This window comes from Dickeya dadantii NCPPB 898, from assembly GCF_000406145.1.
GTDB classification, from domain to species: Bacteria; Pseudomonadota; Gammaproteobacteria; order Enterobacterales; family Enterobacteriaceae; genus Dickeya; species Dickeya dadantii.
The window spans coordinates 3,671,505-3,726,678 of the sequence record NZ_CM001976.1 but is presented as its reverse complement, the minus strand read 5'-3'; the positions used below and the strand labels follow the sequence as shown (position 1 = coordinate 3,726,678).

Annotated in this window: 57 protein-coding genes and 1 tRNA gene (2 of these 58 only partly in view); 39 read left to right on the top strand and 19 right to left on the bottom strand. The window is 57.2% G+C overall.

Features of this window, described 5'->3' with window-relative positions:
* The 4 genes from proV to DDA898_RS16785 all read right to left on the bottom strand — a co-directional run.
* A protein-coding gene (gene proV, locus DDA898_RS16800; RefSeq protein WP_038911798.1) for a glycine betaine/L-proline ABC transporter ATP-binding protein ProV crosses the window boundary here: on the bottom strand, positions 1-1,183 show its 5' portion. Its footprint begins 20 nt before the window's first position; 1,183 of the gene's 1,203 nt are visible here — the first part of the coding sequence; the start codon lies at positions 1,181-1,183; its stop codon lies beyond the left edge, outside the window.
* A 787-nt stretch (positions 1,184-1,970) separates the two neighbouring features.
* A complete protein-coding gene (locus tag DDA898_RS16795; protein ID WP_038911797.1) occupies positions 1,971-2,687 on the bottom strand; it encodes a GntR family transcriptional regulator in 717 nt (238 codons plus the stop codon).
* Between the two features lie 17 nt (positions 2,688-2,704).
* Positions 2,705-4,546 (bottom strand): allophanate hydrolase, encoded by a 1,842-nt coding sequence (gene atzF / locus DDA898_RS16790; RefSeq protein WP_201765868.1) that lies wholly within the window; start codon positions 4,544-4,546, stop codon positions 2,705-2,707.
* Positions 4,547-4,756: 210 nt separating this feature from the next.
* Positions 4,757-6,241 carry an NCS1 family nucleobase:cation symporter-1 gene (locus DDA898_RS16785; RefSeq protein ID WP_042318526.1) on the bottom strand — a complete coding sequence of 495 codons (1,485 nt, stop codon included), beginning with the start codon at positions 6,239-6,241 and terminating at the stop codon, positions 4,757-4,759.
* A gap of 152 nt (positions 6,242-6,393) precedes the next feature.
* On the opposite strand from DDA898_RS16785, the gene DDA898_RS16780 reads away from it, so the two are divergent.
* Genes DDA898_RS16780 through puuE form a run of 3 tightly spaced genes read left to right on the top strand, consistent with a single transcriptional unit; the run spans position 6,394 to position 8,873 of the window.
* Complete coding sequence (locus tag DDA898_RS16780; RefSeq protein WP_033112030.1) at positions 6,394-7,137, top strand: GntR family transcriptional regulator; 744 nt, start codon at positions 6,394-6,396, stop codon at positions 7,135-7,137.
* Positions 7,134-7,871 (top strand): allantoin racemase, encoded by a 738-nt coding sequence (gene hpxA, locus DDA898_RS16775; RefSeq protein WP_038911795.1) that lies wholly within the window; start codon positions 7,134-7,136, stop codon positions 7,869-7,871. The genes DDA898_RS16780 and hpxA overlap by 4 nt, the downstream gene beginning before the upstream one ends.
* Before the next feature lie 54 nt (positions 7,872-7,925).
* Positions 7,926-8,873: an allantoinase PuuE gene (gene puuE / locus DDA898_RS16770; RefSeq protein WP_013319190.1), complete on the top strand. Its 948-nt coding sequence runs from the start codon at positions 7,926-7,928 to the stop codon at positions 8,871-8,873.
* A 292-nt stretch (positions 8,874-9,165) separates the two neighbouring features.
* Here the strand turns inward: puuE and hpxZ are convergent, their stop codons facing one another.
* The 4 genes from hpxZ to DDA898_RS16750 are packed head-to-tail and all read right to left on the bottom strand — an operon-like array spanning position 9,166 to position 12,783.
* Positions 9,166-9,546 carry an oxalurate catabolism protein HpxZ gene (gene hpxZ / locus DDA898_RS16765; protein WP_013319189.1) on the bottom strand — a complete coding sequence of 127 codons (381 nt, stop codon included), beginning with the start codon at positions 9,544-9,546 and terminating at the stop codon, positions 9,166-9,168.
* The gene (locus DDA898_RS16760) at positions 9,543-10,955 is read right to left on the bottom strand and encodes an AtzE family amidohydrolase (RefSeq protein ID WP_038911794.1); all 1,413 of its coding nucleotides are present in this window, start codon (positions 10,953-10,955) and stop codon (positions 9,543-9,545) included. Before DDA898_RS16760 ends, hpxZ begins: the two co-directional genes overlap by 4 nt.
* Positions 10,952-11,149 (bottom strand): oxalurate catabolism protein HpxX, encoded by a 198-nt coding sequence (gene hpxX / locus DDA898_RS16755; protein WP_013319187.1) that lies wholly within the window; start codon positions 11,147-11,149, stop codon positions 10,952-10,954. The genes DDA898_RS16760 and hpxX overlap by 4 nt, the downstream gene beginning before the upstream one ends.
* 44 nt (positions 11,150-11,193) lie before the next feature.
* Complete coding sequence (locus DDA898_RS16750; RefSeq protein ID WP_038911793.1) at positions 11,194-12,783, bottom strand: gamma-glutamyltransferase family protein; 1,590 nt, start codon at positions 12,781-12,783, stop codon at positions 11,194-11,196.
* A 163-nt stretch (positions 12,784-12,946) separates the two neighbouring features.
* On the opposite strand from DDA898_RS16750, the gene DDA898_RS16745 reads away from it, so the two are divergent.
* The 7 genes from DDA898_RS16745 (at position 12,947) to hpxK (ending at position 19,466) form a co-directional block, all read left to right on the top strand.
* A complete protein-coding gene (locus DDA898_RS16745) occupies positions 12,947-13,786 on the top strand; it encodes a MurR/RpiR family transcriptional regulator (protein ID WP_038911792.1) in 840 nt (279 codons plus the stop codon).
* A gap of 275 nt (positions 13,787-14,061) precedes the next feature.
* Positions 14,062-14,853, top strand: a complete 792-nt coding sequence (locus DDA898_RS16740; protein ID WP_013319184.1) for a transporter substrate-binding domain-containing protein — start codon at positions 14,062-14,064, stop codon at positions 14,851-14,853.
* A 9-nt stretch (positions 14,854-14,862) separates the two neighbouring features.
* A complete protein-coding gene (locus DDA898_RS16735; RefSeq protein ID WP_013319183.1) occupies positions 14,863-15,528 on the top strand; it encodes an amino acid ABC transporter permease in 666 nt (221 codons plus the stop codon).
* 2 nt (positions 15,529-15,530) lie between these two features.
* Complete coding sequence (locus DDA898_RS16730; protein ID WP_107768482.1) at positions 15,531-16,184, top strand: amino acid ABC transporter permease; 654 nt, start codon at positions 15,531-15,533, stop codon at positions 16,182-16,184.
* Positions 16,165-16,896 (top strand): amino acid ABC transporter ATP-binding protein, encoded by a 732-nt coding sequence (locus DDA898_RS16725; protein WP_013319181.1) that lies wholly within the window; start codon positions 16,165-16,167, stop codon positions 16,894-16,896. The genes DDA898_RS16730 and DDA898_RS16725 overlap by 20 nt, the downstream gene beginning before the upstream one ends.
* A gap of 63 nt (positions 16,897-16,959) precedes the next feature.
* The gene (locus tag DDA898_RS16720) at positions 16,960-18,204 is read left to right on the top strand and encodes a pyridoxal-phosphate-dependent aminotransferase family protein (protein WP_038911788.1); all 1,245 of its coding nucleotides are present in this window, start codon (positions 16,960-16,962) and stop codon (positions 18,202-18,204) included.
* Entirely contained in the window at positions 18,201-19,466 is a 1,266-nt protein-coding gene (gene hpxK, locus DDA898_RS16715) for an allantoate amidohydrolase (RefSeq protein ID WP_050570279.1), read from the top strand. The genes DDA898_RS16720 and hpxK overlap by 4 nt, the downstream gene beginning before the upstream one ends.
* A gap of 33 nt (positions 19,467-19,499) precedes the next feature.
* Here the strand turns inward: hpxK and DDA898_RS16710 are convergent, their stop codons facing one another.
* The gene (locus DDA898_RS16710; RefSeq protein WP_038911787.1) at positions 19,500-20,267 is read right to left on the bottom strand and encodes an amidohydrolase; all 768 of its coding nucleotides are present in this window, start codon (positions 20,265-20,267) and stop codon (positions 19,500-19,502) included.
* Positions 20,255-21,412 carry a pyridoxal phosphate-dependent aminotransferase gene (locus tag DDA898_RS16705; RefSeq protein ID WP_038911785.1) on the bottom strand — a complete coding sequence of 386 codons (1,158 nt, stop codon included), beginning with the start codon at positions 21,410-21,412 and terminating at the stop codon, positions 20,255-20,257. Before DDA898_RS16705 ends, DDA898_RS16710 begins: the two co-directional genes overlap by 13 nt.
* Before the next feature lie 221 nt (positions 21,413-21,633).
* Between DDA898_RS16705 and DDA898_RS16700 the strand changes: the two genes are divergently transcribed.
* The 3 genes from DDA898_RS16700 to DDA898_RS16690 are packed head-to-tail and all read left to right on the top strand — an operon-like array spanning position 21,634 to position 23,493.
* Complete coding sequence (locus DDA898_RS16700; protein WP_038911784.1) at positions 21,634-22,248, top strand: methylthioribulose 1-phosphate dehydratase; 615 nt, start codon at positions 21,634-21,636, stop codon at positions 22,246-22,248.
* The gene (gene mtnC / locus DDA898_RS16695) at positions 22,245-22,937 is read left to right on the top strand and encodes an acireductone synthase (protein ID WP_038911783.1); all 693 of its coding nucleotides are present in this window, start codon (positions 22,245-22,247) and stop codon (positions 22,935-22,937) included. Before DDA898_RS16700 ends, mtnC begins: the two co-directional genes overlap by 4 nt.
* 13 nt (positions 22,938-22,950) lie before the next feature.
* Entirely contained in the window at positions 22,951-23,493 is a 543-nt protein-coding gene (locus DDA898_RS16690) for a 1,2-dihydroxy-3-keto-5-methylthiopentene dioxygenase (protein ID WP_038911782.1), read from the top strand.
* A gap of 75 nt (positions 23,494-23,568) precedes the next feature.
* On the opposite strand, the gene mtnA is transcribed toward DDA898_RS16690, so the two are convergent.
* Complete coding sequence (mtnA, locus tag DDA898_RS16685; RefSeq protein ID WP_038911781.1) at positions 23,569-24,600, bottom strand: S-methyl-5-thioribose-1-phosphate isomerase; 1,032 nt, start codon at positions 24,598-24,600, stop codon at positions 23,569-23,571.
* A gap of 424 nt (positions 24,601-25,024) precedes the next feature.
* On the opposite strand from mtnA, the gene mtnK reads away from it, so the two are divergent.
* Positions 25,025-26,227, top strand: a complete 1,203-nt coding sequence (gene mtnK, locus DDA898_RS16680) for an S-methyl-5-thioribose kinase (RefSeq protein ID WP_038911780.1) — start codon at positions 25,025-25,027, stop codon at positions 26,225-26,227.
* A 60-nt stretch (positions 26,228-26,287) separates the two neighbouring features.
* On the opposite strand, the gene fadE is transcribed toward mtnK, so the two are convergent.
* Entirely contained in the window at positions 26,288-28,732 is a 2,445-nt protein-coding gene (fadE, locus tag DDA898_RS16675; protein ID WP_038911779.1) for an acyl-CoA dehydrogenase FadE, read from the bottom strand.
* 361 nt (positions 28,733-29,093) lie between these two features.
* Between fadE and lpcA the strand changes: the two genes are divergently transcribed.
* The gene (lpcA, locus tag DDA898_RS16670) at positions 29,094-29,675 is read left to right on the top strand and encodes a D-sedoheptulose 7-phosphate isomerase (protein WP_013319170.1); all 582 of its coding nucleotides are present in this window, start codon (positions 29,094-29,096) and stop codon (positions 29,673-29,675) included.
* Between the two features lie 61 nt (positions 29,676-29,736).
* Entirely contained in the window at positions 29,737-30,504 is a 768-nt protein-coding gene (locus DDA898_RS16665) for a class II glutamine amidotransferase (RefSeq protein ID WP_013319169.1), read from the top strand.
* On the opposite strand, the gene dpaA is transcribed toward DDA898_RS16665, so the two are convergent.
* Positions 30,475-31,200: a peptidoglycan meso-diaminopimelic acid protein amidase gene (dpaA, locus tag DDA898_RS16660; RefSeq protein ID WP_038911778.1), complete on the bottom strand. Its 726-nt coding sequence runs from the start codon at positions 31,198-31,200 to the stop codon at positions 30,475-30,477. The two genes, DDA898_RS16665 and dpaA, sit on opposite strands and share 30 nt — an antisense overlap.
* A 310-nt stretch (positions 31,201-31,510) precedes the next feature.
* On the opposite strand from dpaA, the gene dinB reads away from it, so the two are divergent.
* Entirely contained in the window at positions 31,511-32,569 is a 1,059-nt protein-coding gene (gene dinB, locus DDA898_RS16655; protein WP_038911777.1) for a DNA polymerase IV, read from the top strand.
* A 94-nt stretch (positions 32,570-32,663) separates the two neighbouring features.
* Here dinB and pepD read toward each other — a convergent pair whose 3' ends face one another.
* Together pepD and DDA898_RS16645 are read right to left on the bottom strand one after the other, a co-directional pair.
* Entirely contained in the window at positions 32,664-34,124 is a 1,461-nt protein-coding gene (gene pepD, locus DDA898_RS16650; protein ID WP_038911776.1) for a beta-Ala-His dipeptidase, read from the bottom strand.
* Positions 34,125-34,363: 239 nt separating this feature from the next.
* Complete coding sequence (locus tag DDA898_RS16645; protein ID WP_033112026.1) at positions 34,364-34,564, bottom strand: hypothetical protein; 201 nt, start codon at positions 34,562-34,564, stop codon at positions 34,364-34,366.
* 265 nt (positions 34,565-34,829) lie between these two features.
* Between DDA898_RS16645 and gpt the strand changes: the two genes are divergently transcribed.
* The 8 genes from gpt to DDA898_RS16605 all read left to right on the top strand — a co-directional run bounded on the left by gpt (position 34,830) and on the right by DDA898_RS16605 (position 41,847).
* On the top strand, positions 34,830-35,288 hold the full coding sequence (gene gpt / locus DDA898_RS16640) for a xanthine phosphoribosyltransferase (RefSeq protein WP_013319164.1): 459 nt from the start codon (positions 34,830-34,832) through the stop codon (positions 35,286-35,288).
* Between the two features lie 156 nt (positions 35,289-35,444).
* Positions 35,445-36,695 carry an esterase FrsA gene (frsA, locus tag DDA898_RS16635; RefSeq protein WP_038911775.1) on the top strand — a complete coding sequence of 417 codons (1,251 nt, stop codon included), beginning with the start codon at positions 35,445-35,447 and terminating at the stop codon, positions 36,693-36,695.
* A 101-nt stretch (positions 36,696-36,796) separates the two neighbouring features.
* Entirely contained in the window at positions 36,797-37,333 is a 537-nt protein-coding gene (gene yfiR, locus DDA898_RS16630) for a regulatory sequestration protein YfiR (RefSeq protein ID WP_038912622.1), read from the top strand.
* Between the two features lie 4 nt (positions 37,334-37,337).
* On the top strand, positions 37,338-38,606 hold the full coding sequence (dgcN, locus tag DDA898_RS16625) for a diguanylate cyclase DgcN/YfiN (RefSeq protein ID WP_050570278.1): 1,269 nt from the start codon (positions 37,338-37,340) through the stop codon (positions 38,604-38,606).
* A 157-nt stretch (positions 38,607-38,763) separates the two neighbouring features.
* Positions 38,764-39,123 (top strand): sigma factor-binding protein Crl, encoded by a 360-nt coding sequence (crl, locus tag DDA898_RS16620; protein ID WP_033112025.1) that lies wholly within the window; start codon positions 38,764-38,766, stop codon positions 39,121-39,123.
* Between the two features lie 125 nt (positions 39,124-39,248).
* Positions 39,249-40,352: a glutamate 5-kinase gene (gene proB, locus DDA898_RS16615; RefSeq protein ID WP_013319159.1), complete on the top strand. Its 1,104-nt coding sequence runs from the start codon at positions 39,249-39,251 to the stop codon at positions 40,350-40,352.
* A gap of 10 nt (positions 40,353-40,362) precedes the next feature.
* Positions 40,363-41,616 carry a glutamate-5-semialdehyde dehydrogenase gene (proA, locus tag DDA898_RS16610; RefSeq protein ID WP_038911774.1) on the top strand — a complete coding sequence of 418 codons (1,254 nt, stop codon included), beginning with the start codon at positions 40,363-40,365 and terminating at the stop codon, positions 41,614-41,616.
* A gap of 155 nt (positions 41,617-41,771) precedes the next feature.
* Positions 41,772-41,847 (top strand) — tRNA-Thr (locus DDA898_RS16605).
* A 168-nt stretch (positions 41,848-42,015) separates the two neighbouring features.
* On the opposite strand, the gene DDA898_RS16600 is transcribed toward DDA898_RS16605, so the two are convergent.
* Entirely contained in the window at positions 42,016-42,264 is a 249-nt protein-coding gene (locus DDA898_RS16600) for a helix-turn-helix domain-containing protein (RefSeq protein ID WP_038911773.1), read from the bottom strand.
* A 101-nt stretch (positions 42,265-42,365) separates the two neighbouring features.
* Entirely contained in the window at positions 42,366-42,599 is a 234-nt protein-coding gene (locus DDA898_RS16595) for a helix-turn-helix domain-containing protein (RefSeq protein ID WP_038911772.1), read from the bottom strand.
* 99 nt (positions 42,600-42,698) lie between these two features.
* Between DDA898_RS16595 and DDA898_RS16590 the strand changes: the two genes are divergently transcribed.
* Both DDA898_RS16590 and DDA898_RS23920 read left to right on the top strand, forming a co-directional pair.
* Positions 42,699-42,947 carry a helix-turn-helix domain-containing protein gene (locus tag DDA898_RS16590; RefSeq protein WP_038911771.1) on the top strand — a complete coding sequence of 83 codons (249 nt, stop codon included), beginning with the start codon at positions 42,699-42,701 and terminating at the stop codon, positions 42,945-42,947.
* Between the two features lie 48 nt (positions 42,948-42,995).
* The gene (locus tag DDA898_RS23920; RefSeq protein ID WP_277949851.1) at positions 42,996-43,241 is read left to right on the top strand and encodes an HGGxSTG domain-containing protein; all 246 of its coding nucleotides are present in this window, start codon (positions 42,996-42,998) and stop codon (positions 43,239-43,241) included.
* Between the two features lie 69 nt (positions 43,242-43,310).
* Here the strand turns inward: DDA898_RS23920 and DDA898_RS16585 are convergent, their stop codons facing one another.
* Complete coding sequence (locus tag DDA898_RS16585; protein WP_038911770.1) at positions 43,311-44,231, bottom strand: hypothetical protein; 921 nt, start codon at positions 44,229-44,231, stop codon at positions 43,311-43,313.
* A gap of 464 nt (positions 44,232-44,695) precedes the next feature.
* On the opposite strand from DDA898_RS16585, the gene yafN reads away from it, so the two are divergent.
* The 8 genes from yafN (at position 44,696) to DDA898_RS16555 (ending at position 50,478) form a co-directional block, all read left to right on the top strand.
* Positions 44,696-44,989, top strand: coding sequence for a type I toxin-antitoxin system antitoxin YafN (yafN, locus tag DDA898_RS16580; protein WP_038911768.1), 294 nt, complete (start codon positions 44,696-44,698; stop codon positions 44,987-44,989).
* Positions 44,986-45,213: a hypothetical protein gene (locus DDA898_RS23730; protein ID WP_038911767.1), complete on the top strand. Its 228-nt coding sequence runs from the start codon at positions 44,986-44,988 to the stop codon at positions 45,211-45,213. The genes yafN and DDA898_RS23730 overlap by 4 nt, the downstream gene beginning before the upstream one ends.
* Positions 45,214-45,474: 261 nt before the next feature.
* The gene (locus DDA898_RS22500; RefSeq protein ID WP_236616679.1) at positions 45,475-45,849 is read left to right on the top strand and encodes a hypothetical protein; all 375 of its coding nucleotides are present in this window, start codon (positions 45,475-45,477) and stop codon (positions 45,847-45,849) included.
* Positions 45,850-46,420: 571 nt separating this feature from the next.
* The gene (locus DDA898_RS16570) at positions 46,421-47,560 is read left to right on the top strand and encodes a D-alanyl-lipoteichoic acid biosynthesis protein DltD (protein WP_201765867.1); all 1,140 of its coding nucleotides are present in this window, start codon (positions 46,421-46,423) and stop codon (positions 47,558-47,560) included.
* Positions 47,557-47,679, top strand: a complete 123-nt coding sequence (locus DDA898_RS23825; protein ID WP_012885862.1) for a hypothetical protein — start codon at positions 47,557-47,559, stop codon at positions 47,677-47,679. Before DDA898_RS16570 ends, DDA898_RS23825 begins: the two co-directional genes overlap by 4 nt.
* 10 nt (positions 47,680-47,689) lie before the next feature.
* On the top strand, positions 47,690-48,808 hold the full coding sequence (locus DDA898_RS16565; RefSeq protein WP_038901884.1) for a membrane-bound O-acyltransferase family protein: 1,119 nt from the start codon (positions 47,690-47,692) through the stop codon (positions 48,806-48,808).
* Entirely contained in the window at positions 48,805-50,238 is a 1,434-nt protein-coding gene (locus DDA898_RS16560) for an AMP-binding protein (protein WP_038901883.1), read from the top strand. The genes DDA898_RS16565 and DDA898_RS16560 overlap by 4 nt, the downstream gene beginning before the upstream one ends.
* Before the next feature lie 18 nt (positions 50,239-50,256).
* Positions 50,257-50,478 (top strand): acyl carrier protein, encoded by a 222-nt coding sequence (locus DDA898_RS16555; RefSeq protein ID WP_013319137.1) that lies wholly within the window; start codon positions 50,257-50,259, stop codon positions 50,476-50,478.
* A 106-nt stretch (positions 50,479-50,584) separates the two neighbouring features.
* On the opposite strand, the gene DDA898_RS16550 is transcribed toward DDA898_RS16555, so the two are convergent.
* Positions 50,585-51,625, bottom strand: a complete 1,041-nt coding sequence (locus DDA898_RS16550) for a GlxA family transcriptional regulator (RefSeq protein WP_038911766.1) — start codon at positions 51,623-51,625, stop codon at positions 50,585-50,587.
* Between the two features lie 171 nt (positions 51,626-51,796).
* On the opposite strand from DDA898_RS16550, the gene DDA898_RS16545 reads away from it, so the two are divergent.
* The 4 genes from DDA898_RS16545 to DDA898_RS16530 form a co-directional block, all read left to right on the top strand.
* The gene (locus tag DDA898_RS16545; protein ID WP_038911765.1) at positions 51,797-52,570 is read left to right on the top strand and encodes an alpha/beta hydrolase; all 774 of its coding nucleotides are present in this window, start codon (positions 51,797-51,799) and stop codon (positions 52,568-52,570) included.
* Positions 52,571-52,603: 33 nt separating this feature from the next.
* Positions 52,604-53,227, top strand: coding sequence for an FMN-dependent NADH-azoreductase (locus tag DDA898_RS16540; RefSeq protein ID WP_038911764.1), 624 nt, complete (start codon positions 52,604-52,606; stop codon positions 53,225-53,227).
* A gap of 23 nt (positions 53,228-53,250) precedes the next feature.
* Positions 53,251-53,559 carry a YciI family protein gene (locus DDA898_RS16535; RefSeq protein ID WP_038911763.1) on the top strand — a complete coding sequence of 103 codons (309 nt, stop codon included), beginning with the start codon at positions 53,251-53,253 and terminating at the stop codon, positions 53,557-53,559.
* Positions 53,560-54,022: 463 nt separating this feature from the next.
* A protein-coding gene (locus DDA898_RS16530) for a sensor histidine kinase (protein ID WP_013319125.1) crosses the window boundary here: on the top strand, positions 54,023-55,174 show its 5' portion. 540 nt of this gene lie beyond the right edge of the window; 1,152 of the gene's 1,692 nt are visible here — the first part of the coding sequence; it begins with the start codon at positions 54,023-54,025; its stop codon lies off the right edge, out of view.

Here is a 55,174-nt window from a genome sequence, read left to right as displayed (position 1 = left end):
CCTTATCCAGCGCCTGCAGCAGCATCCCTTTGGAGATAATGCCGAGATATTCATGGTTTTCGTCCACAACAGGTACCGCGCAGGGAGCTTGCGCCACCTGGGATATCAGCTCGTTGAGCGGCATGCTCGCGGGGACCGGCGCCGGGGCGGGCAGTAATGCCTGCTCCAGCGGCTGCTGCCCGCGCAGCGCCTGTTTGAGGGAATCGATGGAGACTACGCCGATGAACTTGCGCCCCCGCTCCAGCACATACCCGTACTCGCGATCCTCCTCTTGCAGGATCCTGAGCGCGGATCGCGGGCCGACGCCCGGCGTTTTGCGGATCACCGCCACCGGGCGTCGGCGGGCGATGTCTTTGGCGGTGAACACGTGGCTGATATCCACACCGCGGAAGAAGGTACGTACATAATCGTTAGCCGGGTTATTGAGAATCTCATCCGGCGTGCCGACCTGAATCACTTCGCCGCTGTGCATGATGGCAATGCGATCGCCGATGCGCATCGCTTCATCCAGGTCGTGCGATATGAACACAATGGTGCGTTGCTGACGCGCCTGCAGCTTGACCAACTCATCCTGCATCTCGGTGCGGATCAGCGGGTCGAGCGCTGAAAACGCTTCGTCCATCAGCAGGATGTCGGGGTCGTTGGCCAGCGCGCGGGCCAGGCCGACACGCTGGCGCATCCCGCCTGATAGCTCGTCTGGGTAGGCGTGGGCGTAGGTTTCCAGGCCGACCTGCTGCAGCGCGTTCAGCGCTTTCTGTTCGCGTTCCGCGCGAGGCACCCCGGCCAGATCCATGCCGAATGCGGTGTTGTCGAGAATATTCAGGTGAGGCATCAGCGCGAAAGACTGAAACACCATGCTGATCTGCTTACGACGAACCGCACGCAGCGCGCCGTCCGGCAGGCGAGAGATATCTTCGCCGTCGATCAGCACCTGACCACGGGTAGGTTCTATCAGGCGATTGAGAAGGCGTACCAGGGTGGATTTGCCGGAACCGGACAACCCCATGATCACAAAAATCTCGCCTTCTTCAATGGCCAGACTGGCGTCTTTTACCCCCACCGTCAGACCGGTTTTCTCAAAAATCTGATCCTTGCTCAGTCCCTGTTCCAATAGCCTGAATGCGCGTTCGGGGTGCTCACCGAATATTTTATACAGATGCGTTACTTCAAGTTTAATTGCCATGTAATTAAGGTTTTCCTGTGTGGTTTAATTGTTTTTTCTCGCTGCCTCATGGTGAATAAAACTTTTTATACCCTACCATAAACCGACGGTCTGACAACCCTGTGATGGCAATTAATGCGCATTTTTGGAATTGTTTGTCGGTGTTTTTCTGAGTGGATTCTTTTTTTTGTGAAAAGTGAAAGAGGATTTTTCCATGCGTAAAATTATTTATTTTTTATTTATTTTCATTCGGTTGGAATGTTTTGTTTTTTTGGGGTTTTATTGGTTTGTGAGAATGAATTTTCACAGTAAAAACAATGTTTTTTATGCGATTAATGCGGGATTTGGTAATGGTGAGATTTAATGAAAAATTCATATGAATTGAACGAGCGTGATAATCGGAAATAGGTTTGTTTTATGGTGTGGTTCACGGCGATGAAATGACGGCTAAACAGGGAAATAGTTGGATTCCGTCGGTGATTTGGGGCGGGATAATGTGGTATGCAGCGCCGCGATATTCCGATCAAATAATCGGATGATTCTGAGTGCTTGTGTGCTGAATAATTCAGTCTGCGGGACGATTCAATCAAGGCATTTCCGGTCGCAGGCATCTATCTGCGGCAATTAATTAACGGCAATCAGTCAGCGGAGTTAGTGGGTTTAGTGGATAACGTTAAGCGAGAGCCGCCAGCGTCACCATGGCCCAACGTGTGACGGATATGAAGATAGCGTGTGACGGGATATTGAGGCAGACGATAAGCCGCAGAAGCCAGGCGATACTGCCGGAATCGGACCGGCAGTGCGGGTATCAAATCGCGGCCTGATTTCTGGCTTGCTGCAACAGATGCAGGGTAATGTTGCGAACCTCGGCTTTGCTGCCGGCGATATGTTCGGCAAGCAACCGGCAGGCTTGCTCACTATCCTGAGCGAGGATGGCTTGCAGGATAACGGCATGCTCCTGATAGGTGGCCTGAATGCGATCCTGACGGGTGAAATCCAGCCGGCGGATAATGCGGATTTTTTCGGTGACGTCTCGATGCACGCGCGCCATTTCCCGGTTGCCGGCGGCCGCGACCAGCGCCAGATGAAAGGCTTCATCCTGCCGGGAAACCTGCTGGCCGTCATCCTGCCGTGGTTCGTCTATCCAGTATTGATACAACGGCTGGAGCAGTGCGGCGCAGGAATCAGACGGCAGCAGGCACAGCCGCTGCACCGCTTCCCGCTCCAGTACGATGCGCAGGTCGTACAGTTCTTCAAAGTAAGCGAAATCGAACGGTTTAACCTGCCAGCCGCTGCGGTAGTACACGCTCACAAACCCTTCGGTTTCCAGCCGGAACAGCGCCTGGCGGATCGGCGTGCGGCTGACCGACAGGCGTTCCGCCAGTTCGTTTTCGGTGAAGCGATCTCCCGGCAGCAACCGAAAATCGAAAATATCCTGCTTGAGCCGTTGGTAAACCTGTTCCGCCAGTACCGGTGGTTTGTTTTTGTGACGTGCTTTCCGGTCGTCGGGCGCAGCGAATTGCATCTGGTTTCCTCCCGTTGTCAGGCTGGAGAGTGTTGGGTTACAAAGGCGCGCCAGCCGCCGAATTCGGTAATGTCCCGCGCGGCGTTAAGCGCCGCCGGTTCACAGATGAAGCCTTTGACCTGACGGCCATCCGCCAGCGTCAGCGTGCCGATGCCGAGCGGCGCCGGGACTTCCGCCACCAACTCGCCGAAGCGCGCCAGCGGAATATCCCACAGCTCCACGGTAATCGGCTGTCCCTGACCCGTTTTGACCAGTCCGGGCTTAGGCGGTTGGGTATTCGCCAGCGCGTACAGGCGATAGTCGGCTGATGTGGTGGTGTCTTCCACTTTGACGGCGTGGCGGGTCAGCAACTGAAAATTGAGCGGCATTCCACTTAAGTGAGCGCCTACTACGGCGAGTCGCACATGATGGGGAGAGGCCGTTTCCTGGAGCGGAACCGGCGGCAGGGTCTTGCCGGTAGCGCCCAGCGGCAGCGCCGTGGCTGACTGCCAACGTTGGCCGAACGCCGCCAGCGCGGCGTCATGCCAGGCTGGCGCAATCAGCGTGATGCCGGCGGGCAGGCCATCGTCGCGAAATGACACCGGCAGTGCCAGCCCGCACAAATCCGCCAGATTGGTGAAGTTGGTGTAGAAGCCGAACTGTGAGTTGTAGGCCACCGGCTGCTGCTTCATCTCTTCCAGCGTATGAATGGTGGGCGCGGTGGGTACCACCAGCGCGTCAAATCCGCTTAACCGGGCGGCAATTTGCCGGGCCAGCTCCGCGCGCAGGTATTCCGCTTCAAACACCTCGCAAGCGCTGTAATCGGCGCCTTTGGCGATGATGCCGCGTACGGTCGGGTCCATCGCCTCCGGCTGCTCATACAGCAACTGGCCGACTGCCACGGTGCGTTCCGCTACCCACGGCCCTTCATATAATTGACGCGCCAGCTGTGCGAACGGGCTGAAATCCAGCGGTTCCAGCGTCGCGCCGATTGACTGCAAATGCGACAGCGCCTGCTGAAACGCCTGCTCCGCCTGTCGATCGCCAAAGAATTCCAGTGGATGCGGCACCGCCAGACGTAGCCAGGCCGACATCGTCGCTGGCGTGGTGCGGGGATGATGGCGCGAATAGGCGTCGCGTTCGTCATAGCCGCCCGCCAGCGTGGCGACGAACCAGGCGTCCTGCACCGTCAAGGCGAACACCGACACGCAGTCGTTCAGGCGACAGGCCGGCACCACCCCCTGCGTCGACAGCCAGCCCTTGGTGGGTTTCAGTCCGACGATGTTATTGAAGCCGGCCGGAACGCGGCCGGAGCCGGCGGTATCGGTGCCCAGCGCGAACGGCACCAGCCCGCGCGCCACGGCTGAGGCTGAGCCGGAACTGGAGCCGCCGCTGACATATTCCGGATTAAAGCTGTTGGCAACCGCGCCAAACGGTGAGCGGGTGCCCACCAACCCGGTGGCGAATTGGTCAAGGTTGGTTTTGCCGAGCACGATGGCGCCGGCGGCCTTCAGGCGCGCGACCACGGTGGCGTCTTGCGCCGCGGTGTAAGTAAACGCCGGACAGGCGGCGCTGGTGGGCCAGCCGGCGACATCAATGTTGTCTTTGACCGCGAACGGAATGCCGAAAAGCGGCAGGCATTGGGCGTCAGGCTGGCTGAGCAGGTGGGCGATCTGCTCGCTCAGTTGGGCTTCGTCGGGCAGATAAATCCACGCCGGGTCGTCAGCGCGCAGCGATCTCCAGACGGTCAGCAGGGTTTCAGTCACCCGGTCCGGGTGCTGCTGGTAGTGGCGCTGCCACTGAGGCAGCGTGAAGCCGGTATAAGCAGTCTGTGATGTCATAAATGCATTCCAGTTGGTATACAAGATGGAATGCAACATTCAAACCCTGTGCCAGTTTTTCAATCTACTGTTTCTGCTTTATTTTTTATGGAAGGTGCTCCGGCCGGTAAAGGAAAATGCACCGTGTCGGCACAGCCGGACCCGGTGCGCGATCGAAAGCGGGGCGCCCTGATGGAGTGAAAACCAAAACGAGGGGGCAAAAAAACGGATCGAAAAAAACGGATCGCGACGCCGCGATCCGGGAGCGGTTTATTCTTTACCCAGCACCAGACCCGACAGCCCGGTCGCGGCCGGCGTGACGGCTTTTTCCCGACGAGCCAGATAACGGTAGCTGCCGGCGCCCAGCGCCACGCCGATAAACCAACTGAAATTGGCGACTTCATGCCAGTCCGGCACGAAGCTTATTACCAGCCCGATAGCCACCGACGGCAGCAGCGCCAGCACCGCGTTCGGGTTGATGCCGTTGCGGTACCAGTAGCGTCCGCTGGGGGTATCGTTGAACAGCGCGTCCACATCCACCTTGCCGCCTTTGATCAGGTAGAAATCCGCCAGCAGGATGCCGAACAGCGGGCCGATGAACGCGCCCAGCACGTCGAGCGTGTAGTGGATCAATTCCGGTGAGTTGAACAGGTTCCACGGGGTGAGCAGCACCGAACCGACCGCGGCGATCATCCCGCCGGTGCGGAAACTGATGCGCTGCGGCGCGCAGTTGGAGAAATCGAACGCCGGAGAAACGAAGTTGGCGACAATGTTGATGCCGATGGTGGCGACGATCATGGTCAGCAGGCCCAGCGCCACCGCCACGCTGTTGCCGACGCGGCTGACGGTTTCGATCGGGTCGGTGATCATCTGGCCGAACAGCGACTGAGTACCAGAGACGATCACCACCGTGACGATGGAGAACAGCAGGAAGTTGAACGGCAAGCCCCAGCGGTTGCCGCGGCGGATTTCCTGCATGCTTTTAGCGTAGCGGGAGAAGTCGCCGAAGTTGAGCAACGGGCCGGAGAAGTAGGACACCACCAGCGCCGTGGCGGTGATCATCTGCCAAACCTGCTCGCCGCTGCTGAGGGATTTGCTGCCCAGCGTGAAGGAGATATTCTCCAGTCCGGTTTTGTATACAATCCACCCGGCCAGCGCCAGCATCACCACGTAGACCGCCGGGCCGGCGATATCAATAAAGCGCTTAATGGCGCTCATGCCGTGCCAGAACACCATCGCCTGCAACAGCCACATCACGCCGAAGCACAGCCAGCCCAGCGTCGACAGGCCGAGCCAGTGGCTGGTGGTCAGCGGGGTGAGCGACGGCACGAATTTCAACAGCACCAGCATCAGCGCGCTGGCGGCCAGATAGGTCTGGATACCGTACCAGGCGAACGCGATCAACCCGCGGATCACCGCCGGAATGTTGGCGCCGAACACGCCGAAGGACTGACGGCACATCACCGCATAGGGTACGCCGCTGAGCTGGCTGGGTTTGGCCACCAGATTGGCGCACAGTTGCACGATGCAGATACCCGCCAGCAGGCACAACAGCACCTGCCAGCTAGCCAGGCCCAGCGTAAAGAAGCTGGCCGCCACCACGTAACCGCCCATGCTGTGTACATCCGACATCCAGAATGAAAAGATGTTGTACCAGGACCAGCTTTGCACACGCGTCGGGGCCAAATCTTCATTGCACAGTCTCGGGCTGTAATGCGCCGGGGTGGTTCCGGCTGGCGTCATGTTTTCTGGCATGGAATCTGCTCCTTTTTGATGACGAATAAATAAAGGTAAAAAAATCAGGCAAGAGGGTGTTGCAGGATTTGGGCCAGATCGGTGAATTTTGTATACAATAAATTTATTTTGTGTGTACGATTTGGCGATGGACGTGATGACGGAAGAAACCGATGAGCGATATGTACGGTGTTGGAAAAGAGACATTTTTCGAGCAAAAAGATGAAGTTATCTATCAAGCGTTGCTAAACGCGATCGTCGAGCATCAATTGCTGCCCGGCGCCCGCCTGCCGGAGGAAGCGCTGGCGGAGGTGTTCGGCGTCAGCCGTACCGGGATCCGCAAGGTGCTACAGCGTTTGGCGACGGTGCAAATGGTCACGCTGTTGCCCAAACGTGGTGCACAGGTAGCGACGCCGACGGTAGAAGAAGCACGCGAGATTTTTCAGACCCGCAGCCTGATGGAGTGCGCCAACCTGCCCGTGGTGATCGCGCACTGTCAGCCGCCGCACCTGGCGGCGCTGGAGACGCTGATGGCGGCGGAAGAGAAAGCGCATCAGGATCGCAACGGACCGGAAGCGATCCGCCTGTCGGCCGCATTCCATATACAGTTGCAGGCGATTTCCGGCAACAGCGTGCTGACCGGCATGGTGTCGCAACTGACGCTGAGATCGTCGCTGGCGATCGCCGCCTACGGCGCGCCCTGGCAACAGGGCTGCCGCTGCCACGACCACCACGATTTGCTGACGCTGCTGCGCAACCGGGATCTGGCGGCGTTAACCACCGCCATGCAGCAGCATTTCGACGACATCGTCGCCAGCCTGCGTTTTGACGGCGACGGCGCGGCCACGCCGGATTTTTCGCGGTTGTTCAGCCATCTGAAGCCGCTCGGTCGGAGTAACGAGGAGCAAGCCGAATGAGCCGATGCGTGATTCAGGTGATCAACCCCAACACTAGCCTGGCGATGACCGAAACCATCGGTGAGGCGGCGCGGCGAGCGGCGGCGTCCGGCACCGACATTCTGGCGGTATGCCCGTCGCAGGGTGTGCCGTCGATCGAAGGGCATTTTGACGAAGCGGTAGCGGCTATCGGGGTACTGGAGCAGGTTCGGCTGGGCCGCGAGCAGGGCGTCAGCGGCCATGTCATCGCCTGCTTTGGCGACCCCGGTCTGCTGGCGGCGCGAGAGCTGGCGTGTGCGCCGGTGGTGGGCATTGCCGAAGCGGCGATGCACCTGGCGACGCTGGTGGCGACACGCTTTTCCATCGTCACCACGCTACCGCGCACGCTGATCATCGCCCGTCACCTGTTGCAGCGTTACGGCTTTGAACATCACTGCGCCGCGCTGCACGCTATCGACCTGCCGGTGTTGGCGCTGGAAGACGGTCAGGGGCTGGCGCAGCACAAGGTGCGGGAAATGTGTATACAGGCGAAGCGGCAGGATGGATCCGGCGCCATTGTGCTTGGCTGCGGCGGTATGGCCGATTTGGCGCAGGCGTTGACGCAGGAGCTGGGAATTCCGGTTATCGACGGCGTGGGCGCGGCGGTGAAAATGGTGGAGTCGCTGGTTGGGTTGGGGCTGACTACCAGCAAACACGGCGATCTTGACTATCCGTTGGACAAACCGTTGACCGGCGCATTCGGAACGTTGCGTTAATCGGCGGCGTGTAACGCCGTACCGTGGCGGTCATATCAATTCAGGAAAGAAATCATGACACTCTCTCAGCAATGGGGTTCAGACCCTGACTACCCGCGCGACCTGATAGGCTATGCCGGTAAGCCGCCGCACGCCCGCTGGCCCGGACAGGCGCGTATCGCGGTGCAGTTTGTGCTCAATTACGAAGAAGGGGCAGAAAACCATGTGCTGCACGGCGACGCCGGTTCCGAGCAGTTTCTGTCCGATATTATCGGCGCCGCCAGCTACCCGGCGCGGCACATGTCGATGGATTCGCTCTATGAATACGGTTCCCGCGCCGGTTTCTGGCGTATTCATCAGGAATTTCAGCGCCGCGGCTTGCCGCTGACGGTGTTCGGCGTGGCGATGGCGCTGGCGCGCAACCCGGCGGTGGTCGAAGCCATCAGAGCGGCGGACTATGACGTGGTCAGCCACGGCTGGCGCTGGATTCACTACCAGAATATGGATATCGACACCGAGCGCGCGCATTTGCAACAGGCGATTGCGGCGCACACGGAATTGTTCGGCCAGCCGCCGCTGGGTTGGTACACCGGGCGCGACAGCCCCCACACCCGGCAACTGGTGCTGGAGCAGGGCGGTTTCCTGTACGACAGCGACTACTACGGCGACGATCTGCCCTTCTGGCTGCCGGTGCGGCAAGTGGACGGCGGGGTGCGGCCGCACCTGATCGTTCCCTATACGCTGGATGCTAACGACATGCGCTTTGCCTCACCGCAGGGGTTCAACAGCGGCGAACAGTTTTTCAGCTATCTGAAGGACAGCTTTGACGTGCTGTACGCCGAAGGGGATGAGGCGCCGAAAATGATGTCTATCGGCATGCACTGTCGCCTGCTGGGGCGGCCGGGGCGTTTCCGGGCGTTGCAGCGTTTCCTTGATTACATCCAGCAGCACGAGCGGGTGTGGGTTTGTCGCCGTCAGGATATCGCCGAACACTGGTATCGGACGCATCCATATCCGGCCTGAGGCGATAGATACGTATAGAGACGATAGAGACGATAGAGACGCTACTAATAGTAGATAGTAGCGATGGCGCGTTTACCGCTTTCAGCCAATATCGTTTTATCTACCGTCTGTTTTCGCCAGACAATCTCCCTGCCGGACAATGTCACCGATAGATTTCATTGTCCGGCTTCTTTGTGTTTCACGATACCTGCGGGTGTTATTACTTGCCGGGATGCTCGCCGCCGCGACAGCCTCCCGTTAGCGCATCCGGATAGCCGGTAAAACACATACCGGCTATCCGCGGTTCCGTTCGTTACACCATCAGGCTCACATGAGCCGCCACGATCCGCCAGCCTTGTTCGGTACGCAGCCAGGTTTGCATCTGACGACCGATTTTCTCGCTGCCTTCACGACGAAATTCGGTGCTGGCGACCGCCGTATCGCGGCCGTAGGTGGTGATCACCGTGTTTTGCAACTGACGATCCAGCCCGGCCGACGGGCGGGCGGCGCGAAAAGCGCGGATCTGTTCAATGCCGTACAAGTTTTCCGAGGCGCCGTAGCGCACCGTGCGTTCGTCATGCCAGAACAGCGCGTCCAATACCTCGATGTCGTTGCCGGTCAGCGCCTTTTCGTAGCGGTAAAAGGCGGTGGTGACCTCGGCCAGCACGTCAGGCAGATTGATCTCGGGTGTCATACAGAAGCTCCTTGTGAATTAAGGGATGCGGGCGGCAAAACCCGGGCGATGCCGAGCTGTTCCAGGCGCCAGGCGGCGCGCAGCGCGACGTCTTCCCGCCACGGCGCGGCAATCAGTTGCACGCCAATCGGCAGGCCGCTGGCGGTCGCCAACGGCACCGTCACTACCGGCAGGCCGACGAACGAAATCGGCTGGGTCAGCATACCCATGCTGGCGCGGATCGGTAAATCGGTGTGGTTGATACGCATGGTGTCCTGACCGATCGATGTCGCCGGGCACGGCGTGGCCGGGGCGATCAACAGATCGGTATCGGCGAACAGCACCAGCACGTCGCGGCGGAAATGATCGCGGAAACGCTGCGCCTGCACGTACCAGGCGGCCGGGATCATCGCCCCGGCCAGCAGCCGTTCGCGGGAGAGCGGTTCAAACAGACCCGGCGTGGCGCGCAGCGCGGGCAGATACTGGTTGCCGCCTTCGCTGGCGGAAACAATAAACGCCGCCGTGCGCGCCAGCGCGGCGTTGTCCAGCACCGCGTCGTCATCGGCTTGCAGGGCGGTGGCCACCTGTTGCACGGCGGCGGCGGCCTGTTCATCGCACCACTGCGCGAAGTAGCCGCCCAGCACCCGGCTGCGCAGCGGCGCCTCGTTCGCCAGCGAGGCGACGGTTGATCGCAACGGTTGATCCGCCTGGAACCGATCCGCCGGATCGAGCCCCAGCAGCGCGTCATACACCCGCGCCAGATCGTCGGCGCTGCGCGCCAGCGGGCCGATGTGATCGAGACTGCCGACAAACGGCTGGGTGCCGTGGCGCGACAGGCGTCCGAAGGTGGGTTTCAACCCAAAGATGCCGCACAGCGAAGCGGGGACGCGGATCGAACCGTTGGTGTCGCTGCCGAGCGAGAAATTCACCAGCCCGGCCGCCACCGCCGCAGCCGAGCCGCCGGAGGAGCCGCCGGCGATGCGCGTCAGATCGTGCGGGTTGCGGGTGGCGCCGTAGTGGCTGTTTTCGGTGGTAAAACCGTAGGCGTAAGCATCCATGTTCAGCAACCCGGACAGCAGCGCGCCGCTGGACCGCAACTGGCGCACCGCAAATGCGTCCTGAGCGGCCGGCGCGCGCTGGCTGAACAGTCTGGCGCCGGCCAGCGTGGTTTCGCCGGCGACGTCAAACAGGTTTTTCACCGCGTAGGGCACCGCCGCCAGCGCGGGCAGCGTTTCTCCCTGACGACGCTTGCGGTCGATGTCGGCGGCTTCCGCCTGCATACGCTGCGCCGTGACGCCGGTATACGCGTTGATCGCCGGATTGTCGTTTTCGATGCGCGCCAGCGTGTCGCGGGCGATATCGGCGGCGGAAAGGTGGCCGGCCGCCAGCTCGGCCTGCAACGCACGGATGGACAGCTGAGCGGGGTTCATGGCCGGTATACCCCCGCCACTTCCTGACGTTCGTCCAGCGGGAACGCCATCAGCGGCTGCGCCATCGCGGCGATGCGTGTGAATTGTACATGCAGTTCCTGGCGACGGGCATCATCCAGATCCAGTTGCAACAGAATTTCCATCTGTTGCAGGTACGCGGCCAGCGCGTCCTGATCGATATCCCTATGTTCCATAAGTGAAGACCTTATCGGGGTGTGAGATTAGCAAGATAGTGAGATTAAAACCCGGCGGCGCTGCCGTTGCTGCGCGGGTCGCTGGCGCCTTCCAGCATGCCGTTGGCATGGCGGACGATAGCGCCGGCGTGGCCGACGGTTTCACTGAATCCGCCGAGCAGTTCCACATCGTGACCCAGCGTATGCAGCGCTTCGACGGTGGCCGGCGTAAAGCGATCTTCCAGTTTCAGCGTGTCGGAAGACTGGCCCCAGGTGCGGCCCAGCAGCCAGCGCGGCGCGGTAATCGCCTGTTGCAGCGGCACGCCCTGTATCACATGGCGGATGAACAGCGCCGCCTGCGTCTGCGGCTGACCGTCGCCGCCCATTGAGCCGTACACCATGGTTCGTCCGTCAGACAGTCGCGCCGCCGCCGGGTTGAGGGTGTGAAACGGCTGCTTGCCCGGCTCCAGCGCTAGCAAGTGGGCCGGGTCCAGACTGAAGGAGGCGCCGCGGTTCTGCCACAGCACGCCGGTGCCCGGCAGCACCATGCCGCTGCCGAATTCGTGATAGAGGCTCTGGATAAACGACACCGACAGGCCGTGGCGATCGCACACGCCCAGCCAGACGGTGTCGCCCGGCCCCTTGCCTTGCCCCCAGGGCGCGGCGGTGCGGGTGTCAACATGCTTGCTCAACATATCCAGATGGCCGGTGGATAACAGCGCCTGGATATCCTGGGTGATCCGTTTCGGGTCGGTGATGTATTTGTCGCGCAGCCTGAAAGCCAGCTTGGTGGCTTCCACCACGCGGTGTATGGTCTGGCTGTCGCTGAGGTCTTCCATCCCCAGACGGTCGGTGATGCCCAGAATCGCCAGCGACACCAGTCCCTGCGTCGGCGGCGCCAGATTAAACACCTCGCCTTTGCTGTGTTTCAGCACCAGCGGCACGGTACGGCGGGCGCGGTAATTCGCCAGATCGTCGGCGGTGACCGGCATGCCCAGTTCCGCCATTTGTGCCGTCATGCGCGCCGCCAGCGCGCCGCGGTAAAAGCTGTCCAGCCCGTCCTGCGCCAGTTGTTGCAGCGTGTCGGCGAGGTCCGGTTGGGTAAAACGGCTGCCGGTACGCGGGATCTCGCCCTGCGGCATGAATACGCGGCAGAATTCGGCGAAATCGCTCAGTTCGTGGCCGCGGTTAATCAGCGCGTCTTCCTGCGACTGGGTGACCGGAATGCCGTGGCGGGCGTAACCGATGGCGTCTTCCAGCAGGGTGGCGAGCGGCAGCGGGCGGTTGATGTCCAGCTCGGCGGCGTAGGTCAGCGCTTCCTGCCAGCCGCCCACGGTGCCGGCTACGGTGAGCGCCGCGGTCGGGCCGCGGTGCGGAATGCGGTTTTCCCCCGCATATAAGGCGCGGGTCGCCAGCGAACCGGCCGCGCCGCTGGCGTCGATGGCGATCGGGTCGCCCTGCGGCGGCACAATCAGCCAGAAGCCATCGCCGCCCAGGCTGTTCATGTGTGGGTAGACCACCGCAATGGCGGCCGCGGCGGCGACCATCGCTTCGATGGCATTGCCTCCGGCGCGCAAAATACGCTGCGCGCTGGCACTGGCAAGATGATGCGGCGTGACCGCCATGCCCGATGGGGCGATATTGCTTTGCATCATGAGTAATAAGGCTCTTGTTAGACGGTAGGGTGGTCGATGCTAAGCAAAAGCTGTTCCATCTTTTTTTCTGCTTGTCGTCGGCCGACGGTTATATGCTATGTTCAGCATAACGCCGAAAGGGTGAAACAAAAGTTACAGAGCGCAAAAAGTGACAAGGACAGGCATGAAGCAGATTGATGAACGGTTACGCAGCCAGTACAGCGAACTGTCGCCGCAGGAACAGCGGGTGGCGGAATTTATCTTTGACCATTTAGACGACCTCATTAGCTATAACAGCGCCGAGCTGGCGCGGCTGAGCGGCGTGTCCAAAGCCACGGTCAGCCGCCTGTTCCGCCGCCTGGGTTACCCCAGCTACCGGGAGATGCGCGATGAGCTGCGCACCCTGCGCCAGAGCGGCATGCCGCTGACGGATAACCGCGACGCGGTGCAGGGCAACACCCTGCTGTCGCGCCATTACAAGCAGGAAATGGCTAACCTGACGCAGTGGGTCAACCAGATCGATCCACAGCAGTTCGGCGCGCTGATCGCGGCGTTGCAGCAGGCGCGGCGCGTCTGTGTGCTCGGGCTGCGCAACAGCTATCCGGTAGCGTTGCATCTGCGCCAGCAACTGCTGCAAATCCGCCCAGCGGTGCCGCTGCTGGCGCAACCCGGCCAGACGCTGGCGGAGGAACTGGCGGATCTGGATGAGCAGGATGTGGTGGTGGTGGTGGCGTTCCGTCGCCGTCCGCGGCTGATCCTGCCGCTGTTGCAGCACTTGCGCACCCGGCAGATTCCGGTGCTGCTGCTGTGCGAACCGCAGGCGCATACGCTGCCGCCGTTGGCGACCTGGTCGCTGACCGCGCCGCTGGACAGCGTGTCGGCTTTTGACAGCTACGCCAGCGCCATGAGTCTGGTTAACCTGATCAGCAATGCGTTGCTGCATCAGATGCTGGCGGACGGCCGTCAGCGCATTCACGATATTGCCGATCTTTACCTGCAACTGGATGAACTGGAGCAGCGTTAATCGCGCGCCTTACTGGTGCGGATGTTCTTTTTTGGTGCAATAAATTCCTCTTGTTATGACCTGTTATTGTGCGCTGCGGACTGAGATTCGGGCGCTTTCTTCCACTGAATAAATCCCCGTACTTACCTGGTTCAGCGCAATTCCTCCCCGGTCTGCGGTAGCGAAACGCTAGCCGGATATCTGGCACGCATTTTGCTTTTTTATTTGCAACGAAGGTTTCAATATTCTTATTGAAGAATCTTTGGTTTCAAACTAACTTAACTGGGGGCACAGCAATGAAGATCGGAAAACGTTTTTTGGCGGTAGTTGGTGCAGCACTGTTGATGGTTCAGGCCGGACAGGTAATGGCGGACCAGTTGCAGGATATCCAGAAACGCGGCGTGTTGCGTGTCGCTGTGCCGCAGGACTTCCCGCCGTTCGGCTCGGTCGGCACCGATTTGCAGCCGCAGGGGTACGACATCGACATGGCGCGCTATCTGGCCAGCGAGATGAAACTAAAGTTGCAGCTGGTGCCGGTGACCAGTGCCAACCGCGTGCCGTATTTGCAGACCGATAAGGTGGATTTGGTGATTTCCAGCCTGGGTAAAAACGCCGAACGTGAAAAAGTGATCGATTTCAGCCGCGCCTACGCGCCGTTCTTCCTTGGTGTGTTTGGTCCGAAAGACACCGATGTCGGCGCGCCGGAGGCGTTGCAGGGCAAAACCGTCGGCGTGACGCGCGGCGCGGTGGAAGACATGGTGCTGACCGAGACTGCGCCTAAAACCGCCGACATCAAGCGCTATGAAGACAACAACACCACGCTGTCGGCCTATCTGTCCGGGCAGGTGCAGTATATCGCCACCGGTAATCTGGTGATTGCGGCGATTGCCGAGAAGAACCCGGCCAAAGCGCCGGTGGCGAAATTCATGCTGAAAGACTCGCCTTGCTACATCGGCCTGAAGAAGGACGAGCCGGCGCTGAAGGCGAAAATCGACGAATTGATTGAAAAAGCCGTTAAGGACAACACGCTCAACGGCCTGTCCGAGAAATGGTTGAAAGCGCCGCTGCCGGCCAATCTGGGCGCGTAAGGATACGCCATGACTTATCAGCTTCATTTCGCGGCGCTGTGGCCTTACTGGCCGGAGTTACTGGCCGGCCTGTGGGTCACCGTGCAACTGACGACGATGGCGACGATCGGCGGGATCGCCATCGGCATTTGCGGCGCGGCATTGCGTAGCGGTAAACCGACCGTCGTCAGCCGCCTGTGGGGCCTGTACGTCGAGGCGATCCGCAATACGCCATTTGTGGTGCAACTGTTTTTCATCGTGTTCGGTCTGCCGGGGCTGGGGCTTAAGCTCACCGCCGGGCAGGCCGCCCTGCTGGCGATGCTGGTCAACCTGGGGGCTTACAGCACGGAAATTATCCGCGCCGGTATTCAGGTGACGCCGAAAGGCCAGTGGGAAGCCGCGCGGGTGCTGGGGCTGTCGCGCGCCCAGACGTTCACGCGGGTGATTTTGCCGCCCGCGCTGCAACGGATTTATCCGGCGCTGGTCAGTCAGTGCATCATCGTGATGCTCGGTTCGTCCGTGGTATCGCAGGTGTCGTTCGAAGAGCTGACTTTCGCCGCCAATTTAATTCAGTCCCGGACCTTCCTCAGCTTTGAGGTGTATCTGGTGACCACGCTCTGCTATCTGGCGCTGTCGATGTTGATGCGTCAGTTGCTGTTGCTGGCCGGGCGACGCTTTCTGGGGACGCCGCGCTGATGATGACGTTTACTGACTGGGATATTGTGCGCAACCTGCTGCTGGCCGGGCGCTGGACGGTACTGCTGTCGCTGGCGGCGTTTTTCGGCGGCGGGCTGGTCACGTTGCCGCTGTTGCTGCTGCGCCTGACCAAACGGCGGTGGCCGCTGCGTCTGACCCGGCTGTACGCCGATGTGTTTCAGGGCACGCCGCTGCTGATGCAGCTGTTTCTGGCGTTTTTCGGGCTGGGGCTGTTCGGCATCGACGTCAGCCCGTGGACCGCCGCCGCGCTGGCGTTGACGCTGTTTACCAGCGCGTTTCTGCTGGATATCTGGCACGGCAGCGTGCAGGCGTTGCCGAAAGGGCAGTGGGAAGCCTGCCGCTGCCTGGGGCTGAGCTTCACGCAGACGCTGACCCGGGTGATCGCGCCGCAGGCGATGCGTATCGCCATCGCGCCGACGGTCGGCTTTTCGGTGCAGGTGATCAAGGGCACCGCGCTGGCGTCGATCATCGGTTTCGTCGAACTGACCAAGGCCGGCACCATGCTCAATAACGTTACCTTCCAGCCGTTCAAGGTGTTTGGGCTGGTAGCGCTGGGCTATTTCCTGCTGTGTTACCCGCTGTCGTACTACAGCCGTTATCTGGAGAAGAAATTCAATGCCGCTCATCACCATTAATCAGGTCCATAAATATTACGGCCAGAACCACGTGCTGAAAGGGGTGGATCTGGATGTTGATGCGGGCGAAGTGATCTCCATCATCGGCCGCAGCGGCTCCGGTAAAAGCACTCTGCTGCGCTGCATTAACGGGCTGGAAGGTTATCAGGACGGCAGCATCAAGCTCGGTGGTATAACCGTAACCGACCGCGACTCGCAGGCGCGGGAAATCAGCCGCTCTATCGGCATGATTTTTCAGAATTTCAACCTGTTCCCGCACATGACCGCGCTGGAAAACGTGATGCTGGCGCCCAAGCTGGTGCTGGGTAAAAACGCCGCCGAATGCCGCGAGCTGGGCGTGAAAATGCTGGAAAAAGTCGGGCTGGGCGAGCGTATCGATTACTACCCGTCGAGCCTGTCCGGCGGCCAGCAGCAGCGGGTGGCGATCGCCCGCGCGCTGGCGATGAACCCGAAGGTGTTGCTGTGCGATGAGATCACCTCCGCGCTGGACCCAGAACTGGTCGGCGAAGTGCTGAAGGTGCTGGAACAACTGGCGGCTGAGGGCATGACGTTGATTCTGGTCACCCACGAAATGAATTTCGCCCGCGAAGTGGGCGACCGGGTGGTGTTCATGCATCAGGGCAAGGTGTGGGAGCAAGGTAAGGGCGATGAACTGTTCGCCAACCCGCAGACCGCCGAGCTGAAACAGTTTATCGCCTCGGTGCGGCTGTAGCGCCGCGAGCCGTACAAGCCATTACGATTTTAATGTTATTTAAGGATATCAGGAGTTCATCACATGCATAACGACCTGTTTGCGCAGATCAATCCGCCCCATCGTCTGCTCATGGGGCCTGGCCCGATCAACGCCGACCCGCGCGTACTGCGCGCGATGGCCAGCCAACTGGTCGGGCAGTATGACCCGGCAATGACCGGGTACATGAATCAGGTGATGGCGCTGTATCGTCAATTGTTCCGCACCGATAACCGCTGGACGATGCTGGTGGACGGCACGTCCCGCGCCGGCATCGAGGCGATTCTGGTGTCGGCGATCCGCCCCGGCGATCGGGTGCTGGTGCCGGTGTTCGGCCGCTTCGGCCACCTGCTGTGCGAGATTGCCCGCCGCTGCCGTGCCGATGTGCACACCATCGAGGTGCCGTGGGGCGAGGTATTTACGCCGGATCAGATAGAAGACGCCATCAAGCGGGTGAAACCGCGCCTGTTGCTGACCGTGCAGGGCGACACGTCGACGACCATGCTGCAGCCGCTGGCGGAGCTGGGCGCTATCTGCCGTCGTCATGACGTACTGTTTTACACCGACGCCACCGCTTCGTTCGGCGGCAACCCGCTGGAAACCGACGCCTGGGGGCTGGATGCGGTGTCCGCCGGGTTGCAGAAATGTCTGGGCGGGCCGTCCGGCAGCTCACCGGTGACCCTCAGCTCGCGTATGGAAGCGGTGATTCGCCAGCGTAAATGCGTGGAGCAGGGGATCCGCACCACCGACCATCAGGACGGCGACGATGAAATGATTTACTCCAACTACTTCGACCTCGGCATGATCATGGATTACTGGGGACCGGAGCGGTTGAACCACCATACCGAAGCCACCAGCATGTTGTTCGCCGCCCGCGAGTGCGCCCGCGTGATTCTGGAAGAAGGGCTGGACGCGTGCATCGCTCGCCATCAGTTACACGGCCGCGCGCTGCTGGCCGGCATCGAAGGTATGGGGTTACAGCCTTACGGCGATATCGCCAATAAGATGAGCAACGTGCTGGGCGTGGTGATCCCGCAGGGGATCCACGGCGAGCAGGTGCGCAAGCTGCTGCTGGAGGATTTCGCCATTGAGATCGGCACCTCGTTTGGGCCGTTGCAGGGCAAGATCTGGCGCGTCGGCACCATGGGTTACAACGCCCGCAAAGACTGCGTGATGCAAACGCTGACCGCGCTGGAAGCGGTGTTGAACCGTCTCGGTTTTCGCTCCGCGCAGGGCGCGGCGTTGCAGGCGGCATGGGATGTGTACGATGCCGCACGGGCGCCGGCATGAGCGAGGCGCTGATGGAAAACATGATGACGGATCTCGACGTGCAGGCGGCGGCTCGCCGGGTGATGGCACGCTGCGATCGGCTGGCGGCCATCAGCGAAACCGCCGGCCAGCTCACCCGCGTTTATCTGTCGCCGCAGCATCTTCATGCCAACCAGCAGGCGGGCGAGTGGATGCGGGATGCGGGGATGCGCGTGTGGCAGGACAGCGTCGGCAATATTTGCGGCCGCTATGAAGGTAACACGCCGGGCGCGCCGGCGCTGCTGCTGGGGTCGCACCTTGACACCGTCCGCAACGCCGGCCGTTACGACGGTATGCTGGGGGTGCTGGCGGCGATTGAAACCGTGTCGTTCCTGAATCAACACGGGATACGCTTGCCGGTGGCGCTGGAGGTGATCGGTTTTGGCGACGAAGAAGGTACCCGCTTTGACGTCACGCTGCTCGGTAGCCGCGGATTGACCGGCACCTGGCCCGACGGCTGGCTGTCGCGCCCGGACGCCAACGGCGTGACCGTGGCGCAGGCGCTGACGCAGGCCGGGCTGAATCCGGATGCTATCGCCCAGGCGGCCCGGCCGGCGGCGGATATTCTGGCCTATCTGGAGTTGCATATCGAGCAAGGGCCGTGTCTGGAGCAGGCCGGGCTGGCGCTGGGTGTGGTGACCGCCATCAACGGCGCGCGGCGGCTGAACTGTACCTTTACCGGTCATGCCGGTCATGCCGGCACGGTGCCGATGTCGCAGCGGCAGGACGCGCTGGCGGCGGCGGCGACGTGGATGACGCAGGCCGAGCAGATAACGCGTGACAGCGATCCTTATTTGGTGGCGACTTTCGGCACCTTGCAGTGCCTGCCCGGCGCGGCCAATGTGATTCCCGGCGAAGTGCGGTTGACGCTGGACATTCGCGGCCCGGAAGATAAACCGCTGGATGCGCTGCTGCAACGGCTGCTGACGCTGGCGCAGGACATCGCCATGCAGCGCGGCTGCGCGTTCAGCGCCGACGAGTATTACCGCATCGCCGCCACCCGTTGCGACGATGAACTGCAACAGCGGCTGTCCGCTGCGGTGACGCAGGTGCAGGGCGACAACCTGTCGCTGCCGAGTGGCGCCGGCCATGACGCCATCGCCATCGCCGAACGTTGGCCGGTGGGGATGCTGTTCATGCGCTGCAAAGGCGGCATCAGCCACCATCCCGATGAGTCGGTACTGGAAGACGATGTGGCGCTGGCGCTGCAGGCGCTGCTGCTGACGGTGTGGGGATATCGGTAATTAAGAGCGCCTGAGCGCTCTTGACTCTTAATATTACAAACCGAACTTATCGGCGTCGCGCCAGGCGGGAAAAGCTTCACGGTAGCTTTGCAGCGCTTCCAGCGACAGTTCGGCGTCAAGACGGGCGGGTTGGTGCTCGGGGGCCGAGGCCAGAATCGCGCCCTGTTCGTCGATAATCAGGCTGTCGCCCTGATAGCTGTGGCCGTTGCCGTCGGTGCCGACGCGGTTGCAGCCAGCCACATAGGCCTGATTTTCAATCGCCCGCGCCGCCAGCAGGGTTTTCCAGTGCAGCGCGCGCGGCGCCGGCCAGTTGGCGACGTACAGCGCCAGATCATAATCCTGACGATTGCGGGACCACACCGGGAAGCGCAGGTCGTAGCAGATCAGCGGCAGAATACGCCAGCCGCGCCATTCCACGATTTCCCGCGTCTGGCCGGACTGGTAATACTCATGCTCGCCCGCCATGCGGAACAGGTGTCGCTTGTCGTATTGGTATACCCGTCCCTGCGGGTCGGCCAGCAGAAAACGGTTGACCGCGCCCTTGCCGGTTTGCACCGCCACACTGCCGCCCACCAGCGCATTGTTGCGCTGCGCCCACTGTTTCAGCCAGGCTTCCACCACATGCTGTTCCAGACTGCTTTTGGCCGCTTCCATCGCGAAACCGGTGGTGAACATTTCCGGCAGCACGATCAGGTCGCGGCCGGTCATCTCGCCCAGCAGGTTGTCGAAATGACTGAGGTTGGCAGGGCCGTCCATCCATACCAACGGCTGTTGTAACAGGGTGACCTTTAAAGTTGACATAAACGCTCCGCGGCAGCATCCAGGGTTGATTCCTGTTTGGCAAAGCATAACCGAATCAGCGTATGAGGGAAGGGGGCTGCGCAGAAAACAGACAGTGGGATCGCCGCTACGCCGACGTGTTCGGTCAGCCAGCGGCAGAAACTGGCGTCATCCTGTGCGGAAATGGCGCGATAGTCCGCCAGCAGAAAGTAGGTACCTTCGCAGGGCAGAATCTCCAGCCGGCTGGCTGCCAGCGCGTTAACGAAGCGGTCGCGTTTGGCGCGATAAAAGTCCGGCAGTTCACGCCAGTGCTGCGACTGGTGTTGCAACATGTCGGCAATCGCCAGTTGGGCCGGCGTGTTGACGGCAAACGTCAGGTACTGATGAACCTTGCGCAGCTCGGCGCTGAGCGGCGCCGGTGCGACGCAATAGCCCACCTTCCAGCCGGTCATGTGATAGGTTTTACCGAAGGAGGACACGGCAATGGCACGCTGGCGCAGTTCCGGGTGCGCCAGCACGCTGGCGTGGCCGTCGGCGGCAAAGCAGATGTGCTCGTACACTTCGTCGCTCAGCACATAAATAGGGCGGCTGGCGATGGCCTGCCACAGCTGGCGGAAATCCTCCTGCTGCCAGACGGTGGCGGACGGATTATGCGGCGTGTTGACGATCACCAGCCGGGTACGATCGTTCAGTAAGTCGCCGAACGCCGCCCAATCAACGCGAAACGCCGGCGGTTGCAGGGCGATTCGCTTCAGCACGCCGCCGGCCAGTTGCACCGCCGGCGCGTAACTGTCGTAGCTGGGATCAAGGCAGATCACTTCATCGCCCGGCCGCACCAGTGCGCTGATGGCAGCGAATAGCGCCTCGGTGGCGCCGGCGGTAACCGTGACTTCGCTATCGGCGTCCGGTTGCCAGCCATACAGCGCCGCGGTCTTTTCCGCAATCGCCTGACGCAGCGGCGCCACGCCGGTCATCGGCGCGTATTGATTGGCACCCTGACTGACGTGATGAGCCAGACGCTGTTTCAGGTAGTCGGGGCCGTCAAAATCCGGGAAGCCTTGCGACAGGTTGATCGCCTGGTGCTGCTGTGCCAGTGCGCTCATCTGGGTAAAAATGGTGGTGCCGAGGGAAGGGAGTTTGCTGTCGGGGATCAATGCGGCGCTCATGGCTGAAAAGGACTCCTGCAAGCCTGTTATTGCTGCCACTATATACAGGATGCTAGTATTTGGCAATCAAGACGCTTGGACGTTTAAACGGCTAAATTCCGTAATCTACTAAGCCATAATCAAATATAATAAGCAGGCTCATTAGTCGGTTTGATAACGGTAGGTTTGACAACAGATAGCGTTGATAACCGCGTGACGCCTTCACCTGTACAGGATGATTTATGAGTGAGACTCCACAACTGGCCGCGCTGATGGCGGCCTGCCACTGGATTGGCGAGAAAGGCTGGTGCCCGGCGACGGGCGGCAACATGTCTGTTCACCTTGATGAACGGCAGTGCCTGATTACCGAATCCGGCAAAGACAAAGGCAGCCTGAGTGCGGAAGACTTCCTGTTGGTCGATATCGCCACCAATCACGTGCCGAGCGGCCGCACGCCGTCGGCGGAAACCGGGCTGCATACGCTGCTATATCGCTTGTTGCCGGCGGTGGGGGCGGTGCTGCATACCCATTCGGTCAACGCCACGGTACTGTCGCGGGTGGAGAAAAGCGACGCGCTGGTGCTTGAAGGCTATGAAATGCAGAAGTCGCTGAGCGGCCAGCGCACCCATTTGGAGCGGGTGGCGATCCCGATTTTCGACAACGATCAGGATATTTCGGCGCTGGCTGAGCGGGTGGCGGCCCGTCATGAGACGACGGCGCTGCGCTACGGCTTTCTGGTGCGTGGGCACGGTCTGTACTGCTGGGGCAATGACGTTAACGAGGCCCGCCGTCATCTGGAAGGGCTGGAATTCCTGTTCCAGTGCGAACTGCAACGACGCGTGCTGGAGGCGAAATGATTAACGCAATTGTCACCGATATTGAAGGCACCACCAGTGATATTCGCTTTGTGCACAATGTATTATTCCCGTACGCCCGCGCGCGTCTGGCCGACGCGGTGGCGCAGGCGGAGCGCGACCAGGAGATCGCCGCGGCGCTGACGCTAGCGCGTCAGGAACTGGGGCAGCCGGACGCCACGCCCGCCCAGTTGCTGGCGGCGTTCAATCAGTTCATGGATGAAGACCGTAAATCGCCGGCGCTGAAGCTGTTGCAGGGCATCATCTGGCGCAGTGGCTACCGTAACGGTGATTTTCGCGGTCATGTTTATGATGACGTGGCGCCGCAGCTGCGCGCCTGGCGCCAGCAGGGCATCGCGCTGTATGTCTACTCATCCGGGTCGGTGGAGGCGCAGCATCTGCTGTTTGGTCACAGCGATGCCGGCGACTTGCGGCCGCTGTTCAGCGACTATTTTGATACCCGCGTCGGCGCCAAGCGCGAGACGGCGTCGTACCACAATATCGCCCGCGCCATCGGGCTGCCCGCCTGCGAGTTGCTGTTCCTGTCGGATATTCGTCAGGAGCTGGATGCCGCCGAATTGGCGGGCTGGCATACCTGCCAGCTGATTCGCGACGACGCGGATACCGACAGCCACCATCGTCAGGTAAACCGTTTTGATCAGATCGACCTGAACGCCTATCAGGCCAACTAACAGGAGAACCGCCATGAGTGCCTTAACCATTTTCAGCGATACGGATGCCGGTCAGCCGGTCTGGCAAAGCCGCGATGCGGACGCGATCGCCCAGCAACTGAGCGCTATCAATGTGCGCTTTGAACGCTGGCAGGCGGATCGTGACCTAAGCGCCAGCCCTTCCTCCGAAGAAGTACTGGCCGCGTATCAGCATGAGATTGACAAACTGGTGGCGGAAAAAGGCTACCAGAGTTGGGATGTTGTCAGCATGCGGGCCGACAATCCGCAGAAAGACGCATTGCGCACCAAGTTTCTGTCGGAGCACACCCACGGCGAAGACGAAGTGCGTTTCTTTGTGGAAGGGGCGGGGTTGTTCTGCCTGCACGTGGACGGCCGGATTTTCCAGATTCTGTGCGAAAAGAACGATCTGCTGTCGGTACCCGCCGGCGTGCCGCACTGGTTCGACATGGGGTCCGAGCCGCATTTCACCGCCATTCGCCTGTTCGACAACCCGGATGGCTGGGTAGCCCATTTCACCGGCGATGCCATCGCCGACGCTTACCCGAAACTGGCGTAATCCTGTGTTAAGCCGTGTCGGCAGACGCCAGACACGGCTTTTCTCTTTTTGTTCCCAGCCTTTATTATCCTGCGTTTAGCCCGCCAGCGGATGCTGAAAAATACCGTTGCGTACCTGTTCCGGGGTAATCACGCCGCCATCCAGCACCCAGCCGCTGATAAGCGTCGCTGGCGTGACGTCGAACGCCGGGTTGTACACCGGCGCGTTGTGCGGCGCCCACTGACACTGACCAAAACTGCCGGCCACACCGGTGACTTCGCTGGCGGCGCGTTGCTCGATCGGAATGGCGCTGCCGTTCGGGCAGTGTGGATCGTGGGTAGTGTGCGGCGCGGCGACATAGAACGGAATGCCGTGGTAGTGCGCCAGCACCGCCAGGCTGTAGGTGCCAATCTTGTTGGCGACGTCGCCGGTGGCGGCGATGCGATCCGCGCCGACCCAGATGGCGTCGACCAGACCCTGCGCCATCAGCGAGGCGGCCATTGAATCGCAGATCAGGTGGTAAGGGATACCCAGCTCGCCCAGCTCCCAGGCGGTCAGGCGACCGCCTTGCAACAGCGGACGGGTTTCATCCACCCAGACTTTTTCCACGTTGCCCTGCTGATGAGCGCGCAGCATGACGCCAATGGCGGTGCCGACACCCGCCGTCGCCAGCCCGCCGGTGTTACAGTGGGTTAACAGGCGGCTGCCCGGTTTCACCAGCGCGGCGCCGTTATCGGCGATACGCTCGCACAGCGCTTTATCTTCCTCAATCAACCGCAGCGCTTCCTGCGTCATGGCGTTGACGAAATCATCGGCCGCCAGCGCCTGCTTCATGCGATCCAGATTGTTCATCAGGTTGACGGCAGTCGGGCGGGCGGCACGCAGCGTCTCCAGCGCCTGCGCCAGCTGCGGTCGGGATTGACCTTGCTCCGCCAACAGCGCCAGCAACAGGCTGGTGGACAGCCCAATCAGCGGCGCGCCGCGTACCCGCAGGGTGCGGATATGGTCGACCAACGCATCGACATCCGGGCAGGGACACCAGATTTTTTCCTGCGGCAGCGCCTGCTGGTCAAGGATCCAAAGCTGGTTATCAACGACGTTAAGGCTGGTGGTGTTAACGGTCTGCATGGGTGGTTAAATCCGTGTTGCGTTATTGCATCAGGATTCTTATTCTGCCAATATGCGATACAGAAGTATAGACGTCCAAACGCTTTTATGTCTATACCCTTCATACTTCAAGTTGCAGGTGTGTTGGCTGCCCTTTCTCACCCCAGTCACTTACTTGAGTAAGCTCCTGGGGATGAAATGAGAGACATCCTGTCTCTCACCGGAGGCCAGCCGCTGGCTGGTCAAATTCGTTCCCGACGAATTTGTCACTCGGTTGCCGCGTTACAAGGCTCTAACGAGCCATGCCCTAAAGGGCCAACGCGTGGCCTTGTTCAACACGCGAGCGTGTTGTCCTGCAACTCGAATTATTTTGGGTATAAAAGCATGACGTTGATAACAGACAAACACATACGTCAAACACATACGTAGATAAACGAGGTGGGTCATGTCGCTTTACCGTACTTTTAACGCGGACGATGCCGTGCAGTACGCCCGTCAGTATGGCGGGATTGCTGACTCGTCGTCGTTGGTGGCTGCCGATGAAATCGGCGACGGTAACCTGAATCTGGTGTTCAAGATCCGCGATACGCAGGGCGTCAGCCGGGTGATCGTCAAGCAGGCATTGCCGTACGTCCGGTGTGTCGGCGAGTCCTGGCCGCTGACGCTGGATCGTGCCCGTATTGAAGCGGAAACGCTGCTGGCGCACGCGCAGTATTGCCCGCGGCATACGGTAACGGTGCTGCATCATGACCCGATACTGGCGGTGATGGTACAGGAAGATTTGTCTGACCATGAAATCTGGCGGCGCGAACTGGTGAAAGGGCGTGACTACCCGCAGGCGGCGGCGCAGCTGGGGGAATATCTGGCGCAAGCGCTGTTCCACCACTCGGATTTCTACCAGTCGCCCCACGACAAAAAGGCGGCGGTGAGCCGCTTTACCAACCCGGAACTGTGCCAGATCACCGAAGATCTGTTCTTTACCGATCCGTACATCGATCATGAACGCAACCAGTTCGACCCGGCGCTGCTGCCGGATGTGCTGGCGTTACGCGATAACCCGCCACTGAAATGCGCCGTCGCCGCGCTCAAACATGCCTTTCTGAGCAAAGCGGAAGCGTTGTTGCATGGCGATATCCACAGCGGATCGATTTTCGTAGCGGAAAACCGCCTGAAGGTGATCGACGCCGAATTCGGTTTTTACGGCCCGATCGGGTTTGATATCGGTACCGCGCTGGGCAACCTGCTGCTGAACTACTGCGGGCTGCCGGGGTTGCTGCCGCCGCGCGAGGCATCCGCCGCACGCGAACGGCGCCTGGAGGATATCGTGACGCTGTGGCGTACCTTCGCGAACCGCTTTGCGGCACTAAGCAATGAGAAGAGCCGCGACCCGGCGCTGGCGGTGGAAGGCTACGTTGAGCAGTTCCTGCGGCAGGTGTGGCAGGATGCGGTGGGCTACTGCGGCAGTGAACTGATTCGCCGCACCATCGGGCTGGCGCATGTGGCTGATCTCGATACCATCGCCGATGACGCCGCCCGTCAATCCTGCCAGCGTCATGCCATTCACCTTGGCAAGACGCTGATTTTGGCCGCAGTGCATATCGACGGCCCCGAAGCCTTGCTGGCGCGGGTGCGCCAAAGCGGTGCCTAAGTCTGATAGCCAATAGCAAAAAATGGCGCCTTTTCAGACGGAAAAGGCGCCATAGCTGTTTCAGGCCGCCGTATCGGCAGGTAGTCGTTGCTCTGCTACTGCCTTGCGTGCGCTTAGGGCATCCGGCGCGAAGTCGTCAACGTTGATGGAACGCAGCCGACTGGCTTCCGCCTGCATCAGTACGCCGGCTTCTTCCGGCGTAATCACCCCTTCCGCCAGCCCGTGTTCCGCCAGTTTATCCAGTTGCATAAAGGGCAACGGGTAACCGGCCGACTGCGACAGCCGCTGATGGATCGGCTCGGCAGCCAGAATATCCAGCAACGACTGCTCCAACTGCGCGGCCGGATGATGAGCCGTTGCTTTCAGGTACAAACCGCGTCCCAGCCGGCTGCGGGTCGCCGACGGCGCTTGCAGCAGCCGCGCCAGTTGATGGTCCAACTGGTCGGCGGGCGCCGGACTGGTGTGGCCCAATGGGAAAATGACCGCCCGCAGCAGCCGGGCTACCAGTCTGTTGGGGAAGTTACGCAGTAGCTCGGTCATCGCCTGTTCCGCCTGATGCAGACAATCCTGCACACCCCAATGCACCAGCGGCAGATCGGCCTGCTGGCGACCCTCTTCGTCGTAGCGTTTCAGCGTGGCGGACGCCAGATACAACTGACTCAGCACGTCTCCCAGCCGGGCGGAAAGGCGCTCGCGGCGCTTCAGGCTGCCGCCCAGCACGCCCATCGACACATCCGCCAGCAGCGCCAGATTGGCGCTCAATCGGTTCAGACGCTGGTAGTAGCGGCGGGTGGCATCGCTGACCGGCGCACGGCTGGTGCGCCCGTTGGTCAGCCCCAGCCACAGGCTGCGCATGGCGTTGCCGCCGATATGCCCCAGATGGCCGAACAGCGCCCGGTCAAAGGCTTTCAGATCGTTGTCCTGCGCCGCGCCCATCTCGTTCAGCACGTACGGATGGCAGCGAATGGCGCCTTGCCCGAAGATAATCATGCTGCGGGTCAGAATATTGGCGCCCTCAACGGTGATGGCGATCGGCGCGCCCTGATAGTGACGGGCGACAAAGTTGGACGGGCCGAGGCAGATGCCTTTGCCGCCGGTGATGTCCATAGCATCGATGATGCCGCGCTGGCCGCGGTGGGTGCAGTGATATTTGACGATGGCGGACAGCACCGACGGCCGCGCGCCCTGCATGATGCCGCTGGTGATTAGCGTGGCGGCGGCGTCCATCACGTAGGCGTTGCCGGCCATCCGGGCCAGCGGCTCTTCAATGCCTTCCATTTTGCCGATCGGCAGTTTGAACTGGCGGCGGATGCGGGCGTAAGCACCGGTCGCCAGCGCCACGCTTTTCAGGCCGCCGGTGGCATTGGACGGCAGGGTGATGCCGCGTCCGACCGACAGGCATTCCATCAGCATACGCCAGCCCTGGCCTGCCATCTGCGGCCCGCCGATGATGTAGTCCAGCGGAACAAAAATGTTTTCGCCCTGCGTCGGGCCGTTCTGGAACGGGATATTAATCGGGAAGTGACGGCGGCCGATTTTTACGCCTTCGGTACGGGTGGGGATCAGCGCGCAGGTGATGCCGATGTCATCCCGGTCGCCCAGCAGATGGTCCGGGTCGTATAAACGGAACGCCAGACCCAACACGGTGGCGACGGGCGCCAGCGTAATGTAGCGTTTGTTCCAGGTCAGCCGCATCCCCAGCATCTGCTGGCCTTGCCACTGGCCGTAGCACACCACCCCCAAATCAGGGATGGCGCTGGCGTCGGAGCCGGCTTCCGGGCTGGTCAGCGCGAAACAAGGGATTTCGTCGCCGCGCGCCAGCCGCGGCAGGTAATGATCCTTCTGTGCGTCGGTGCCGTAGTGTTGCAGCAGTTCACCGGGGCCGAGTGAGTTGGGTACGCCGACGGTGATCGCCAGAATGCTGGATACGCCGGCCAGCTTTTGCAGCACCATTGCCTGAGCGTAAGCGGAGAATTCCAACCCGCCGTACTCTTTTTTGATGATCAGAGCGAAGAAGCGATGCTGTTTCAGTAACTCCCACAGCACCGGCGGCAGGTCGGCACGCTCGTGGGTGATTTCAAAGTCATTCGCCAGACGGCAGGCCTCTTCTACCGGCCCGTCCAGAAACGCCTGTTCTTCCGGCGTCAACGCCGGGCGGGGGTAGGTGTGCAGGGTATGCCAGTCGGGCGTGCCGCGAAACAGTTCGCCTTCCCACCAGGTGGTGCCGGCGTCAATGGCTTCTTTTTCCGTTTTGGACATCGGCGGCATCACGCGACGGAACACCGTCAGCGCCGGTGCGGAGATCAATCGTTGTCGTAGTGGCGTCGCCAGCAGCGGCACTAACAACAAGCCCAATGGAATCAGCAGCCAGGCCGACCACAGATTCAGCGCCGCCATCGCGACGACCCAAAGTACAAGCAACGCGCTGCTCTGCCACAGTGATAGCCGGTGGTAGAACAGGGCGCCGATAAGCATCAAGACGATCAGGACACTGACTGCAACCATGGTTTTATTCTCCAGTCCGTATAATCAGTTCACGCTTCGTGGTCTGACCTGTTGGTATAATGTGGTTTTAGTTCAGTGAAATGTTTTTATCAATTTCTTCACAACATAATTACAACTTGACTCACAAAGTCACACTCGAACGAGAGTGCTGACGCGCGATGCCGCCGTTTGGCAATTGTCTGCTTCTCGTGGTTTGGGCGATCCGCTACACTGCACGGCAGCACAGGTTATGTCCCTTCATGGTTGGTCCCGCTGGCGTCGTTGGTATCGCTGGCGCTGCCTGACAACGCCGCTTGCAGCGGCCGTGCATCATCAAGGGACACAGCCTAAATATCATGATGTCATTGAATGAGAGGATTCCATGTACCAGGACTTAATCCGTAATGAGCTGAAAGAAGCGGCGTCCACGCTGAATGCATTTTTAAGTGATGATGCCAATATTCAGGCGATTCAGGATGCGGCCGTTTTACTGGCGGATGCCTTCAAGGCGGGCGGAAAGGTGATCTCCTGCGGCAACGGCGGCTCTCACTGTGATGCCATGCATTTCGCGGAAGAACTGACCGGCCGTTATCGCGAAAACCGCCCCGGCTACCCGGCTATCGCCATTTCCGACCCGAGTCACCTGTCCTGCGTCAGCAACGATTTCGGCTATGACTTCGTGTTCTCCCGCTATGTGGAATCGCTGGGGCGTGAAGGGGATGTGCTGCTCGGCATTTCCACCTCCGGCAATTCCGGCAATATTATCAAGGCGATCAGCGCTGCGCGCGCCAAGCGAATGAAAGTGATTACGCTGACCGGCAAGGACGGAGGCAAGATGGCGGGCACCGCGGATGTGGAAATTCGCGTGCCGCACTTCGGTTACGCCGACCGCATTCAGGAAGTACACATCAAGGCGATCCACATTCTGATTCAATTGATTGAAAAAGAAATGGCCGGCAACTGATCGCCGGTCATCGCACACAGCAGCTAAAGGAATCAAACGCCGTTAATTAAAGGAACCGGACATGTGTGAACTGCTTGGGATGAGCGCCAACGTCCCAACGGATATCTGTTTCAGTTTTACCGGCCTGATGCAGCGGGGCGGCCGAACCGGGCCGCACCGCGATGGTTGGGGAATTACCTTCTACGAAGGCAACGGCTGCCGTACCTTCAAGGATCCGCTGCCCAGCTTCAACTCGCCGATTGCCGAACTGGTGCAGAACTATCCCATCAAGTCCTGCGCGGTGGTTTCTCATATCCGTCAGGCCAATCGCGGCGCAGTGGCGCTGGAAAACACCCACCCGTTTACCCGCGAACTATGGGGCCGAAACTGGACCTTTGCCCATAACGGTCAGCTCAAAGGGTATCGCCGTCTGAAAACCGGCCATTTTCGTCCGGTCGGGGAAACCGACAGCGAATACGCTTTTTGCTGGCTGCTGTATCAACTGTCGCAGCGTTATCCGCGCACGCCGTCCAACTGGCCGGCGGTGTTTCGTTATATCGCCACGCTGGCGGATCAACTGCGCAAAAAGGGCGTGTTCAACATGCTGCTGTCGGATGGGCAGTTCGTGATGGGATTCAGCTCGACCAAACTGCACTGGATTACCCGGCGGGCGCCGTTTGGCAAGGCGACTTTGTTGGATGATGATGTGGAAATCGACTTTCAGCAGCAGACCACACCCAACGATGTGGTCACAGTGCTGGCGACTCAGCCGTTGACCGGCAACGAAACCTGGCACCCAATTATGCCAGGAGAATTCGTCTTATTTTGTTTTGGCGAGCGTGTAATTTGATTCAGGCTGGCCGACGGGCGCGGGCTGATTAACTACGTACTGCCCGTTGAGCACCGACACCGCCGGCGGCTGGTGGGTTCTATTGAAGTAGGCATAACCGGGCTGCAGCTGACTCCAGAATTTGTAATAAGTGGAGCGGCTGTGGCGCTTCATGTTCTGCTCGTTCATGCGGAACGGGTAGATCGCTAATTCCACTTTCTGCTGCCCGTTGCGCAGCGCTTTCTCCACGTAAGTGTAAATCTCTGCGATATATTGGTTGGTCATGGCATAGCAGCCGATAGACACGCACTCGCCGTGGATCATCAGGTAACGGCCGGAATAGCCGTGCGCGCGATCGTATTCGTTCGGGAAGCCCACATTGATGGCGCGGTAATAATGGCTGTCGGGTTTCAGTTGTTTCAAATCAACCTGATAAAACCCTTCCGGACTTTTAAAATCGCCTTCGGTCATTTTGGGGCCAAGGCCGCCGGAATATTTACAGATCGGGTAACTTTGCACCAGCTTGTACTCGTTGCCGGTTCTGGCGTAAAGCTCCAGGATCCGTTCTTCCTTGAAGATCTGAATATAAACCGGTGATCCTGCCACCTGCTGTTTCATTTCTGTCGTCGCCGGCGACACCTGATTGGCGTAGCTATTGCTGATGGCGACGGAAGGCAAAACAAATAACATCGCAAGCGAAAGCGCGACTTTGTGCATTGTGAATCCTGATTGCTGGAGCGGTTATTTTATTTGATACGGTGTGTGGCGGTGACGCCCCGCATTCCCTTATCTGTCAGGCTTTGTCCTGCCATTAGGCTATGCCCCATAGCGAGGGATAGTCTGATGTCAAGTCGCGCAACCACATTATCACCGTATCTGTTTTATTCAGGAAGGAAAAAAGAATAAAAAATCGGACTATTCCGGCCAATAGCGTCCGCCGCCCATTTGATGCGGTAGCGCCGCGTAAGCGAAGGTGTTGCCTGTTGTAAAATGAATCTGTATATTTATACAGTGATTTGGAGGGGCGATGCGCAAGATCATTCATGTCGATATGGATTGCTTTTACGCCGCAATAGAGATGCGGGATAATCCGCGCCTGCGTGATATTCCGCTGGCGATTGGCGGCAGCGCCGATCGGCGTGGCGTGATCTGCACCGCCAACTATCCGGCCCGCCGTTATGGCGTACACAGCGCCATGGCTACCGCCACCGCGTTGCGGCTCTGCCCCCATCTGACGCTGTTGCCCGGCCGTATGGAGGTGTACAAGGCCGCCTCCTACCAGATTCGGGAGATCTTTTCCCGCTACACCTCGCTGATTGAGCCGCTGTCGCTGGATGAGGCTTATCTCGATGTGACCGACAGCCCGCACTGCGGCGGTTCCGCCACCTTGATGGCGCAGGAAATTCGCCAGACGATTGCCAATGAACTGCACCTGACCGCGTCGGCCGGCGTCGCGCCAATCAAGTTTCTCGCGAAGGTCGCCTCCGAACAGAACAAACCCAACGGGCAGTATGTGATTTCACCGGCGCAAATGGAGGCATTCCTGCTGGCGCTGCCGCTGGAAAAAATCCCCGGCGTCGGCAAGGTGACCGCCAAACGGCTGGCGGAGTGCGGGCTGAACACCTGCGCCGACGTTCGCCGCTATGCGCTGGCCGAACTGTTGCGGGAATTCGGCAAGTTCGGCCGGGTGCTGTGGGAACGCTGCCACGGTATTGATGAGCGCCAGGTATCGCCGGATCGCCTGCGTAAATCGGTCGGCGTTGAGAAAACGCTGGCGCAGGATATTCACGACTGGACCGCCTGCGAAGCGTTGATTGAACGATTGTACGATGAGCTGGAGCTGCGCCTGCGGCGCGTTCGCCCGGATCTGCATATTGCCCGGCAGGGCGTAAAACTGAAATTCGACGATTTTCGCCAGACGACGCAGGAGCATGTCTGGCCGGTGCTGAATAAACCGGATTTGCTGAAGCTGGCGCGGGAGAGTTGGGAGCAGAGACGCGAAGCGCGAGGGGTGCGGCTGGTGGGGTTGCATGTCTCGCTGATTGACCCGCAACTTGAACGGCAACTGGTGTTGCAGTGGGATTGACGTCGTCGTCGTGATGTTGCCGTGGAATTGACGTGTTACGGCGAAAAGGGCGGTATCTGGTGATGCCCGACGGCGCGGGCATCACCGGCGTGAGTTACGCGCGTTCCGGAATGGCTTTCAGCAGCGCGGTCAGCAGCTTCCAGTACTGGCCGACGCTGGCGATATGAACCTGTTCATCCGGTGAGTGCGGACCGGTGATGGTCGGCCCAATGGAAACCATATCCATGTCCGGATACGGTTTCTTGAACAAACCACACTCCAGCCCGGCGTGGATCACCATGATGTTGGGGGTTTTGTCGAACAGCTTCTGGTAGGTTTCACGCACCAGATGCATCACCGGCGACTTGGCATCCGGCTGCCAGCCGGGGTAACCGCCTTTGGCCTGGGTGTCGGCGCCCGCCAGTTGACCCAGCGAGGTGAGCATGCTCACCACGTAGTCTTTGCCGCTGTCGACCAGCGAACGAATCAGGCAGTGAATTTCCGCCTGCGTATCGGTCATGCCGACCACGCCCACGTTCAGCGAGGTTTCCACCACGCCTTTCACGTCGTCGCTCATGCGGATCACACCGTTCGGCGTGCTGTTCAGCAGGGCGATGAAGCGGTCGCGGCTGGCGGCGGTCAGCGCCGCTGCCGTGCTGTCCGTCGCTTCCAGCAGCAGGGTAATATTTTTTTCCACCGCGGCGAGTTCGTGCTTCAGCACGGCCAGATAGGCTTGCGCCGTCGCCTTCAGGGCCTCGGCTTTATCGGCTGATACCGCCAGGGTGACGGCGCCTTCGCGCGGAATGGCGTTGCGCAGCGTACCGCCGTGCAGGTCGATGACGCGCAGGTCCAGTTCTGCCGCGTGCTGGGCCAGAAAACGGGCCAGCAGTTTGTTGACGTTGCCCAGCCCCAGGTGGATGTCGCAGCCGGAGTGGCCGCCTTTCAGCCCTTTGATGACCAGTTTCAGCGTCTGATAACCGGCCGGGACAGCCTCGCGTTGCAACGGCAGACGAGTCAGAAAATCAATACCGCCGGCGCAGCCCATGTAAATTTCGCCTTCCTCTTCGGAATCGGTATTGATCAGGATGTCGCCCTGTAGCCAGTTGGGTTGCAGGCCGAACGCGCCGTCCATGCCGGCTTCTTCCGTCATGGTCAGCAACACTTCCAGCGGCCCGTGCTCCACGCTGTCGTCAGACAGCACCGCCAGCGCCGAGGCCATGCCGATGCCGTTGTCCGCGCCCAGCGTGGTGCCGCGGGCTTTGAGCCACTCGCCATCGATATAGGGTTGGATTGGGTCGGTGGTGAAGTCGTGTACCGTGTCGTTGTTTTTTTGCGGCACCATGTCCAGATGCGCCTGAATCACCACCGGTTTGCGGTTTTCCATACCGGGCGTCGCCGGTTTGCGCAGCAGAATATTGCCCACCTGATCGCGCTCCATATGAAGGCCGCGCTCCTGCGCCCAGGACAGAATGTAAGCGGCCAGCGCTTCTTCATGATAGGACGGGTGCGGAATAGAACAGATTTTGGCAAAAATGTCCCACAGCGGCTGTGGGGAGAGTTGAGACAAGGCAGACACTATTTAACCTCTCCAGTTAAGCATCCACGCGACGAACGGCGTGCGATGCCGAAAAACCGTTATTGATCGCCTGAAAACGCAGGCACGTTAAGACAGAATACCACTTTCCCGCGATCGGGGAGAATGTCCGCGGCATAAGGATTATGAATAGCAAGGGAGCATAAACGGTGAACGAATATAAAGGTGACAGGGGAAAGAAAGCGGGGAAGAGCAGGCACTCTCTTCCCGTGATTCGGCCTTTAATCGTAGTCGTTGCGACGGCGCGTGCTGGCGGGCTGGTCGTCCCGGCGAATCTCGACGGGAATCATGGTGGGCTGTCGTCGCAGTAGCAGGCGCAAGCTGACGCTCAGCTCGAAACAAAACAGTATCATCAGCGCGAGGATGGATACGGGGATGAACACGTCCAGTTGTGCAAGGAGGAAGCTGTCGAAAATAGTCATAAGTGTTCTCCTGGCTGTGGGTCATTCAACTTGTTTGTAACGTATTGGTAACATCGAGTCTAATAACTTTTTTACATTATGTTGGCTTTATTGATTACGTAACGTTACCATTTGAATAGCCTACGGCGCACATTGCATAGCCTATGGGGCACATATTGTATAAATACTGGTTTTTGTCCGATCAGCTATCTATAATCTCGCGCAACCTTATTTTCCCCTTCCGACTCTGATTAAGCCGACTTCACCGTTGGCTGGGATATGTTTTATGAGTGAAAAGTACATCGTCACCTGGGATATGTTGCAAATCCACGCCCGTAAACTGGCTCAGCGTTTGCTGCCGGCCGAACAGTGGAAAGGCATTATCGCCGTGAGCCGTGGTGGTCTGGTGCCAGGGGCCTTGCTGGCCCGCGAGCTGGGTATCCGCAATGTGGACACCGTGTGCATCTCCAGCTACGACCATGACAACCAGCGCGAGCTGAAAGTGCTGAAACGGGCTGAAGGCGATGGCGAAGGCTACATCGTGATAGATGATCTGGTGGATACCGGCGGCACCGCCAAAGCTATCCGCGACATGTATCCGAAAGCCCACTTTATTACTATCTTCGCCAAACCGGCCGGGAAACCGCTGGTAGACGACTACGAAGTGGATATCCCGCAGGATACCTGGATTGAACAGCCGTGGGACATGGGCGTGGTGTTCGTACCGCCTCTGGTTGGCCGTTAATCCCGCCATATTGCTTCTGACACGCCCGGTTATGCCGGGCGTGCTCGTTTCTGTGAACGGGATTGCGCGTCGTATTTGTTTTTCGCCGCTTCAGTTCGGTACACTTTTCCCTCATGCCATTATCTTTCTCGCTTTGATTCGTCCACGGAGGCTGCTGTGGTGAAGGCCAACCTGTCCGAAACGCTGTTTAAACCGTCGGTAAAACACCGGGAAACGTCTACGTTGATCCAGCGTTCCCGCAATGCGGCCGGTGCGGCTGCGATGCAGTCGGCGCTGGATGGGGAAAACACCGGTAACTGGTATCGGATGCTCAACCGGTTACTGTGGATCTGGCGCGGCGTGCATCCGTGGGAGATTGAAGAGGTCTTGTCGCGGATAGCCGCCAGTCAGGCCGAGCGCAGCGACGATCAGCGGCTGGATACGGTGATTGGCTACCGGGGCGGTAACTGGATATACGAATGGGTCGCTCAGGGTATGCGCTGGCAGCAGCAGGCCGGCCAGCATTCGCAGGGCGAACTGGCCGGTCAATGCTGGCTGAATGCCGCTAACCTGTACAGCATCGCCGCCTATCCCCACCTCAAGGGCGACGGACTGGCGGAACAGGCCCAGACGCTGGCTAATCGGGCTTATGAAGAAGCCGCCGGTCACTTGTCTTACGAACTGAAAACCTTGACCTTTCCGATCGAGGGCGGGGGACAACTGACGGCGTTCCTGCATCTGCCGGCGCAGGGACAGGCACCGTTCCCGACCGTGTTGATGTGCGGCAGTCTGGATATGCTGCAATGCGATTATCATCGCCTGTTTCAGGATTATCTGGCGCCGGCGGGGTTCGCGATGCTGACGGTGGATATGCCGTCGGTGGGGTTCTCTTCACGCTGGAAACTGGATCAGGATTCCAGTTTTCTACATCAGCAGGTGCTGCGGGCGTTACCGGATGTGCCGTGGGTAGACCATACCCGCGTTGGCGCCTTCGGTTTTCGCTTTGGCGCCAATATCGCGGTGCGTCTGGCTTATCTGGAAGCCAGCCGGTTGCGGGCGGTCGCCTGCCTGGGGCCGATCGTGCATCATCTGCTCTCGGATGCCCGGCGTCAGCAGCAGGTGCCGGATATGTTCATGGATGTACTGGCGAGTCGCCTCGGCATGACCTATTCCTCAGATGCGGCATTGCTGGTGGAAATGGGGCGTTATTCCCTGAAAAAACAGGGATTGTTGGGGCGGCGCTGCCCGACGCCGATGCTCTCGGGTTACTGGAAAGACGACCTGATCAGCCCTAAAGAGGAGTCGATGCTGATCGTTAATTCGTCGCAGCAGGGTAAATTGCTGTCGCTGAATTTTTCGCCGGTGTACCAGACGTTTCATCTGGCGCTGCAACAGATGACCGACTGGTTGCGCCGACAGTTGCGGTAGCCCTCGCATCATGTGAAAAATTTATGCCGTGGCGTCTGGCTCGCCGTCACGGTGTCGGCTACTGTATGGCAATTTCGTTTCAACGGACGACCAGAATTCACATGGTAGGAAAAGCGACGTTATTTGCCATGGTGCTGGCATCCATGCTGATTTGCCCCTCGTTAAGGGCGCAGGCGCTGCATGATGACCTGACGCAGGCCTCGGATGTCGATGTGCGCCGCACGGTATCCGGTATCATCAGTTATTCCCACTGGCCGCGCCTGACCGGGCTTCCCACGCTGTGCGTGTTCTCCTCCGCGCATTTTTTGTCGGGGTTGACTACGCCGGTGGAGTCACAGGAAAAGCGGCTCTTTAACACGGTGACCGTCAAAGACACTCAGGAGATGTTTGCTTCCGATTGTGACGCAGTGTACTTCGGCGAGGAAACGATCTCTGAGCAGGTGGATATCGCCAGTTACGCCGTCGGCCACCCGCTGATGACCATTGCCGAGCAGTCGCCCGATTGCCATGAAGGCAGTGCGTTCTGTCTGGTGTTTGCCGGGAAGACCGTCGGGTTTTCCATCAATATGGAAGCCTTGTCCCGCACCGGCGTCAGGGTTAATCCAGATGTGTTGATGCTGGCCCGGACGCGGAACTGACTCCATGGCGACTCCTGTGCCGCATGCTGATCGGCAGAAAACCTTCAGACAGGCCTTGACCCGCATCAATACGCTGGGGGTGGTAATCGCCATGGTGTTTTCATGGTTGCTGATTACCGTTGCCTCTATGTTCTTCTTCAAACAGTACGCCGATAAAAACCTGCAACTGCTGGGTTATACCCTGAGTCGCAATGTCGAAGCGGCGGTGGTTTTCCGCGATGTGACGGCGGCAAACGAAACGCTGAGCAGCCTGGGGCGGCAGGGGCAGTTCAGCAGCGCGCTGCTGACGGATGCCAAAGGCAAGCTGCTGGCGCAATGGAGCGAAGGGGACGCGGCGACGCCGGATTGGCTAAGTCGTCTGGCGTCAAAGTGGCTGTTTCCCGGCAGCGTGATACAGCCCATCACCCACCGCGGCCAGCGGATCGGGTATCTGGAAATCAGCGGCGTGGACACCCCCGCCAGAAATTTCGTGTTCTTCTCGCTAGGCTCGTTGACGTTATGCATGGTGCTGGCGTCGTTGCTCGCCATCGTGATTTCTCGCCGTTTGCACCGTGGGTTGATTCTGTCGCTGCATCATATTGCCGAAGTGGTGCATGATATCCGCGAAAACCGCCATTTTTCTCGCCGGGTGCCGACGGTCAAGCTTGCTGAGCTGGATGGTTTTGGGCGCGACCTTAACAGCCTGCTGGATGAGATTGAATGCTGGCAGCGTCAGATGCAGCACGAGAACGATTCGCTGCTCAGGCATTCGCTGCGCGACCCGCTGACCGGGCTGGCTAACCGCACCGCTTTTCTTAGTGCGCTCTCCGGCACCTTGCAGGATCCGCAATATCAAACCAATACCGTGTTGCTGTTTATGGATGGCTATCGCTTTAAAAAAATTAATGACACCTATGGTCATGGCGCGGGCGACCAGGTGCTGTTAGCCGTGGCAAACCGGCTGATGCACTGCGCGCGCAAGCAGGATTTGCCGGCACGGCTGTCGGGCGACGAGTTTGCGCTGATTATGGTGGATGTACCTGATATGCAGGAGGCGCAGCAGCGCGTGGAGGCGATCCGGCAGGTCATGCTGGAGCCGATCATCCTGCCGGAAGGGCATGAAGTCGTGATGTCGCTCAGCATCGGCGTGGCGCAGGCGCTGCCGTCGATGACGCCGGAAATGCTGATCGAGCAGGCCGATAAGGCAATGTATCAGGATAAACAGCGTCAACGTCGTCATGATTTTGAACGCGTTTTACGGTACTTTGATGACGAAGCAACGATAAAACAGTAGCGTTGCTTATCAATATAATGCGCATCGGTGTGACACGGCTCGCGCCTTGAAGCGGCGGATGCGAAAAAACTTGAACCCATGTCCGAAGTTCGGCAGGGTTGACCCATCTTCGATCGCTGTGAATGCTTGGAAGTCTTCTTATTTAAAGGAGGGTGTCATGGCAGTGAAAAGCAGGCTAATGAAGCGCTTTGCCTCGTTAGGGCCTTATTTGCGTGAAGGTCAGTGTGACGAAAATCGTTTTTTCTTTGATTGCCTGGCGGTTTGTGTCAATGTAAAACCTGCGCCGGAAAAGCGAGAGTTTTGGGGCTGGTGGCTTGATCTGGAGTGGCAGGAGCAGACCCTGTTCTATGCCTACCGTATCGGTCTGTTTGACAAGACTGGCAACTGGCGCGAAGAAAATATTAAAGATACTGAGGTACATGAGAAAGTGCTGGCTACCCGTGAAGATTTCCACACCCGCCTACAGGCGCTGGTAGAACAACTCGACCCACCTTTTTCCCTCTCCGCACGACCGTGATGCTGTCCGGCATCGCGCCGGAGCCTGGGGTTTTCGCGTTGTGCCGGTTGGCATAGCGCGTCTTCCCTGTTACAAGGTTTTTTCATCCTTAATTGTTTATAGTTCAACGCAACGGCAGAAAAATTATGAGTGGCAGCCAGACCTTGGTTGTAAAACTGGGCACCAGCGTGCTGACCGGCGGTTCGCGCCGTCTCAACCGTGCCCATATTGTCGAACTGGTGCGCCAGTGCGCCCAGCAACATGCCGCAGGGCATCGCATCGTGATTGTGACTTCCGGGGCGATTGCCGCCGGCCGCGAGCATCTGGGGTATCCGGAACTGCCACCGACCATCGCCACCAAGCAGCTGTTGGCCGCTGTGGGGCAAAGCCGGTTGATTCAACTGTGGGAACAACTGTTCTCCATCTACGGCATTCACGTCGGTCAGATGTTGCTGACCCGGGCCGATCTGGAGGATCGCGAACGCTTCCTCAACGCCCGCGACACCATGCGCGCCTTGCTCGACAACCATATCGTACCGGTCATTAACGAGAATGATGCGGTAGCCACCGCCGAAATCAAAGTCGGCGACAACGACAACCTGTCGGCGCTGGCCGCGATGCTGGCGGATGCCGACAAACTGCTGTTGCTGACCGATCAGGCCGGGTTGTTTACCGCCGACCCGCGTTCCAACCCTGATGCGGAGTTGATCCGCGAAGTGCAGGGCGTGACCGACGAGCTGCGCCAGATTGCCGGCGGCAGCGTATCCGGCCTTGGTACGGGCGGGATGTCCACCAAACTGCAGGCGGCGGACGTTGCCTGCCGTTCCGGCATCGATGTGATCATCGCCGCCGGCAACCGGACCGGCGTAATTGCCGATGTGATTAACGATGTGTCGGTCGGTACTCGTTTCCACGCGCTGGAAACTCCGCTGGAAAGCCGTAAACGCTGGATTTTTGGCGCGCCGCCCGCCGGTGAGATCACCGTTGACGATGGTGCGCTGGCTGCGATGCTGGAGCGCGGCAGTTCGCTGTTGCCGAAAGGCATCCGCGAGGTGGCGGGGAATTTCTCCCGCGGCGAGGTGATTCGCATCCGCAGCCTGAACGGGCGTGACCTGGCGCATGCCGTCACCCGCTATAACAGCGACGCGCTGCGCATGATCGCCGGGCATCACTCGCAGGAAATCGCAGAGATTCTGGGTTACGAATACGGCCCGGTGGCTGTCCACCGCGACGACATGATCATTATTTAAGGAGCAGGCGATGCTTGAGCAAATGGGTAAAGCGGCTAAAAAAGCCTCTTATCAGCTGGCGGCGCTGAGCACCAGCCAGAAAAACAAGGCGTTGATGACGATAGCGGATCTGCTGGAAGCCCAGCATGACGCTATTCTGAGCGCCAATGAGCAGGACCTGGCGCAGGCCAGAGAAAACGGCATGAGCGAGGCGTTGTTGGATCGCTTGCAACTGACCCCGGCACGCCTGAAAGCGATTGCCGACGATGTGCGTCAGGTGTGCTGCCTGAATGACCCGGTCGGTGAAATCATCGACGGTCGCATTCTGGACAATGGCCTGAAACTGGAGCGCCGCCGCGTACCGTTGGGTGTGGTGGGGGTGATCTATGAAGCCCGGCCGAATGTGACGGTAGATGTCGCCAGCCTGTGCCTGAAAACCGGCAATGCGGTGATTTTGCGCGGCGGCAAAGAGACGTATCGCACTAACGCCGCTACCGTGAAAGTAATCCAGCAGGCGCTGGTCGAATGCGGCCTGCCTGCCGCCGCGATTCAGGCGATTGAAAGTCCGGATCGTGAGCTGGTCAATCAATTGCTGAAACTCGATCGCTACGTCGACATGCTGATTCCCCGCGGCGGCGCGGGCTTGCACAAGCTATGCCGCGAGCAGTCCACCATTCCGGTGATCACCGGCGGCATTGGCGTGTGCCACATCTATGTCGACGAGTCGATGGAATTCGAGCCGGCGCTGAAGGTGATTGTCAACGCTAAAACCCAGCGTCCCAGCACCTGCAACACGGTGGAAACCCTGCTGGTGCATCAGGGCATTGCCGCCGCGTTCCTGCCGGCGCTGAGCGAACGTATGAAACAGGTGGGTGTGAGCTTGCATGCCTGCCCGGCGTCGCTGCCGTTGCTGACCGGTGGCCCGGCGAACGTCACTGCGGTCGAAGCCGCAAATTATGACGACGAGTGGTTGTCGCTGGATCTGAACGTGAAGCTGGTCGCAGATATTGACGACGCCATCGATCATATCCGTGAGCACGGCACCCAGCACTCCGACGCCATCCTGACTCGCTCCTTAAGCCGTGCTGAGCAGTTCGTGCGTGAGGTGGATTCCTCGGCGGTGTACGTCAACGCCACTACTCGTTTTACCGACGGCGGTCAGTTCGGACTGGGCGCGGAAGTGGCGGTCAGCACCCAGAAACTGCACGCGCGCGGCCCAATGGGGCTGGAAGCGCTCACCACGTATAAATGGATCGGTTACGGCGACGATTTGGTTCGCGCTTGATCCATATCAATGCCCGGTAGCCGTGTTTTCACTCCTGCCGGGCCAGTCGTTTAGAAAATCGTCATACGGTACGCCGAAGTCTTGACTTGCCAGAACGATTTTACTAGTTTGTCACCCCGTAGTTCATCGTCACGCGTTCGCAGGACGATCCCCTCGCCGATATAGCTCAGTTGGTAGAGCAGCGCATTCGTAATGCGAAGGTCGTAGGTTCGACTCCTATTATCGGCACCATATAAATCAATAACTTACCACAATTCCCTGAATCGACTTTTACGCTGGGGTTACACCGGGGTTACGTTTCGCTGTGTGTTGATCCGGGTTTACTGGCGTTGTGAACAGGCTTGAAGCGCTATCGTGCCGGGCGGGTTGTTTGTGTTTATCCACCAACGATATGCAGGGTTAACTCAGCGGCTTGAACTTGAAAGGGATGCTATTAAGCACTCGGGCGGGGTCAAGCGCCAGCAAACGAGCCAGTTGAACAAACTCCACCACATCCAGCCTGCGTTCCCCGTTTTCGACCTTGGCAATAAACGATTGCGGGCGTTCCAGCGCCTGCGCCAGCATTTCCTGTGTGATGCCTTTGGCGATACGTGCTTCACGCAGCGTTTTGATAACGAGTTGATATTCAGCGGTATAGGTGGAAGCCATGCGTTGAGTCTCGAAAGCGGGTCTGGTGCACTATCGGTGATAGTTCGCTTTATCCCAAAAAGGGATTTTTAACGCTGTCTGGAAAAGGGGACTCGCTGTGACTACCTGTTCAGTAGCGGGTGCAAGAGCGCGATAGGGTCGAGTGAAAGCAGGCGGCTGATGTGTATGAATTCCACAATATCAAGCCTGCGCTCGCCGTTCTCGATTTTGGCAATGAAGGATTGTGGTTTACCGAGAGCTTGTGCCAGTGTTGCCTGAGTCACGCCTTGAGCAATTCTGGCGGCTCGCAGGGCTTTAATAATGCGCTGGTACTCGGCTGAATAAGTTGATGCCATAACACGATGCTCTTGACGAATATCCCAAAATCGAATATCTGTCATGTTTCGATATATCCCAAAATGGGATATTTGGTTGCAGGCAAAAGGAGAGCAGTAATGGAAACAAGTGACTGGCATCCGGCAGATATCATTGCCGCATTAAGAAAACGGGGAACCACGCTGGCGGCACTATCACGCCAGCATGGGCTGGCCTCGTCAACGCTGGCGAATGCGTTATCCCGGCATTGGCCGAAAGGAGAAAGACTGATTGCGCAGGCAGTAGAGAAAACACCGCAAGAAATCTGGCCGTCGCGCTATCGGCGCGTGACGCAGCAACGACAGGGAAAAGACGTTAACGACGATTGAGTCGGGCTATAACCGAAAAATGCCACCGTAGTACGGTGGCAGAATGAATTGAGTTGGGAGTCCCACACGTCCGTAGGGAAGATCACTTCGCGGCACTGCAATGCAGTACAGTCCACCACCCGTGTTGGCACATCCTGCAAACGCACGGACATTTACCGTAATGGCCGTTGCAAATACCACGGCGGCAAAAGTACCGGAGCTAAAACACCGGAAGGTAAAGCCCTACCGCCGCTTGCTGGAGAACAAACGCGAAAACGAAGCTTCTTCGACATAAAGTGTGCAGCGATTGCATGACCGCCAGAGCGATCACCTTGAATACGGTGGTCGTTACACGGAATTACGTACAATCACCGTTATCTTGGTTTAAAGTTGTTCAATAAAGCGTTTAAGAGGCTCTGCGGCCCGTTCTCCATGATTCTTTTCTACCCACAAAACGAGTGGCTCAAGATTCGTAGTGGTGAGCAATTTTTGTGCAGTTGGGATGATCTCTTGGGCTATTTTGATTTTCGCTTGAATGCTGCTCGCTTCTTTTGACAACTGTGCAAGTTCACGAGACTTCAAATTATCTACATCGCAGTCTATGAGCTGCCTTAGTGTTTGGGTAACGCTACGGATCAATATTTCTTTGAGGTCATTGTCTTTCGACATTGCTTCAAGGTGGTTAATTGAGCCAGTAATGACAGTTACGTAATAAGGCTGGCCACGAAATTTATCCTCTAAGGACGGATCCATTGAAAAATCCCGTTCCCTTTCTTCTTTAGTTGCAAGACGTGATAAGAGTAATTCTTTACGTCTTTCTTTAAGCATTTTACGAATTTCGTTAGCGGCTGCATCACCAATTACACTACGATTACGAAGTTTCTCAATACGAGAGTAGATCCAATCAGCCCCTTTGGGTTGCTTTCGTAATCCTTCTACATACTCAAGGAGTTGTGGTGCAGTTTCTTTTGTTTTTCGGATGTTGTCACGTTGTAGAGATGTTTTTACATCTCGATCAAACCGAGTTTTCATTTCGACAAAATCTACGGAAAAGTAATTTTTGCCACAATCTTTCCCAATATTAGTTTCGAAACCTTCTTTTGTAACCACGATGTAACCGCGTTTATGTGGCTGGTGACATGTTGTAAGGCCACACGGTACATCTTCTGGGAATTGGTAGCTGCCGATGATCTCTTTAAGATCGACATTTGTAGGGTTGATGTTTGAGCGAAAATGTGGACGTTCAACAATGTCTTTCCAACTGCTGATCTCAATGATTCCCTTGACTGTGTTGAGAGCAATCATTTTGTTCCTTTTTTGGCCCAGAGGAATTTTATGTTATGCCATCTGGCTTTAAGCGGCAACGATCTGCTGTATGTATAAACAGATCAGGAATGCCAACAAATGACCGTTTTCCGTTATCCTCTCCCAGAACATCTTTGGATTGTTGAAAAGTTAGCTTTGGATTTTCAGGCTGGGGCCTGATGAGGGGATAAAAATGGCGATTTTTGGTTACGGACGCGCTTCTACAAAGCAGTAAGATACGAAGAACCAACATCTGTGTACGTTTATCCGCTACTGAGGTATGGGGTTAACTCAGAGGTTTTAGCTGGAAGGGATGCTGTTAATAACATGGGCTCGGTCATCACCAGAAAATCGGCCTGTTAAACACCGGGCTGTGTAATTGTCTATTTTTTAAGCGTACAATTGGATGTTTATTATCATGTATATTAAAATGATCACTATAACAGACATTTTACAGCTGATTTATGGAACGCATTCTTGCTGAAAAATCTATCAGCATCAACGAGTTAAGAAAGAACCCGGCGAAATATTTTATTGATGAACCGGTTGCCGTTCTCTCCAACAACCGCCCGGCTGGCTATATGGTCAGCGCTAAGGTGTTTGAAGAACTGATCGATCTGTTGGAAGAGAAGCAGGGTAGGGGGCATACCGCTGCGCGTTTTCGTCAAAGCTCTGAACGGTTAAGCGAGATTGCGCAGAACGGGCAGACACTGCTGCAAAACTCCTCTGACAAGGATCTGACCGAGTTCTCTGAATGAGCATCAGGGTTTTCAAGTCAGCACTGATTCGCCAGCAATTGAGCCAGAAAGAGCTGGATGATTTGGTGGCGGATTTTTTACAGACAAGGCGCAAAAGCATTTGGGGGTATCAACAAAGATGGAATGGTTTATTTTTTATTATTATCAATAAATTAATGTTTATATTCTATTCCTATTATCAAAGTCAGCATCGTGACGCCCAACAGGTTCCAGCGGCGATTTAATCCGATGGCTCAAGATGATCGCTGGGCGGCAGACCTTCGGTTTTGTGGATTAATAATACAAGACATCGATGTGATTCATTCAAAAACCTGACATGCAGCGAACGACGTGATGGTTCTTCTCTACGATAAACAATCCGTTTATCAATGGTATATAGACCACACCTCGTGTGCGGTGCTAGCGTACTCCTGAAACAGAAAGGTTTTTGTGCCCTTTACTCAGGCTGAGATGCAATCCATGCGAGAATGTGTTCTTTTTTTGCCATGACAATCATGTTGACAGGGTGTACGACAAAATCACAGGCACCGGATCCGGTACAGGTTAAACTGGCTAATTATGGAACGTTGCCCGACGACTATAAGCAAAGCGTTAAAAATCGTTTTTATTACCGCTTAAAAGATCCCTACAGTGCCCATTATAAATTTTTTGAACCTTATAAAGGTTATTCGTGGGTCATGAATGTTCCAGCCGATAAAGAACAGTTAATGTTTGGCTGGATTATCCCTGTATCGGTCAATGCTAAAAATGGATTTGGTGCTTATGCTGGCACGGTTAAATTTATGATTATTTACTCAAATGGTCAGTATCACGAGCTTTCCACCACAAAAGGAACAATCAGAATTACGCGCGTACCATAAATGATTTGTAGGTAACCGAGAGGCTCGTAGTGCCTTCTGGCTAGTGGATCAACATCGCAGGGGGATGCCTGCGCGACGTCGCTTTTCAACCATTCAGGATGTGTAAGTTTCCCGGCAACCCGAGCCTGGTCTGAATGGTTGACTCACTCAGCCGGAAAGGAAGAAAGCCACTCTGTATAAGAGGCTTGTTGCAGCCTCGTCAGTTGGTGATTCTAAACTTCTACTTTTCCACGAAATACTCTTTTTTATCATGATGATGTGTGAGCCGATCCTATAATCTGCCAAACGTTCGATTTATTCATCAACCTCCCTTTAAAGTCCTGAAACCGGTGTGCCGGAGGGAATGTGTATAAAGGGTTTTTTGATGCAATGACATCATCTTCCTCCCCTTTTACCGTCTGGTGTGGCGCTTATCCTTAAGACAGACTAAACACTGTACATACCGTTACACAGCAACGCTCATCATTGAAGATTAGCCTGGTATATAGTGTCGAAAAAAACAGTGGTTGATTTGCTGCAAAGATAAAAATTAACAAAGTCTAAACAATTTGATGCATATGGTTTTACTTTTATGATAAAAATCAAAAATACTATCTGCCTACATATCCTGATGGCTACCCTGGCCATCTTGGTTCTTTGCGTTCCCCCGCTGGTGACGAGCTTTGATCCGCCACTGAATTTCCAGCCATTGATTAAAAGCCTGGACGGCACGCCCAAAGAACTCAAGGAGAAAATGGCGACTATTTCTCATGCATTACAAGGGAATGCGATTTTCTTTATTGGCGCGTCGGAAGTCTCCACATCCGACGATGAACATTACGCCGTATATAATTACTTCAATAACCAGCTGCGTCGACCGGTAGTCGCCTATGGTGATGCGTATATCGATAATGTTGCGCACTTCTTACTGCTCTCTCGTTTTAAAAATGACCTGAATGCGAACAGTAAGGTCGTTTTGCAATTAGCACCCGATAGTTTTTACGGTGATGGGGTTCCGGGGGCGGTTTTTGCCGATAATTTCCCGCCCTCGATGTTTAATCCCTTGATGGAAGATGCCGAACCGCGCCGCTTTTTGGTGAGTTATTTACAGAATCTCAACATCGAAGAGGTCAGCCATTTAACCTTCGGGCAAATGCGTATTTATGGCTGGCACCCGCAAATTATCTGGCAGGAAGTGAGCTATCAGTTTGCCATTTTCTGCGAAATGATAAAAAAAGACTGGCTGGCAAGACTGGGGATTGAGCCTCAACCGGTGCAGCCGTGGCCTGTTAAGCCCTCGCCTGAAATTGTTCCCAACTGGGATAATGAATTGGTTAACGCCCATGAACTGAATAAATCTCGCCAGCAAAGTGCTGCGACATTCTGGATGGATAAGTCTGTCTATGATGACGATCCGACACAGGATGTATGGGACGACGCGCCGCTATTTCCTGCACAAATGGACGCGTTCCAGGCAACCATTAAGCTGCTTAAAGAGCGCCACGTTCAGGTGGTGGTGATTGTGGATGCGATTAATCCGTGGGCGATTAAAAACTCGGAGAAATTCCAGTCCATTGATAAACAAATCAGGTCGATGCTGGATGAGAATCAGGTCCCGTATCTCGATATGTACGCTATGCCTTACCAGAACGGCTGGAACTGGGACCGCCTGCATCCAACAGATCCGGCATGGGTGGTGATGGACCGTTTTATTGCTGAGAGTTTTAAATGATGAAATACGCGATTCGCCTTTTTTTTATTTATCTCTTGCTGGCGGTGACCATCGTTGCCTGGACCTCTGTTGATGACAGCATGAGTTTACAAGTGCATTTTGAATATCAAAAGTTCTGAAGGATGAATAATGTATAGCTCCGGAACATTTTTTTTCTGCCTGTTTGGATTAGCACTGTTGTTTGTGCTGATTAATCGGCTATGGCATTACCGGCTGACCTATTTATCCGCCATTTCCGCGCTGGTGTTGTTAGGCTGGGGATATATTTTCCAGGGTGATTATATTGTCCCTGTGGCAGTTTTCCTGAGCTTTTATATTATTGTCACGTTGAAAGAAAAAGGCTGGTTAAAAACCTGGCAGGCGGTAACGTTGACGCTGCTGCCGTTGTTTTTGGTGAAATTACACCTGAACAACCACTGGGGGATGATCGGCTTGTCGTTTATGACATTTCGCGCTGTTGACGTATTACTGTATCGCACCAAAAAAGACGGCCAGAATTTCCTGCATTATTTCGGCTATCTCTTTATGCCGCTGGTTATTTCTGCCGGGCCGATGTATCGCTGGCGAGCCTGGGTGACGGATAGTAATAAGCCGTCCTTCGTTATCACTCGCGAGCAGTTTTTACCTGCCATGGAGCAGATTTTCATCGGTATTATCCAGAAATTCCTGTTCGCTACGCTGATTGATAGCCTGGTCATTCAGTCGTGGAGTCATCGTCCGTTTACCTTAAGCGTCGGCATTGTGATGTCGGTGGCCTACAGCGCGTACCTTTACTTTGATTTTGCCGGTTACAGCAATATGGCGATTGGGGCAGGGCGCTTATTTGGCCTGAATATCCCGGCGAACTTCAATATGCCGATCCTGGCTAAAAATCCGCAAGATTTCTGGCGTCGTTTCCACATTAGTTTGTCCGAATGGCTAAGGGATGTGGTTTTTATGCCGATTTATATGAATCTGATGAAGATCGATTTTTTCCGACAGAATAAAACGCTGGCACAAAACATTGGTATTTTTTGCACCCTGTTTTGTATGGGGGCATGGAACGGGCTTGAACGACACTATATCATCAGCGGCGCGTTGTTTGGCGCCATTTCCGTTGCGCACAATATGCTTCAGTGGTCAGCCAAACGCAGCCCGGTATTAAGCAACTGGCTACAGTCTCCGGTTGTGGTCTTTTTGGGACGCATGTTAACGCTGGCAAGCGCTGCGGCTTCCCTTTACATCTTTAGCGGAATGTCCCCTCTATGAACCTTCACCCCGAGCTTCAGGAACTGCAAGATTTCTTGCTTACGGCATTACTCAAGCCCGCGAACCCACACCAGTTGGCGATTAGCGGCAGCGACGAAGCCATGACCTGGCAACAGTTATCCGTCGCCGTTACAGACTGGTCGCAGCGCTATCAGCACTGCCAACAGCCCGCTGGTACACCGGTCGTTTTATACGGGCATCAACAGGCTGAATTTGCCGTGGCTATCTATAGCTGCCTGTTGCACAACATTCCGTATATCCCGGTGGACTGTATCTACCCGCAGGAGCGGCTCAAAGAGATTTGCCAGTTGGCGAGCGCTCCTTACTATTACGACGTGGCGACCAGGCAATTCGTGGCAACCGGTGAAGCGGGCCAGGTGCTGGCCGAGCAGGATCTCGCTTATATCATGTTCACCTCCGGCAGCACCGGAAAACCCAAAGGGGTGCAGATCGGGCGTGAAAGCCTGTGGCACTTCATGAAGTGGGTGCGTCAGGACTTTTCGCTGCCTGACGTACCGGTGCTGATGAACCATGCGGTGTTCAGCTTCGATCTTTCCCTGATCCCGCTGCTGGCTAATCTGGCAACCGGGGGGCACATCGTTCTGAATGCGAAAGAGGATATCGCTGCGGAAAACTGGCTCGAACGCCTGAAAAACAACGGCGTTTCCGTCTGGGTTTCAACGCCATCTTTTGCCTATCAGCGGTTGCTTTCCCCACAGTTCAACAGCGAGTATTTACCCGATCTCAGCGTCTTCGTGTTCATTGGCGAAGTGTTAAACAAAGCGCTGGTAAAACAGCTACGCCGCCGTTTCCCGCACGCCAAAATTCTCAACTCCTATGGCCCGACGGAAGCGACTATCGCGACCACCGTCATCGAAATCACCGACGACATTTTGCACAGTGAAAACGATCTGCTGCCGATCGGTGCGATGATGCCGGACTCCAGAATGGAAATCACGTCTGAGGGCGAGCTGATTATTTGGGGCAAAAACGTGATGCGTGGCTACCTCGGGTTAGCGCAGGAGAACGCCGAGAAACTGCTGCATCGGGAAACTGAAGCGTTCCGGGGTTACAGAACCGGCGACCTGGGCTACGAGGACGGGCTACTTTATTGCCAGGGCCGGAACGACAGTCAGATTAAACTCAATGGTTATCGCATTGAAATCAATGAGATTGAAAACCGCCTGCTGGCGATGTCCGACATCAGCGAAGCGGTTGTTCTGCCGCTGATGAAATCGGGCGGCGGCGTTTTGCGTATTGCGGCATTCTGCGTGACGCATTTAGCCCCAGAGGCGATAAAAACATCGCTTTCGAAGGTGATTCCGCCCTATATGGTGCCTTCTCAAATTATAATTAAAGACGCGTTGCCGCTTAACACGAACGGCAAAATCGACCGTAAGCTGCTGGATACCCATGCCCGCACGAATTAATGACTCCAGGAAAAAATGATGGAACAAGAAATACTCGCTCTGTTTGAAAAGGTCTTATCCCGCAAAGTGGGTTTTAACGATGAGCTGATTGAGTCCGATATTCTCGACTCTATTCTGGCGGTCGATCTGGTGCTGGAAGTGCAGGACGTTTACGGCTGCATGATCCCGCCGACCGAAGTCGCTAACGTACTGAAGACCCCGGCGGATTTAGCTCGCTACATTGAAGAGCATCGCGGTTAGGAAGAACATCGCAGTTAGAAAGAACATCGCGGTTAAGAGCCTATTGGGATAGGCTCTAAGCCTGAAACGGCGACTGTTTTTTGTCTTTTTATGACCCCGGATATGTTCATCCGGGGTTTTTTATTTCAGACGGCGCCGACGTCGCGGCCTTATCGTTTCTTCGCATCGCCCATTTTCTATACTGAACAGGCGTCATCCCCATCAGCTGTGAAAACGCGCGTCTGAACGCCGTATCTTCACTGTAACCACACTCTTGCGCCACCCGCTTGATGTTGGCTATCGGGTTTTCGAGCAGCAGACAGGCCGTTTCGATTCTGACGCGCGTAATAAAATTTTTCGGGCTCTCGTTGGTAAGCTCTTTGATTTTTCTGTGCAGTGTCCGATCGCTAAAATTCAGGGCGCGAGCCAGCTCTTCCGCCGTTATTGATGGGTTCTCGTATCGGATCAGGTGTTCTGCGCGTAGCAGTAACGGATTCACCGTATTCATGAACCCTTGCGGAGCATAAATGCGCTGCGACAACGGTTGGCTATCGGCAACGGCAATATCCGCCGCCAGCTTGGCGATGTCGGGGCCTGCCTGCTGCCGAATAATATGCAGCGCAAGCTCAACCCAGGATAGCGGGCCGCCGGTAGTGATGATGCCGTCCTGCTCTTCCAGCGCTTTTCCCCATACCGGTTTCGCCTTGGGATAACGCTGTTTAAAGGTGTGGTAGAGCCACCAGGTGGTACTGCAAAACCGCCCATCCAGCAGCCCGGCTTCACCCAAAATGAAACTTCCGGCACAGGCGCCGCCTATCAGTGCGCCTCGCTGGTATTGCTGTTTCAACCAGCACGCCGATTCACCAACGGAGGTGGCCGACGCCGGTAATTTATCGGGGCCGAGCATCATGCCGGTGGCCAGCACCATGTCTGATTTCTCGCTAGCGTCAAACGAACTGTCGACGTAGATAAGCCGTCCCTGCGCGTCGCGTACCGGCTTGCCATCGGCACTGATAATCGCGGTTTCAAAACACAGGCCGGCGGGCGCGGGCGGCGCTTTCCCTTCCGGTCTTGTCATCAGCGCCTGATTGACCATCCAGAATATGTCGGCCAGCCCCGCAATGGCCGACGACATGCTGCCGGGCAGAGCCAGAATGGAGATACGCATCGCGATGTCTCTCTGTCAGTGAATATTGGCTGATTTTGCATGAACCATGTCAAATTTGCCACCTTACCTCAAGCGTTTTTTCCGACTAAACTTCAACCATTCCGTATCGCAAGGGTAATGAAACATCAGGGAAAACCCGGCGATCGTCATTAATCTGCCCAAGGAGAGTCTATGACGTATTCCCGTTCTGCCTGGCTGCGCAAACTGGCTATCAGCCTGGGGTTGCTTCTCTTTGCCAGTGTTCAACCTATTGCGGAGGCCGCGAAAATTAAGAATATCGTATTAGTTCATGGCGCCTTTGCCGATGGTTCCAGTTGGTCGGCGGTGACGACTCGGTTGCAAGGCATGGGATACCATGTCACCGCGGTTCAAAACCCGCTCACCTCGTTGGCCGACGACGTCAAAGCGACAGAGAACGTGTTGCAAAGGCAGCAGGGGGATGTGTTGCTGGTGGGGCATTCATGGGCGGGCGCCGTGGTCACCCAGGCCGGTAATGCGTCGAACGTTCGTGGAATCGTCTATTTATCGGCGCTGGTGCCGGACAGCGGAGAATCCGTTGCTGATTTATTGCAGCGCCTGCAAGCACCGATGGAAGGGATGGCGCCGGATTCAAATGGTTTAATCTGGCTGGATAACCCGGAACAGTTCCGGGCGGTTATGGCGGGGGATGTGCCGCTAAAAAAAGTACGGGCATTGACCGCGGTACAACAGCCGATCGCCGCAAAAGCGTTTGGCGATAAGGTTCAGCATGCGGCGTGGAAAGACAAACCCACGTGGTATTTGCTGACGGAAAATGACAACGCATTAAATTCATCGATTCAGAAAAAAATATCTGACCACATCGGCGCAAAAGTCATGTCGATTTCATCCAGTCACATGTCTCTTGTGTCACACCCTGATGCTGTCGCGAATTTTATTGATAGTGCAGCCAAAGCGATTAAATGAGCAAACAAGCTTGAAAATAAAGGAGAGGTTATTGTGAAAGTTTTACATATAGACTCCAGTATTCTTGAAGACGGCTCAGTGACACGGCAGATTTCCGCTGATGTTATTGCGCGGTTAGTCAAACACCATCCGCAGGCCTCCGTGTCTTACCGTGATGTCGTGAAACATGAAATCCGTCATTTGACCGGCGCCATTGCCGCTGGTTTCCGCCAGATAGCGTCAGTGTCGGCGGACAGTTCAACGTTGCAGGAGCACGTGATCTCCGAACAATTGGTGGCAGAGTTTCTGGCTAATGACGTGATTGTGATCGGCGCGCCGATGTACAACTTTTCCGTATCCAGCCAACTGAAAGCCTGGCTGGATAGAATTGCGCAGGCAGGAAAGACATTTAAATATACCGAAACCGGGCCGGTAGGTCTGTCCGGCGGCAGAACCGTGATTGTGGTTTCCGCGCGCGGCGGTTTTTATGCCGAACAGCCTTTTGCCGGTATGGATTTTCAGGAGCGCTATCTTCAGGCTTTTTTTCGGTTCCTCGGTATTACCGATATTTATTTCGTTCGTGCGGAAGGGGCGTCAAAAGGCGATGAAATAAGAAATCGTGAAATCCAAAACGCCAAATCATCAATTCAGTCAATTATTGACTCTCTTGCTGCCTAACTCACTTAATTAAGGTGGTCACGATGTTACATGCTATTACGCTTGAATATTCCAGCACGAAACATGAACTTGAAAAGCATATTGATGCACACAAAAAGTGGCTTGCCGATAATATTAAACAAGGGCGAGTGGTTTTTGCCGGCCCGTTAGAAGACGGCACCGGTGGGTTTATTCTGGCTTATACCACGGATAGTGCGGCAGTGACCGCCGCGCTGTCAGACGATCCTTTCGTCAATCTGGGGTTGGTCCGGGTAGATATTAAAACGATTGAACCGGCAATTTGCTCGGGTCACTTTTACTCCGAATGGGCCGGGAGCGCCAAAGCGTTGTAATACGCTGAATCCTTCAACACGTTATTCATGCATTGATGAAACGGTACGTTAATTCGGTATCAATCCTGTATTGATATTTAGCGCAAGATATTTTTATAGGTGATGTGTTTTTAGTGCATATCTGGCGTGCGGTTAGTTTTTTATTCAATGCGGCGTGTTTAATGCAATGCAGGGGTTTTAGTTAAATATAATCTTGTAGCCAGGTATAACGTTTTAGTTTAATAAAGCGCATACCCGAAATAATTCGGGATGCAGAAAGACGGCAATGCAGCACATCCCCGTCGCTGACTCAAGTCAGTGACGGGGTGAGCGACAATGGCAAACATCTGCAACGTGGCAGTGGAATATGACGGGTGTCCAAATAAGTGAAACGCGTCAAGGTAACGTCGCGAGTTTGTGTTAGGGTATGCTCCTCAGGGAATCGTCCGATTCCCGGTTTTTTTGCCCCGTCCGAGTTTTTATCATGTATGAGTTCAAACTGGTTTTACTGTTGCTCCAGCAGATGTGCGTCTACCTGGTGATCGCCTATCTGCTCAGTAAAACGCCGCTGTTTATCCCCCTGATGCAGGTGACGGTTCGGTTGCCGCATAAGCTGTTGTGCTACGCCATGTTTTCCATGTTCTGCATCATGGGCACCTATTTCGGGCTGCATGTGCAGGACTCCATCGCCAATACCCGCGCGATCGGCGCGGTGCTGGGCGGCCTGCTCGGCGGGCCGGGCGTGGGGATGCTGGTGGGGATGACCGGCGGGCTGCACCGTTATTCACTCGGCGGTATGACCGCGTTCAGTTGTATGGTATCGACCATCGTCGAGGGGCTGCTGGGCGGCATGGCGCACCGTTTGCTGATGCGTCGCGGCCGGGTCGACCGGCTGTTCAATCCCTTTACCGTGGCGGGGGTGACGTTTATCGCCGAATTGCTGCAAATGGCGATTATTTTGTCGCTGGCACGGCCGTTTGACGACGCGCTGAAGCTGGTTAAGGACATTGCGGCGCCGATGATCGTCACCAACAGCATTGGCGCGGCGATGTTTATGCGCATCCTGCTGGACCGGCGCGCGATGTTCGAAAAGTACACTTCGGCGTTTTCAGCGCGGGCGTTGAAAATCGCCGCGTGCACCGAAGGTATCCTGCACCAAGGGTTTAACGAAGAAAACAGCATGCGGGTGGCGCAGGTGATCTATCAGGAGATGGACATCGGCGCGGTGGCGATCACCGATCGCGAAAAGCTGCTGGCCTTTATCGGCATCGGCGACGACCACCATTTGCCGGGAACGCCTATCGCATCGGGTCATACCCGGCGCGCCATCGAACACAACGAGGTGGTGTACGCCGACGGCAACGAAACGCCTTACCAGTGCTCGTTGCAGTCCACCTGTCGTTTAGGATCGACGCTGGTGATCCCGCTGTGCGGTGAAAATCAGCAGGTGATCGGCACCATCAAACTGTATGAGGCCAAAAACCGCCTGTTCAGTTCGATCAATCGCACCTTCGGCGAAGGTATCGCCAGCCTGCTGGCCGCGCAGATCCTGGCCGGTCAGTATGAGCGCAGCAAGCAGTTGCTGACGCAGTCGGAAATCAAGCTGCTGCATGCCCAGGTCAACCCGCATTTCCTG

What these genes read in the sequence shown, in the direction of transcription:
- DDA898_RS16795 (WP_038911797.1), bottom strand. Translation starts at nt 2,687, where the DNA reads ATGCAATTCGCTGCGCCCGACGACCGGAAAGCACGTCACAAAAACAAA.
- DDA898_RS16780 (WP_033112030.1), top strand. Translation starts at nt 6,394, where the DNA reads ATGAGCGATATGTACGGTGTTGGAAAAGAGACATTTTTCGAGCAAAAA.
- yafN (WP_038911768.1), top strand. Translation starts at nt 44,696, where the DNA reads ATGGAACGCATTCTTGCTGAAAAATCTATCAGCATCAACGAGTTAAGA.
- DDA898_RS16745 (WP_038911792.1), top strand. Translation starts at nt 12,947, where the DNA reads ATGAAGCAGATTGATGAACGGTTACGCAGCCAGTACAGCGAACTGTCG.
- proB (WP_013319159.1), top strand. Translation starts at nt 39,249, where the DNA reads ATGAGTGGCAGCCAGACCTTGGTTGTAAAACTGGGCACCAGCGTGCTG.
- crl (WP_033112025.1), top strand. Translation starts at nt 38,764, where the DNA reads ATGGCAGTGAAAAGCAGGCTAATGAAGCGCTTTGCCTCGTTAGGGCCT.
- DDA898_RS23730 (WP_038911767.1), top strand. Translation starts at nt 44,986, where the DNA reads ATGAGCATCAGGGTTTTCAAGTCAGCACTGATTCGCCAGCAATTGAGC.
- DDA898_RS16725 (WP_013319181.1), top strand. Translation starts at nt 16,165, where the DNA reads ATGCCGCTCATCACCATTAATCAGGTCCATAAATATTACGGCCAGAAC.
- DDA898_RS16690 (WP_038911782.1), top strand. Translation starts at nt 22,951, where the DNA reads ATGAGTGCCTTAACCATTTTCAGCGATACGGATGCCGGTCAGCCGGTC.
- DDA898_RS16645 (WP_033112026.1), bottom strand. Translation starts at nt 34,564, where the DNA reads ATGACTATTTTCGACAGCTTCCTCCTTGCACAACTGGACGTGTTCATC.
- hpxZ (WP_013319189.1), bottom strand. Translation starts at nt 9,546, where the DNA reads ATGACACCCGAGATCAATCTGCCTGACGTGCTGGCCGAGGTCACCACC.
- mtnK (WP_038911780.1), top strand. Translation starts at nt 25,025, where the DNA reads ATGTCGCTTTACCGTACTTTTAACGCGGACGATGCCGTGCAGTACGCC.
- DDA898_RS16550 (WP_038911766.1), bottom strand. Translation starts at nt 51,625, where the DNA reads ATGCGTATCTCCATTCTGGCTCTGCCCGGCAGCATGTCGTCGGCCATT.
- DDA898_RS16730 (WP_107768482.1), top strand. Translation starts at nt 15,531, where the DNA reads ATGACGTTTACTGACTGGGATATTGTGCGCAACCTGCTGCTGGCCGGG.
- DDA898_RS16585 (WP_038911770.1), bottom strand. Translation starts at nt 44,231, where the DNA reads ATGATTGCTCTCAACACAGTCAAGGGAATCATTGAGATCAGCAGTTGG.
- DDA898_RS16565 (WP_038901884.1), top strand. Translation starts at nt 47,690, where the DNA reads ATGTATAGCTCCGGAACATTTTTTTTCTGCCTGTTTGGATTAGCACTG.
- proA (WP_038911774.1), top strand. Translation starts at nt 40,363, where the DNA reads ATGCTTGAGCAAATGGGTAAAGCGGCTAAAAAAGCCTCTTATCAGCTG.
- DDA898_RS16595 (WP_038911772.1), bottom strand. Translation starts at nt 42,599, where the DNA reads ATGGCATCAACTTATTCAGCCGAGTACCAGCGCATTATTAAAGCCCTG.
- DDA898_RS16600 (WP_038911773.1), bottom strand. Translation starts at nt 42,264, where the DNA reads ATGGCTTCCACCTATACCGCTGAATATCAACTCGTTATCAAAACGCTG.
- dinB (WP_038911777.1), top strand. Translation starts at nt 31,511, where the DNA reads ATGCGCAAGATCATTCATGTCGATATGGATTGCTTTTACGCCGCAATA.
- dgcN (WP_050570278.1), top strand. Translation starts at nt 37,338, where the DNA reads ATGGCGACTCCTGTGCCGCATGCTGATCGGCAGAAAACCTTCAGACAG.
- DDA898_RS23825 (WP_012885862.1), top strand. Translation starts at nt 47,557, where the DNA reads ATGATGAAATACGCGATTCGCCTTTTTTTTATTTATCTCTTGCTGGCG.
- gpt (WP_013319164.1), top strand. Translation starts at nt 34,830, where the DNA reads ATGAGTGAAAAGTACATCGTCACCTGGGATATGTTGCAAATCCACGCC.
- hpxX (WP_013319187.1), bottom strand. Translation starts at nt 11,149, where the DNA reads ATGGAACATAGGGATATCGATCAGGACGCGCTGGCCGCGTACCTGCAA.
- dpaA (WP_038911778.1), bottom strand. Translation starts at nt 31,200, where the DNA reads ATGCACAAAGTCGCGCTTTCGCTTGCGATGTTATTTGTTTTGCCTTCC.
- puuE (WP_013319190.1), top strand. Translation starts at nt 7,926, where the DNA reads ATGACACTCTCTCAGCAATGGGGTTCAGACCCTGACTACCCGCGCGAC.
- DDA898_RS16665 (WP_013319169.1), top strand. Translation starts at nt 29,737, where the DNA reads ATGTGTGAACTGCTTGGGATGAGCGCCAACGTCCCAACGGATATCTGT.
- DDA898_RS16735 (WP_013319183.1), top strand. Translation starts at nt 14,863, where the DNA reads ATGACTTATCAGCTTCATTTCGCGGCGCTGTGGCCTTACTGGCCGGAG.
- DDA898_RS16750 (WP_038911793.1), bottom strand. Translation starts at nt 12,783, where the DNA reads ATGATGCAAAGCAATATCGCCCCATCGGGCATGGCGGTCACGCCGCAT.
- DDA898_RS16705 (WP_038911785.1), bottom strand. Translation starts at nt 21,412, where the DNA reads ATGAGCGCCGCATTGATCCCCGACAGCAAACTCCCTTCCCTCGGCACC.
- DDA898_RS16555 (WP_013319137.1), top strand. Translation starts at nt 50,257, where the DNA reads ATGGAACAAGAAATACTCGCTCTGTTTGAAAAGGTCTTATCCCGCAAA.
- DDA898_RS22500 (WP_236616679.1), top strand. Translation starts at nt 45,475, where the DNA reads ATGACAATCATGTTGACAGGGTGTACGACAAAATCACAGGCACCGGAT.
- DDA898_RS16570 (WP_201765867.1), top strand. Translation starts at nt 46,421, where the DNA reads ATGATAAAAATCAAAAATACTATCTGCCTACATATCCTGATGGCTACC.
- atzF (WP_201765868.1), bottom strand. Translation starts at nt 4,546, where the DNA reads ATGTTGCATTCCATCTTGTATACCAACTGGAATGCATTTATGACATCA.
- DDA898_RS16740 (WP_013319184.1), top strand. Translation starts at nt 14,062, where the DNA reads ATGAAGATCGGAAAACGTTTTTTGGCGGTAGTTGGTGCAGCACTGTTG.
- DDA898_RS16720 (WP_038911788.1), top strand. Translation starts at nt 16,960, where the DNA reads ATGCATAACGACCTGTTTGCGCAGATCAATCCGCCCCATCGTCTGCTC.
- hpxA (WP_038911795.1), top strand. Translation starts at nt 7,134, where the DNA reads ATGAGCCGATGCGTGATTCAGGTGATCAACCCCAACACTAGCCTGGCG.
- mtnC (WP_038911783.1), top strand. Translation starts at nt 22,245, where the DNA reads ATGATTAACGCAATTGTCACCGATATTGAAGGCACCACCAGTGATATT.
- DDA898_RS16590 (WP_038911771.1), top strand. Translation starts at nt 42,699, where the DNA reads ATGGAAACAAGTGACTGGCATCCGGCAGATATCATTGCCGCATTAAGA.
- yfiR (WP_038912622.1), top strand. Translation starts at nt 36,797, where the DNA reads ATGGTAGGAAAAGCGACGTTATTTGCCATGGTGCTGGCATCCATGCTG.
- DDA898_RS16560 (WP_038901883.1), top strand. Translation starts at nt 48,805, where the DNA reads ATGAACCTTCACCCCGAGCTTCAGGAACTGCAAGATTTCTTGCTTACG.
- hpxK (WP_050570279.1), top strand. Translation starts at nt 18,201, where the DNA reads ATGAGCGAGGCGCTGATGGAAAACATGATGACGGATCTCGACGTGCAG.
- DDA898_RS16760 (WP_038911794.1), bottom strand. Translation starts at nt 10,955, where the DNA reads ATGAACCCCGCTCAGCTGTCCATCCGTGCGTTGCAGGCCGAGCTGGCG.
- DDA898_RS16785 (WP_042318526.1), bottom strand. Translation starts at nt 6,241, where the DNA reads ATGCCAGAAAACATGACGCCAGCCGGAACCACCCCGGCGCATTACAGC.
- DDA898_RS16535 (WP_038911763.1), top strand. Translation starts at nt 53,251, where the DNA reads ATGTTACATGCTATTACGCTTGAATATTCCAGCACGAAACATGAACTT.
- DDA898_RS16700 (WP_038911784.1), top strand. Translation starts at nt 21,634, where the DNA reads ATGAGTGAGACTCCACAACTGGCCGCGCTGATGGCGGCCTGCCACTGG.
- DDA898_RS16545 (WP_038911765.1), top strand. Translation starts at nt 51,797, where the DNA reads ATGACGTATTCCCGTTCTGCCTGGCTGCGCAAACTGGCTATCAGCCTG.
- mtnA (WP_038911781.1), bottom strand. Translation starts at nt 24,600, where the DNA reads ATGCAGACCGTTAACACCACCAGCCTTAACGTCGTTGATAACCAGCTT.
- DDA898_RS16710 (WP_038911787.1), bottom strand. Translation starts at nt 20,267, where the DNA reads ATGTCAACTTTAAAGGTCACCCTGTTACAACAGCCGTTGGTATGGATG.
- fadE (WP_038911779.1), bottom strand. Translation starts at nt 28,732, where the DNA reads ATGGTTGCAGTCAGTGTCCTGATCGTCTTGATGCTTATCGGCGCCCTG.
- lpcA (WP_013319170.1), top strand. Translation starts at nt 29,094, where the DNA reads ATGTACCAGGACTTAATCCGTAATGAGCTGAAAGAAGCGGCGTCCACG.